The sequence below is a fragment of the Micromonospora sp. NPDC002389 genome, from assembly GCF_040296095.1.
Classification (GTDB): domain Bacteria; phylum Actinomycetota; class Actinomycetes; order Mycobacteriales; family Micromonosporaceae; genus Micromonospora.
The window spans coordinates 402,804-458,508 of the sequence record NZ_JBEOWP010000006.1; the positions used below are offsets into that span (position 1 = coordinate 402,804).

Sequence of the window (55,705 nt, forward strand, 5' to 3'; positions counted from 1 at the left end):
GAACCGTTCCAGGCCGTGCCGGGCCAGGCTGGCCAGGTAGTCCTCCAGCAGCGAGCAGAGGGTGCTCACCCGGGCGGTCAGCGTGCCGGGGAAGTCCATGTGGTGCGGGGAGAAGCCGACCGGGATCGGTGGTGTCATCAGGGCCGTACCGTCGGCGGCGGCGACCACCTCCTCGGCCAGCCGTTCCGCGATCCGGTAGTCGATGCCGGCCTTGAGCGCGGGGCCGTGCTGTTCGGTGGCGCCGAACGGGATGACTCCGACGGTGGCGGTGGTCAGCGCCGCGCGTACCTGGGGCCAGGTCATGTGGTGGAGTCGATAGTCGCTCATCGCGGTGCTCCTTCGTCGGTGTGCGGGACGTCGGACGGGAACGGATGCGGGGCGAAGACGTTGGGTGAGCCGCCGGTGTGCAGGAACAGCCACGAACCCGGTCGGTCGTCGGCGAGCAGTGCCGCCATCGCCTTGCTGTTGTAGGTGAGGTCGAGGAACGCGCCGCTGGCCCGCGCGGTGGCCCGTTGCGCGGCGACGGCCGCCTCGGTGGGCACCCCGTGGCCGCCCCCGAGTTGGCCGTCGGTGACCTCCAGGGACACCTCGTCGAGCAGGGCTGCGGGCAGCCCGACCCGGTCGAGCGCGGCGGCCGCCCGGTCGCGGACCAGTGCCCGGAGTTGGGCCGCCGGGGCGAGGGCGGAGGCGACCACCAGACCGACGGTGGCGCGGCGGGCGGCCAGCGCGGCCAGGACGCCGCCGGCGGTGTTGCCGGCACCGCCGGCGAGCATGATCCGGTCCGGTGGTCGGTCGGCGAGGGTGTCGGCGAGTTCGTCGACGGCGGTGGTGGTCGCCAGCGCGCAGAGGGTGCTTCCGGGTGCGGTGCGGACGTCGACGACGGCCGTCGTCGACCCGTTCGCCCGGGCCTCGTCGGCGATGGCGGTCATGGTCTCGGCCTGGACGGGATCGAACGCGTCGGTGGTCCGCACCCAGTGCAGCCGGGCGCCGGTGAGCTCGTAGAGCACCTGGTTGCGGCTGGGTTCGGCCGGTGGTTCGCCGCGCAGCACGAGATGGACGTCGAGGCCGGCGGCGCGGGCGGCGGCGGCCACCACCCGGCAGAGGTTGGAGTGTGGTCCGGCCGAGGTGACGACGGTGTCGGCGCCGGCCTCGCGGGCCTGGCCGAGCAGGACGTCGACCTGGCGGACCTTGTTGCCGCCGAAGGCGAACCCGCCGTGCTCCTCGGCGATGACGACGGGGTTGCCGGCCGGGTGCAGGGTGGGCGCCGGCCAGCAGGTGACCGGCCAGCGGTGGATCCCGACGCGGGGCAGGGCCCGCACGGTGTCGGTCAGCCGGGGGTCCGGGTGGCCCCAGGACGGTGCGCTGCCGCCCATGGTCAGAACCGTTCGTACTGCTGGTAGAGGGCGCCGACCGATTCGCCGGCGCGGACCCGCTGCCGGATCTCCGTCTCGGTGCGGACCGTCGCCTCGGCCTCGACGAGCACGTCCATCGCGATGGCGCGGGGCACGACGACCACTCCGTCGCTGTCGCCGACGATGATGTCGCCCGGGTGCACCGGGACGCCGCCGCAGACCACCGGGGACTGCATGTCGACGACGTTCCAGCGGCCCTTGGCGTCGCGGGCGCTGCGGAACCGGTTGAAGACCGGGAACTTCAGGGGCAGGATCGCGCCGGTGTCGCGGACACCGCCGTCGATGACGGCGCCGACCGCGCCGCGCGCCATGGCGCCGTTGGTGAGCAGCTCGCCCCAGTGGCCGACCGTTCGGTCACCGGCGCAGTCGAAGACCGCGACCTCGCCTGCGGAGAGCTCGTCGATCATTCGGGCGCCCAGGCGTACGGAACGGTCGGTGCTTCGTTCGGGGCGGCCCAGCGCGGTGAAGGCCACGCCCGCCACCGCCATGTCGGTGGTCAGCGGCAGCACATCGGTCATCACCTGGTGCCACAGGCCGGCATCGTCCAGCGCGTCGGCGATCGCCGCCACGTAGAGCTTGCCGAAACGGCGGCAGATCTCCTCGACCGGCGGGGTTTCCATCGAACTCCATTCATAGATTGGAACGTGGTTGCACGGACAGTACATGACGTTCCATTCTCAGAACATCCCTTGCAGCCTGTGGAATGGGCTGGTAGGAATCCCTGCAACAGGTTGCGCTGGCTGCATCCGAGTCGACCGAACCGTGTGCCGACACATCCGGTAGCCGCCGAGAACCGACCGTCGTCGGGCTGATCGGCCCGCCGGGACCGCGAGAAACGGAGAGACGATGCTGAGAGCGGCAGTCGTGGGGATGGGCTGGATGGGTCAGCTCCACGCCGGGATCTACCACCAGCACCCACGGGTCGACCTGGTCGGTCTGGTCGAGCCGGATCCCGCTGCGGAACAGCCGCTCCGCGACCGGTTCGGCGTACCGGTGCACCGCGACATCGCCGAACTGCTCGACCGGGTCGACGTGGTCAGCGTCTGCACCCCGGACCACCTGCACCCGCAGACCACCATCCCGTTCCTGCGGGCCGGGGTGCGGGTGCTGGTCGAGAAGCCGCTGGCCACCAGCTCCGCCGACGCGCAGCAGATCCTCGACGCCCGACCCGACCCGCACGCCCTCTCGGTCGGCCACATCCTGCGCTTCGACCCCCGGGTGATCCGCGCCCGCGAGCTGGTCCGCTCCGGCGAGCTCGGTCCCCTGTGGCACGTCGACGTCTGGCGCGACACCACCCGCGCGGTGGCCGTACGACCCTCCGAACGCACCAGCGTCGCGTGGTTCCTCGGCATCCACGACGCCGACCTGGTCCGCTTCGTCACCGGGCTGACCGCGGTCCGGGTCTCCGCCCTCGGCCGGGCCGTTCTCTCCGCCCACGCCGACGCCGTCTACGCCACCGTCCGCTACGAGGACGACGTGATCGGCTCGATGGAGAACAACTGGACCCTGCCCGACGGGCGACCCAACCGGGCGCTGGCCGGATTGCGGGTGGTCGGCGAACGCGGCTCCGTCGAGATCGACCTCGGGCACGTCGACCTGCTGCACGCCACCGCCGACGGCGCGGTCAACGGCGACACCCGCAACTGGCCCAGCCGCGCCGCCACCGGCGTGTCGAACATCCGGACCGAGGTGGAGGAGTTCGTCCGGGCCGCCGAGGAGGGCGCACCGGCGCCGGTGCCCGGCGAGGAGGGCCTCGCCGCCGTCCGGGTGGTCGAGATGATCCACGCCTCGCTGGCCGCCGACGGTGCACCGATCGGTGCCGGAGACACCTGGTGAGCGCCGACGTCCGATCCTGGCTCGGCGGCCGGTACACCGACCCGGCCGCCGCGCGCTACCAGGTGCGCAGCCCGGTCGACGGCGAGGTCGTGGCCGAGGTGCACCGCGCCGGACCGGACACGGTGGACGAGGCCGTCCGGGCCGCGTCGGCGGCGGTCGTCGCCGACCGGCGCAGCAGCCCGTACGCGCGGCGCGACCGCTGCCTGGCCGTGGCCGACCGGCTGACCGCCCGACGCGAGGAGATCGCCGCCCTGGTCACCGCCGAGACCGGGCGGACCTACCAGGGCACGCTGGCCGAGGTGGGCAAGGCCGCCGAGGGCTTCCGGCTGGCCGGCGAGGAGGCGGTCCGGCTGTCCGGGCGTACGCCACCGGTCGCCGCCACCGACAAGCTGGTGACCACCCGCTGGCGGCCGACCGGGGTGTGGGCCGTGGTCACCCCCTGGAACTTCCCGGTGAACATCCCGGTCGAGTACCTCGGCCCCCTGGTGGCCACCGGCAACGCCGCCGTCTGGAAACCGGCACCGACCACGGTGGCCTCGGCCGACCTGGTGCTGCGGTGCATGGTCGAGGCGGGCCTGCCCGAGGGGCAGGTGACCCTGGTCGCCACGGACGACACGACCGTGGCCGAGTACCTGGTGGGCCACCCGCAGGTGGTGGGGGTCGGGCTGACCGGCAGCACCGCCACCGGCACGGCGGTGGGCCGGCGGGCCGCCGGCAAGCGGCTCCTGCTCGAACTGGGCGGCAACGGCCCGATCATCGTCTTCGCCGACGCCGACCTGGCGCACGCCGCCGACGCCATCGCCGTCTCCTGCTTCACCGCATCGGGCCAGATCTGCAGTGCCGGCGGCCGGGTGCTGGCCGACGCGCGGATCGCCGGTCCGCTGGCCGAGGCGGTCGCCGCGCGCGCCGGGGACTACCCGACCGGCGACCCGTACCAACCCGCCACCGTGCTCGGACCGGTCCACCTGGCCGCGCTGGCCACCCGATTCGAGGAGCAGGTCGGCGCGGCCGCCGGCGACGGCGCCCGGGTGCTCACCGGCGGCCGGCACCTGTCCGGCTTCCCCACCGGGCAGTACCTGCCGGCCACCGTGGTCGGCGACGTCGCGGTGGACGCGGCACTGAGCCGCCAGGAGTCCTTCGCGCCGGTCGCCCCGATCGTCCCGCTGCCCGCGTCGGAACTGGTCACCGAGGCCAACCGGAGCGGGTACGGGTTGTCCACCGCCGTCTTCACCGCCGACCTGGGTCGGGCCCTGGACGCCCTCGACGACCTGGAGTTCGGCAGCGTCGTCGTCAACGACCGCTCCACCTACTGGGAGCTGCACCTGCCCTTCGGCGGCTGGGAGGGCAAGGACTCCGGGACCGGCCGGGTGGGTGTCCCGGCCGTCGTCCGCGCCGTCTGCCAGCAGCAGACCCTCTCCCTGTCCCGCCCGTGACCCCGCCCAGCGGCAGAACCGGAAGGTGGTGACCCTTTGATCAACTACACGATCCGGAGACTCCTGCTCGCCGTGGTCATCCTGTGGGGCGCGCTCACCCTGGTCTTCGCGGTGGTCCGGCTGGTGCCCGGTGACCCGGTCAGCGTCATCCTCGGCCCCGACGCCACCGCCGAGGAGGTCGCCGACGCCCGCCGGGAACTCGGCCTGGAACGCAACGTCGTGATCCAGTACGCCACCTTCCTCGGCCGGGTGACCCAACTCGACTTCGGACAGTCGTTCCGGCACAACCGGGACGCCTTCGAGATGGTCATCGAACGGCTGCCCGCCACCGTCACCCTGGCGCTGACCGCGATCTGCATCGCGCTGGTGGCCAGCTTCCTGCTCGGCATCGCCGCGGCGCTGCGTCCGCGCGGCCTCGCCGACCGGGCCATCTCGGTGCTGTCGCTGATCGGCCAGTCGCTGCCCAGCTTCTGGGTCGGCATCATCCTGCTGCTGATCTTCGCCCGGCAGCTCGGGTGGCTGCCCAGCGCCGGCAACAGCACGCCGCAACACCTGATCCTACCGGCGGTCACGCTGGCGCTTCCCTTCACCAGCATCCTGGTCCGGCTGATCCGCTCCGGGCTGCTGGAGGTCCTCGGCGAGGGCTACATCCAGACCGCCCGCTCCAAGGGCCTGCGCGAGAGCGTGGTGCTCTTCCGGCATGCCCTGCGCAACATGTTGATCCCGGTGGTCACCGTCGCCGGGCTGCAACTCGGGGCACTGCTCGGCGGCACGGTCGTGGTCGAGGAAGTGTTCTCCTGGCCCGGCCTGGGACGGCTGCTCGTGGACGCGATCGGCAACCGGGACTACACCGTGATCCAGGCCGCCATCGCCTTCGTCACCACCGCGTTCGTCCTGGTGAACCTGGTCGTGGACCTGCTCTACGCGTACATCGATCCTCGCGTGCGGGTGGTGAACTGATGGCTGACGCAACCTCGACCACGGCGCTGCGGACCCGGTCCCGGCGTCGCCCTGCGCCCCTGTTGTTCTGGTCCTGCCTGGGCATCATCGGCCTGGCCGTGCTGGCCGGCGTGATCGGCCCCTGGCTGGTGCCGTTCGACGTGACCGAGACCAACCTCGCCGACCGGCTGCAACCGCCGGGTGCCGTGCTCTCCGACGGCTCCCGTGCCTGGTTCGGCACCGACGACGTCGGACGCGGCATGCTCAGCCAGATCTTCATCGGCGCCCGGGTCTCGCTGCTGGTGGGGGTGGCGACCCTGCTGATCTCCGGCTTGTTCGGCACCGTGGTCGGCATCGTCGCCGGCTTCGTCGGCGGATGGGTGGACGGCCTGCTCATGCGGCTGGCCGACATCCAGCTCGCCTTCCCCTCCATCCTGTTGGCCATCCTGATCGCGGCCCTGCTCGGGCCCAGCCTGGTCAACGTCATCGCGGTGCTGGCGGTGACCATCTGGGTGATCTTCGCCCGGGTGGCCCGGGCGCAGACCATGGCCGTACGCAACCGCGAGTACGTCGACGCCAGCCGGGTGCTCGGCGCCCGGCCGCTCTTCCTGATCTGGCGGTGCATCCTGCCCGCCTGTGCCGCGCCGCTGCTGGTGGTCGCCACCGTGGAACTCGGGATGGTGATCATCACCGAGGCCGCTCTGAGCTTCCTCGGGCTCGGCACTCCGACCGCGACCCCGAGTTGGGGGCTGACCATCGCCAACGGCCGCGGCTACGTGGCCGACGCGTGGTGGATCTCCACTCTGCCCGGTGTCGCGCTCTCCCTGCTCGTCGTCGCCTGCGGGGTGGTCGGCGACGAACTCCGCGACCGGCTCGATCCACACCTGAAGCACCGGTGAGGTCGCGGCCGACCCTTCACGAGCGAACGATGGAGGAGACAATGACATGGATAAGCAGAGCACGTCGGCCCCTGGTGGCCGGCCTGCTCGCGATGACCCTCGTCGGTGTCGGCGCCGCCTGCGGCGGCGGTTCCGGTGACGGCGACCAGGACCAGACGCTGCGGGTCGGGGTGCCGATCCGGATGCTCTCGGTCGACCCGCACGGCACCGCCATCTCCGACCGCAGCACCCTGACCCTGGCCCTGCACCTGTTCGACCCGCTGGTCGCCAGCGACGGCGGCGAGATCACCGGCCGGCTCGCCGAGAGCTGGGAGAACGTCAACGACACCACCACCCGGTTCACCCTGCGTCAGGGCGTGACCTTCCACGACGGGTCGCCGCTGACCAGCGCCGACGTCAAGGCGTCGCTGGACCGGCTCTTCGCGGCGAGCACCGCCCTGGCACCACTGTTCGCCACCATCGAGGAGGTCAAGGCCCCCGACGAGCAGACCGTCGAGGTCATCACCAGCCGGGCCACCGGCTCGCTGCTGACCAACCTCTCGATGGCCTACATCGGCAGCAAGGCCCAGATCGAGTCGGGCGAGATCGAGAGCCGCCCGGTCGGCACCGGCGCGTTCAAGCTGGAGGACTTCCGCTCCGGCGAGCGGGCCCACATGGTCGCCAACGAGTCGTACTGGGACGGCGCGCCCAAGTACGAGCGGTTGGAGTTCCAGGAGATCTCCGAGGACGCCGCCCGGCTCACCGCGCTGCGCACCGGCGAGATCGACGTGACGTACTCGCTGCCGCCGGACCAGCTCAGCCAGGTACGCGGATTCGACGAGGTCACCGTGGAGAGCGGACCGAGCGCCACGTTCTATGTGATCTGGCTGAACAACGCCCGCAAGCCGTTGGACGACCCGAAGGTCCGGCAGGCGTTGTGGCACGCGGTCGACTTCTCCTCCATCCAGGAGAACCTGTTCGGCGAGAGCGCCGTGCTGGCCCAGGCGCCGGTGCCGCAGCCGGTGTTCGGCGCGGCGCAGCTGCCCGGCTACACCTACGACCCGCAGCGGGCCCGGCAACTGCTGGCGGAGGCGGGCTACCCGAACGGCTTCAGCACCAGCATCCAGTGGAGCGCGAACTGCTGCGCCAACATCCGCCCGCTGGTCCAGTCGATCCTCAGCGCCTGGAAGGAGGTCGGCGTGAACGTGGAGATGCAGGAGAAGGAAGCCGGGCAGTGGCTCGACGACCTGCTGGCCCTCGACTGGGACATGAACATCCAGGACGGCGTCGTGGTCACCCAGGACGCGGAGTTCGTCCTCGGCCGCCTCTACACCTGCGCCGCCAAGCGACTCGGCTACTGCAACGAGGAGTACGACCGGGTGATCGCCGACGCCTCGGAGGAACTCGACCCGCAGGAGCGGCAACGCAAGCTCCAGCGGGCCCAGGAGATCCTCTGGGCCGACGCTCCCGGCGCCTGGCCGTTCGAACTGACCGCCTCGGCCGCCTGGCGCGACCGGGTCAGCGGCTTCGGTCCGCCGCCGACCAACGTGCCCGACTTCCGTGGTGTCTCGCTGAACTGACCGCACCGGTCGGGTGCACCGGCCGACGAGGAGGACCTGATGTCCCTGCTGTCCCTGCATGACGTCGTCGTCGAGTTCGACTCCCGGGTGGGACCGGTGCGGGCTCTGGACGGGGTCAGCCTGGACGTCGCCGAGGGGGAGACCCTCGCCCTGCTGGGCGAGTCCGGCAGCGGCAAGAGCGTCACCGCGCAGGCCATCCTCGGCCTGCTGCCCCGGCCCGCCGGCCGGATCGCCGCAGGCCGGATCACCTTCGACGGTACGGAGCTGACCACGGCCTCGGCACGGCGGATGCGCGCCGTACGCGGTGGCGAGATCAGCATGGTCTTCCAGGATCCGCTCTCCTCGCTCAACCCGGTGCACCCGATCGGTCGGCAGATCGGCGAGACGCTGCGGGTGCACCGGGGCCTGTCCAAGGCCAAGGCCCGCGCGGAGGCGCTCGATCTGATGCGCCGGGTCGGCATCCCCGACCCGGCGCGCCGGATCGACGACTACCCGCACCAGCTCTCTGGCGGAATGCGCCAACGCATCATGATCGCCATCGCGATCGCCCTGCGCCCACGCCTGATCATCGCCGACGAGCCGACCACCGCGCTCGACGTCACCGTTCAGGCGCAGATCCTGCAACTGCTCGCCGACCTGCAACGCGACTACCGGATGGCACTCATCCTGATCAGCCACGACCTCGGCGTGGTGGCCGCGCACGCCAGCCGCATCGCGGTCATGTACGCCGGGCGCATCGTCGAGACCGGCGCGCTACGCGAGGTGTACGAGAACCCGGCCCACCCGTACACCCGCAGCCTGCTCCAGTCGGTGCCGACGCTCACCGCGCCCACCGCGCGGCTCACCCCGATCCCGGGTGCGCCGCCGTCGCCGGAGGCCCTGCCACCCGGCTGCCCGTTCCATCCCCGGTGCGCGTGGCGGGTCGACCTGTGCACGGAGCAGCGGCCCACGCTGGAGCTGCTGCCCACCGCCGTCGGCCCGGGACGCGCCGCGGCCTGCCACCGTTCCGAGGAGGTACGCGACGATGCCTGACCCCACCGAGCCGGCCCTGTTGGAGGTCGAGGACCTGCGGGTGCACTACCCGATCCGGTCCAGCGTGCTGCGTCGCACGGTCGGTCACGTCCGCGCCGTCGACGGCGTCTCCTTCCGGATCGGGGCCGGCGAGACGCTGGCGCTGGTCGGCGAGTCGGGCTGCGGCAAGACCTCCACGGCCCGCGCCCTGATCGGTCTGGAACGCGCCACCGGAGGCACCATCCGCTTCGACGGCCGGGACCTGACCCGCCTCAGCGCGGCCGAGCGTCGCCAACTCACCCGCCGGGTGCAGTACGTCTTCCAGGACCCGTACGCCTCGTTGAACCCACGGCTGACCGTCCGGGAGATCCTCCGCGAGGGCTGGTTGATCCACCGTGACCTGGTGCCGCGCCGCGACCAGGCCGACGAGGTGGTCCGGTTGCTCGAACAGGTGGGGCTGACCGCCGCACACGCCGACCGGTACCCGCACCAGTTCTCCGGCGGTCAGCGGCAACGCATCGGCATCGCCCGGGCGCTGTCGATGCGGCCCGCCTTGATCATCTGTGACGAGCCGGTCTCCGCGCTGGACGTGTCGATCCAGGCGCAGATCCTCAACCTGCTCGCCGACCTGCGTGCCGAGATGGGACTGTCCTACCTGTTCATCTCGCACGACCTGCACGTGGTACGCCACGTCAGCGACCAGGTCGCGGTGATGTACCTCGGCACCGTCGTCGAGCAGGGGCCGGCACGCGAGGTCTTCGAGTCGCCGACCCACCCGTACACCCAGGCGCTGCTCTCCGCAGCGCCCGACCCGTTCCCGTGGCGGCAGCAGGGCCCTGAGCCGATCGTGCTCGCCGGGGACCTGCCCTCCCCGGCGGACCCGCCGTCGGGCTGCCCGTTCCGCACCCGCTGTTGGCTGGCCCGACCGGAGTGCGCCGAGCACCGGCCGCCGCTGGTGGGGGAGCGACACCAGTGGGCCTGCCCGGTCGTGTCCGCCCCGGCGGTCTCCCGATGAGCAGACGGGTCCTGGTCACCGGTGCCGCCGGGGCGATCGGCGGCGAACTGGTCGCCGCTTTCCTGGCCCGAGGTTGGCGGGTCGCCGGGCTGGACCGGCGACCGCCCGAGCCCTCGACCACCGCCGGACCGGCCCGGCGGCGAACCGAGCATCCGGCCGCTGCGGCGCTGGACACCCCGCCCACCGCCGGGCTGACCTGGCTGTCCGCTGACGTGACCGACGCGGCGGCCGTCGAGGCCGCCGTCGAGCGGCTCCACGCCGACTGGGGTGGACTCGACGTGCTGGTCAACAACGCCGCCGTCGGTCCGCCCCGGGCGCCGGTGGGCCGGGAGACGGCCGCGCACCTGCGCACCGTGCTGGAGGTGAACCTCGTCGCCCCACTCGCCCTGGTCCAGGCCACGCTGCCGCTGCTCACCGCCGGGGACGCGCCCGCCGTCGTGCAGCTCTCCTCGATCGGCGGGTCCCGGGCGTTCCGGGGCAACGCCGCGTACGTGGCCAGCAAGGGCGGCCTCGAGGCGATGACCCGCGCCCTGGCGCTGGACCTGGCCGGACGCGGCATCCGGGTCAACGCGGTCGCCCCGGCGATGGTGCGTACCCCGGGTTGGGACGACGCCGGCCCGGAGGAGGTCGCCCGGCGTGCCGGCCTCGTCCCCCTCGGTCGCGCGGGCACCCTCGCGGAGGTCGCCGCCGCGGTGAGTTTCCTCGCCGGACCGGAGTCCGGCTACATCACCGGGGTGGTGCTGCCGGTCGACGGTGGCCTGGGCGTTCAGGCGTACAGCCCGGTGGAGGAACCCGGGGTCGCCGCCACGTTCGGACCGTCCGGCGGGGACGCCTGATGCGGATCGCCACGCTGGCCCGGATGCTGCCGCACCCGGAGACGGTCTGCGTCGGCGCGGACGGGCACCTCTACGCCGGACTCGCCCTCGGCAGCCCGCAGGAGTGCGGCCCGATCGTCCGGATCGACCCCGACGACGGCTCCGCGCAGTGGTTCGCCGACACCGGCGGACGGGTCCTCGGGCTCGCCCGCGCCGGGGACGGCCTCGTCGGATGCGACGTGACCCGGGCGGAACTGGTCCGGCTCTCCTCCGACGGCACGGTCACCGCCCGCATCGGCACCGCCGACGGCCGGCGGCTGCTCCGCCCGAACGGCTGCGTCGTCGACGCCGCCGGAGGCGTCTGGTTCACCGACTCCGGCACCGCCACGGCCGGCGAAGCGACCGGCTCGGTCTGCTACGCGGCACCGGGGCAGACCGACACCTGCCGGGTGGCCGCCGCCGACCTGGTCTATCCCAACGGCATCGGGATCAGCCCCGACGGCACGATCCTGTACGTCTCCCTGACCCGGGACAACACCCTGCTCGCCTTCGACGTGTCGGCTCCCGGTCGGCTCTCCGGCCGCCGGACGGTCGCCACCGGTGGCGCGCTGGCCGACGGGCCGGACGGGCTCACCGTCGCCCCCGACGGGACCTGCTACCTGGCCGTCACCCGGGGCTCCCGGGTCGTCCGGATCACTCCCGACGGCCAGGTCGACACGGTGATCGAGGCACCCGACCTGCTGCGGATGCCGTCCCACGCGGCGCTGCACGGTAACCGGCTGCTGGTGCCCTCGCTGTTCGGCGACACCGTCACCGCAGTCGACCTAGACGCATAACGAGTCACCGCAGCCGGGGTTGCATGGCGGGCTGGCGGTGGCTCAGTGGCGCTTGGCGGAGGCGACGAACGACCGCCAGGCGGTGGGGTCGAAGGCGAGTACCGGACCGGTGAGGTCCTTGCTGTCGCGCACGGCGACCACACCGGTCAGGTTGTCGGCGACCTCGATGCATTCGCCGCCGCTGGTGCCGCTGCGGGTGGACTTCCGCCAACGCGCGTTACTGAGGTCCATGCTGGCTCTCAACTTCCTTGATCAGGGCGACCGAGAGGGTAGAACTACGCCCGAGCGGTGCTGCGCTTCGGTCTGGAAGAGACCGGGAATCAGCGTCGGATTGAAATATCGCAGTTGCGTCGCCGCGCGTTCGGCCTTCAGCCAGGGCATGAACCACTCGGGCTGGGCGTCACGTTGGGCCGTGTGGAGCAGTGACTCGAAGAGGCCGCCGGTCTCCAGGATCTCGTCCGCGCGGCGGGCGTAGGGCAGGTCGACCGGGCGGGTGCCGGTCTCGACAGCGTCGCCGAGTACGACGACAACCTCGCCGGGCTCTCCATCTACCTGGCCGGCCTGATGTACGAGGCAATGCGCGACCGCTACCAACTCAACCCCCACGACGGCCCCGACCCCACCACCCTCTTCACCCGCTTCCTCTCCTGGGCCCGACCCCGCCGCCCCACCACCGCCCCACCCCCATGACCCGCCCGCCGCAACCTCCCGGCTGGTCGGCCGGGTGGCGGCAGTTTCGGGGATGTTGCTGCCTCCGGTCCACTCGGAGGCAGCAACATCCCCGAAGATGTGCGGATCTTGGAGACCCGGACCGGCGGGCCGGCGTTCACGGGGTCAGCTCAGCGGGTCCGGGGTCGGCGGGGTGAGCCGTCGGGCGAGTAGGGTCGGCGGGTGGTCGTGCATCGGCTGAGCAGGGGTGAGGCGCGTCGGGTCGCGGTGCACGCCCAGTTGTTGGCGGCGCCGCGTCCGACGGATCTTGTGGCGCTGGTCGAGCGTCTGACGTTCCTCCAGATCGACCCGACGGCGGCCATCGCGCCGAGTGCGGACCTGGTGCTGTGGAGCCGCATCGGCCCGCCCTACGATCCCGCCGACCTGATCCGGGCGGTCGAGACCGATCGGACCCTCGTGGAGACGGTCGCCTACATCCGGTCGCCCCGAGACCTGCCTGCCGTGATCGCCGAGACCCGCGGTGCCGAGATGCACCCGACCATTCGGGAGTGGCTGCACGGCAACGAGTCGTTCCGCCGCGACATCCTGGCGTTGCTGGCGGAGTCGGGCCCGCTGCTCTCCCGGGACATCCCCGACACCAGTGTCGTGCCGTGGCCGTCGTCGGGTTGGACCAACAACCGCAACGTGACGAAGATGCTCGAATCCCTGGCGCTGCACGGACACATCGCGATCTCCGGCCGCAGTGGCCGGCAGCGCTACTGGGATCTCCCCGCCCGGGTCTACGCCGCCGAGCTGCCCGAACTCGATCGCCACGTCGCGGTCCGGCTCCGCAACGAACGCCGACTCGCGGCCCTCGGCATCGCCCGGTCCACCGGCCCGCAGATCCCGGGTGAGTCGCCGTACGTCGGTGACGCGGGTGAGGAGGTCGTGGTGGAGGGCGTGCCGGGCACCTGGCGGGTCCACCCGGCGTACGTCGGGCTGCCGTTCGAGGGCCGCACGGCACTGCTCTCACCCTTCGACCGGCTGATCCACGACCGGGTACGCGCCGAGCAGCTCTTCGACTTCGAATACATCCTGGAGATGTACAAGCCCAGGGCGAAGCGCCGGTGGGGCTACTTCGCCCTGCCCGTCCTCCATCACGACCGGCTCGTCGGCAAGCTGGACGCGACCGCCGACCGCAAGAGCGGCCGACTCGTCGTCAACGCCGTCCACGAGGACGTCCCCTTCACCGCCGCGATGACCGCCGACGTGCACGCCGAGGTCGAGAGCCTCGCCGAGTGGCTGGGACTCACCGTCACCAGGCCCGGGTAGTGCTCTGTGCGGTCGGCGTGTCGGGGGTTGGTGGAGCGGCTCGGGGTGGATCGTCAGGGGTTGCAGCAGTTCGACCTCGACGTGAGACACCACGGCGGTGCGGATGCGGTTGGCCGCGCGGGCGGTTGAGGTGGTCGAGCTGGTGGCGTGGGTGGTCGACGACACGGGTTTCCCGAAGGACGGCAAGACCCACCGCGCGTGGCCAGGCAGTACTGCGGCACGTGGGGCGCGGTCGCGAACTGCCAGATCGGGGTGAGTGTCCACGCCGTCAGCGACACCGAGGTGGCCGCTCGTCGGGGCCGCTGCGGGCTCCCCGAGGACGGGCGTCATCGCCCGACGTGGTCGATGGTCGACGATCTGGCCGAGCTTGAGCAGGGCGAGGAAGCGGCGTGGTGCCGGATACGCGTTGTCCCGCGACCAGGCCAGGGCGACGTCCGCGGTGGGTGCCGAGGTGGTGAACCGGCGCAGGCGTACCTGGGGCGACCGGCTGGCAAGTTCATGATCAACGCGAGGGTCGGGGTGTGACATAACTCGAACATGGGCGTACGGTTTATCTCGAACACGAGCGTTCGAGATAGGGGATGGGATGGTGGCCAGACCCAGCGAAAAGCTCCTGCGACGTTGGCCCGCGGCCCTCGGTGTCCTGGTCGCGGTCGGTACGGTGCTCAGGCTCGACCATGGCGGTCAGGCCGCCTCTGTCGTGGCGGCGTCGGGGTTCGTCTACCTCGCTGCGGCGGCAATCGGACGCCCCGGCGCATCGTGGCCCGCGTTCGGTGTCACCTTCGTGCTCGTCGGGCTCGGCCTTGCGCCTATTGGCTTCGATCCCGTGCCGTGGATTTGCCTCGGGGCTCTCAGTCTCGTCGTCTTCGGGTCCGCCCGGACAGGCCTGCGGCCGGCGTGGTCCCTCCCGCTGCAGTCGGCGGCGATGCTCGCACTCGGGGCGGCAGCGCTGCTCGCCGTACGGGCCGACCATGTCGCCGGCGGCATCGTCGTCGGCGTCGCCCTGTTCGGGCACGCGGCATGGGATTGGTGGCATCACCGCACCGGGCGCGTTGTCGAGCAGTCACTCGCGGAGTTCTGTGGCGTACTGGACGTGCTGGTCGGGGCAGGCGTACTTGTCGTCACTCTCACGGCGTGACGGCAAGTACCGCAAGTACGGTGTCGCGGACGAGCCGCGTGGCATCGTCCGCCGTCACGTCACCGCGATGCACCGCGGCCGACGCCCCGTGCAGCACCGCCTGGATGGTCGCGAGCTGCCACAGCACCGGCATGTCGCGCCGAAACACTCCCTCGTCCCGGCCGCGTTCGACGAGAGCGCGCACCCGGCGGCTCGGCCCCTCGTGCACCCGCCGCATCTCCTCCGGGGTCAGCACGTCGCTCGCCGCGATCACGACCGCCCCGAAACGGCGTGTCAGCTGCCAGGTCGCCTCCAGCAGGCGGACCATCGCGTCCCGCGGATCGCCCGCGAGGTCGATCGCGCTCAGGGCCTGGTCGGTGCTCGCGATCACGCGGAGGCTGACCGCCTCGACCAGTGCGGCACGCGACGGGAAGTGGCCGTAGAGCGTAACCCGTCCCACGCCGGCCGCTTTCGCGATCTCGTTGACACTCACCCGAGGGTCGGTGGCGAGCAGGGTGATCGCGGCGTCGAGGACCGATTCGACGTTGCGGCGCGCGTCCGCACGCTTGGCCGCCACGCCGTCGGTCGCCATTCCGCTCATCCTCTTCTCGAACAATGGTGTACGCCTTAAGTCTAGGTCCCACCCACGGAAGGAGCGATCATGACCGGTACGTCGACAGCGCAAGACTTGTTCGCGGGCATCCCCGTCGCTGACTTCGATCATTCCCTGGCCTGGTACCGGCAGTTCTTCGGCGCCGAGCCGAGCTTCTACCCGAACGACATCGAGGCCGTGTGGACGTTGACCAAGCACAGCTACGTCTACATCGAACTCCTGCCCGACCGCGCGGGCCGCTCGATGCTGATGATCATGGCGGCGGATCTGGACACCACCGTCGCCGGGCTCACCCGACGCGGCCTCGAACCCCACCGGATCGAGAACTACGAGCAGGGCATGCGCAAGGTTGTCTACGCGGACCCGGACGGTAACGAGATCTCTTACGGCGGCGTGCCGACCGCCACATTCGGTCCATCGAGTGCGGCGAGCTGACCGGTCGACGCCGTCTACCCGTTGCACGAGCTGCAAGGCCCGGCCGTGCTCGCATAGTGATCCATCCCAAGCCGCCGGAGGCAGAGCATCCGATCCAACGAGAAATCACATACCGCGAGTCACGTGGTCGCGCCCCGCCACACCGACGACATGACCATTCCGACGATGGGCACCGGACGCGCCGACCTCACAGAGCACTACTAGGTGTCGTATTCGCCGAGATCCCACGGTGGGCTGAACGCCATGTAGTCGCCGGGCTCGACGATGACCCACCAGGTGTCGTCGTCGTCCTCCGGCGCGCGGGGGATCAGCCCGAAGGTGGTGCCGTACCGCTCGACCGAGAAGGGCTCGACCTCGATGCGGTCGAAGGTGACGCTGCCCAACTCGGCCAAGCGGGCCTCGTACGCCGTCCGCCGCGCCTCGCGGTCCATCAGTGCCCTCGGGCCGAAGGCGTCGATCCTCGCCTCCAGGAACCGTCCGTCGGCATCGAAGAGGTAGAGGGCGACGAGCTCCTGGCCGTCGTCGTTGCCGTGGGTGCCGGGCTCGAACGGGGTGGTGAGGAAGAACTGCCGGCCGTCGCCGGTGCGCCCCACGTGCTCGGCGTGGTAGTCGTCATGGTCGATGGCCAGGCGGCTCGGTGGTCCGGCGTCCATCCGGCAGGTCCTCTCGCGTCCACGGGTGAGCCGCAGCGGTCACCCCGGCCACATCATGGCGTCAGGGTGCGACACGGTCGGCCCCGTGCCTTGACGACGAGGTCGATGTCGGGCCCGGTGTGGCAGCGGATCCGGAGTTCTATGCTGCGGCTCATGCGCATCGTGTTCGTCGCCGCGCCACTGCAGGGCCACGTCCTGCCGCTGATCCCGCTCGCGGCGGCCTGCCGCGACGCCGGCCACGACGTGATCGTGGCGAGTGGGGGCTTCCCACCCGATCTCCGCGGCCTGCGCACGGCCGACATCGGAGCCTCCTTCAGCCTGCCGCGAAGCGCGATCCGGGTCGCGCTACGCCATCCGGGCATCGCTCGCGCCGAGCTGCGCGGCACGGCCGGCCACGCCATGGTCGGCGAACTCTTCGGTCGTGCCAACCTGGCCCTGGTCGGCCCGCTGCTGGCCCTGGCCGAGCGGGAACGCCCTGACCTGATCGTCTACGAGCCGCTGGGCGAGGCCGGTGCCATCGTGGCCGGACGACTCTCCATCCCGTCGGTGCTCCAGGAGAACACCCTCTGGTCGGCCACTGATCTGTTTCGGGCGGTGACCACCAGTACGGCGCTGGCCAAGCAGGAGATCCCCGGTCCCGAGCTGACCATCGCCGTCACGCCGCCGAGCCTCCGCGACTCCCCGACCGGGAAGGTGGTCATGATGCGGCCGGTTCCCTTCTCGGGCGGTGGGCCGGTCCCTGACTGGCTGCTCACCTCCGGCGACCGGCCCCGCATCCTGGTCAGCCGCAGCACCCTGAAGGGCCCGAACGACGGTGACCCGGGCCCTGCGATCGTCAGGGTGGCCGCACAGGTCGACGCCGAGTTCGTGCTCGTACGCCCGGTGAGCACGCGCCACCTGCCGCCCAATGTGCGGGCAGTCGACCGCGTACCCCTCGACCGGGTGCTGCCGACGGCGGCGGGGTTCGTCCACCACTCCGGCGCGGGCAGCGTGCTTGGTGGCCTGGCGGCGGGCGTACCCCAACTGACCACCCCGGGAGCGGGCGATCGCAGATACAACGCCGACCTGCTGGCCCGGCGAGGCGCCGGACTGGCCGTCGAGGCGAAGGCGATCAGCGCAGCCGACCTGACCCGGCTGCTGACCGACGAGGCACTGCGCGTCGCCGCGCAGCAGGTCGCGGCGGAGATCGCCGCGATGCCCGCGCCGACCGCAGTGGTCCCCGTGCTGGAAGAGGTCGCCGGTAGCTGACAGATCCCGGACCGTCTATGGATTCGGGTCCGCTGACGGCTCACAATCTGTTGTGGACTGTCACGTGGCCCTGACGTAGCCGGCTTGGGCGGCAGGGGAGACAGCGAGCGGGCCGCCGACCACCGTCCATCACACCGGCGACAACGGGAGGCCACCCGTGGCGTACCCCCGGCACCCCGGCGACGCGGGCGACCCGCCGTCGCATCCATCTCCCGCTCCGAGGGCGGCGGCAGCGTACCCCGGCATGCCACCGCCGACGCACCGCAAGAACCAGAACGTGGTGCTGTGGATCGTCGGGGCTGTCGTCTGCCTACTGCTCCTGTGCTGCGGGATCGGCGTGGGCGGCGTGCTGCTGTACACCTTCCGGTCGAACCAGGTCGCGGACAGCACCGCGAGCCCGCCGACGACGCCGCAGGCGTCCACCGCCGCGCCGACGACCACACCGCCCTCCTCGGCTGCCGAGCCCGCCCTGCCCGACACCTTCGAGACGGTCACCGAGCGGCAGTGGAAACGGATGGCCGAGCGGCCGGACGATCACACCGGCCGGACGTTGGTCGTGTACGGCCAGATCACCCAGTTCGACGATGCCACAGGTAAGGACATGTTCCTCGCGCTGGTGGGAGCGCGGAGAACGACCGACGAAGATGGCTACGACACGAACACGCTGCTGTACGGCGATCCGAAGGTGCTCGGCGACATCGCTGCGGACGACGAGTTCCAGGCGAAGGTGACGGTGGTGGGGGCGTACACGTACGAGTCGTTGGTCGGTCCTACCAAGGCGCCGTTGCTGCGGGTGTACTCGTTACGGGTGTTGTAGCCGACCGAGGGGCGCGTCGCCGGCGGTCACCTCGGTCCCGTCCTGGCGGTGCGCCCGCCGCAGTGACCGGATGACGAGGTGCTCGACGTCGGCCCAGCTGGGGGTGGCGTGCCCGTAGCCGGGGACCGGTCGGCGCTGCGGCCCGAAGAAGTACTGGTGGGCGACGGCGCCCCGGATGGCCGAGTGCACCTCGGGGTGGTCGTCGACGAAGTGGGTGAGACCGAGGTCGAGACAGTGCCCCCGCTTGTCCGCCCGGGCACGACAGAACCGGACCCGGTCTCGGTCGACCCCGGTACGCCGGTGGAAGTCGTGGGCGTCGAGCCAGCGCTGCGTACGGGCCTGGATGCGCGGGCCGCACTTGGAGACCAGCCAGACCTGCCCGTCGAAGTGGGGAACGAGACGGGCGATCGTGTCGAGGGCGCCGGGCACCTCCGGGGTGGCCAGCATGGTGGTCTCGTCGCCGGTGAAGAAGGCGGTGTCGCCTCCGCCGGGGTGGCGGGGGCCGTCGATGACGACTCGGCCGATGTCGATGCCGAGCCGGGGCACATGATCGTTCATGCCACCCAGGATGCGGGCCCGAGAGGCGGGGCAGAACTATCGATCGGTGAGCCTCCTATAGTCGTAGGTTATGAACGGGCGGGACCTGCTGGAAGCCGACGCACTGCGGTCGTTCGCGGTCTTCGCCGAGCACCGCAACTTCACCGCCGCCGCTGCGGCGCTGCACATCAGCCAGCCCTCGCTCCACGTGAAGATCCGCAAACTGGCCACCGCGCTCGGGGTGGACCTCTACGAGCGGGACGGCCGTCGGCTGACCCTCACCGTCGCCGGTGAACGCCTCGCCGCGTACGCGTCGGACACCCGCCGCCGCACCGACGAGTTCCTGCGGGAACTGCACCAGGACGCCACACCCACCATGACCATCGCCGCCGGCCGGGGCACGCTGCGCTGGGTGATCGCCGAGCCGATCCGGCAGATCGGCCGCCAGGGCCGCCGGGTGCACGTGATCACCGCCGACCGGGACGCCGCCCTCGCCGCGATCTCCGCCGGTCGTGCCGACCTCGCCGTGGTCGCGCACGATCCACCGGGACGGCAGTACGAGTCGACGCAGATCGCCGCGTACCGGCAGGTGCTCGTGATCGACGACGGGCACCCGCTGGCCGAGCGGCAGCAGGTCCGACTCCGTGACCTCGACGGGCTGGACCTTGTCGTCCCCCCGGCCGGGCGCGCACACCGGCGGGCGCTGGACCGTGCGCTGCTCGACGCGGGCGTCACCTGGCAGGTCGCCGCCGAGGTCGACGGCTGGGACCTGCTCGTGCACCTGTCGGCGCTCGGCGTCGGCGCCACCGTCGTCAACGGTTGCGTGGAACTCCCCGACGGCCTGCGCGCCGTCCCCGTGCACGGTCTGCCGATGATCCGCTACTGGGCGGCCTGGCGCCCACAACGCGAGCCGGTCGTGCGGGACCTGCTCGACCGGCTCGGGCCACGACCGTGACCGACCGAACCACCGCGACCAGCAAGTTCCTGGCGTACGTGCTGCGTCACCAGCCCGCCGCCGTCGGGATCACACTCGACTCCGCCGGATGGGTGGACGTGCAGGTGCTGCTCGCCGCGCTGGCCCGCCACGGTCGGCGCATCGACGGTGCGCTGCTGGCCCGGCTGACCGGCGACACCGACAAACAACGGTTCGAGGTCCGCGACGGGCGGATCCGGGCGGCCCAGGGCCACACCGTCCCGGTCGACCTGCGTCTGACGCCGGTGCCGCCTCCACCGCTGCTCTACCACGGCACCGTCGCCCGCTTCCTACCCGGCATCCGCGCCGACGGGCTCCGGCCGCGCGGTCGTACCCACGTGCACCTCTCCGGCGACCGGCCGACCGCCGTCACGGTTGGGGCCCGGCGCGGCGAGCCGGTGGTCCTCACCGTCGACGCCGCCGGCATGCGGGAGACCGGCCACCTGTTCTACCAGGCCGCCAGCGGCGTCTGGCTCACCGCCCACGTCCCGCCCGACCGGATCACGGCAGCGGAATGAACCCGGACGGACCAGGGGCGACCAAGGTTCGCGTCAGTGCGTCAGGCGCCGCTCGCGCCGGTGGACGCGGTCGGGTTGGCGGGTGGCGGATCGTGCATGGCACGTAGTTCGGTCCACCGTTGGCTCACGTCGCGCCAGATGCGTTGTTGTTCGGCGAAGAATCGGTCGAGCTCGGTTCGGGTCATCTCCTCCGATGGAGTGACCGTGAGGTAGTAGTCCATCTCATCTCGGAGCCGGTTCAAGCGGTACCGCGTCTCCTCCATCATCGCCAACCGTGACCGCCAGTTGAAGACGCCTTCCAACGCGCCGAGCACGGTCACGGTGGCGACCATGGGCAGGGCGAGATTCGCTCCCTGATCGAACCCGTCGATTCCGAGCGCCACCGTCGAGGATGCGGCCAGGACCAAGGATGCGATCCTGACCCGGTGCAATGCCTGCCGATAACGAGTTTTGCGGGAGTCGGCCCAATCGATGTCTGCCGACACCAGATCGCGGAAGTGCACGATCTGGTCACCGAGCGGCAGATCGGAACGGCGACCCACGAGTTCGTACAGACCGTTCTCTGACCGAGATACGCCCGATCCTCGGTGCCCGAACCATCGCATGTGTCCAGGATGGACATCGCCGATCACCACTTCCACACTCTGTCGCAGGCCGGACCGTGCGGCGGTCGATTCGGGCGACGGGCCTTCCTCCTCGGGCAGAGACCGTCGACGGTTCAGGCCAGTCAGCAATCGATGATCGCCATCGTCTCACCTCTTCATCGAGGGCATTCGGCCGGCCGTCGAGTCGACTCGGGCCGGACCACGGCGGAACCAGTCGAACCTGGTCCGGCAGAATCGGCGGGTGCCTGTCCACCTGATCACCGACCCGGACGACGAGCGGATCGGCGACTACCGTGCGCTGACCGACGTTGAGCTGCGGACCCGCTGGGAGCCACCACACGGCCTGTTCATCGCCGAGGGGGAGCTGGTGCTGCGCCGGGCGTTGCGGGCCGGGTACCCGGCCCGGTCGTACCTGGTCGACGCCAAGCGGGTCGACCAGCTCGCCGACCTGGACACCGGTGACGCCCCGGTCTACGCCGCCAGCCAGGACGTGTTGCGCGAGGCCACCGGATTCCACGTGCACCGGGGGGTCCTCGCGTCGTTCCGGCGCACGCCGCTGCCGAGCGCCGCCGAGGTGCTCGCCACCGCCCGCCGGGTGGTGATCCTGGAGGACGTCAACAACCACACCAACCTGGGCGCGATCTTCCGAGCGGTCGCCGCGCTCGGGGTGGACGCGGTGCTGCTCTCGCCGTCCTGCGCCGACCCGCTCTACCGGCGCAGCGTACGGGTCAGCATGGGCGAGGTCTTCGCCGTTCCGTACGCGAAACTGGAACCCTGGCCGGCGGCGCTGGACGAGGTACGGGCCGCCGGGTTCACCGTGCTGGCGATGACCCCGGCCCCGGACGCGGTGCCCATCCAGCGGCTCACGCCGCAGCAGCGGGCCCGCGCGGCGCTGCTGCTCGGTGCCGAGGGGGCCGGGTTGACGTCGGCGGCGATGACCGCCAGCGACGTACGCGTGGTGATCCCGATGCGGCGCGGCGTGGACTCGCTCAACGTGGCCGCCGCCACCGCCGTGGCCTGCTGGGAGTTGGGCCGCGACGACGCCTGACCGTCGAGGTTCGGGTCGACCTGCGGGTACCGTGTCGCCCGTGTTCCCTACCGTCCGTGAGGTCCTCGCGCTGGATCCGGTCCGCCACGGCGCGCCGCGCCTGGTCGCCGGGGAGGCGGGGCTGGACCGGCCGGTGCGCTGGGTGCACGTGGCCGAGGTGCCGGACATCGCCACCCTGCTGAGGGGCGGCGAGCTGGTGCTGACCACCGGCATCGGACTACCCGGCGAGGACGCCGGGCTGCGGGCCTTCATCGGGGACCTCGCCGGGGTCGGTGTCTCCGGGCTGGTGGTCGAGCTGGGCCGTCGGTATCACACCGGGGTGCCCCGGGTGATGGCCGCCGCCGCCGAACGGCACGGGCTGCCGCTGGTGGAGTTGCGCCGGGCCACCCCGTTCGTCCGGGTCACCGAGGCGGTGCACGGACTGATCGTGGACGCGCAGCTCACCGAGTTGCGGGCGGCGGAGGAGATCCACCAGCGGTTCACCGAGCTGTCGGTGGAGGGTGCCGACCCGGGCGAGGTGGTCCGGCAGGCCGCCGAGCTGTCCGGCTGCCCGGTGGTGCTGGAGAACCTGTCCCGGCAGGTGCTCGCGTACGACCCGGCGCGGGAGAACGCCGAGCTGCTGCTCGACGGGTGGGAGCAGCATTCGCGGCGGATCCGTCCGGTCGGCCGTACGGTCTACGACCCGGACAGCGGCTGGCTGGTGACCATGGTTGGCGCGCGGGGGGAGGACTGGGGGCGGCTGCTGCTGCGCTGGCCGGGCGGGGGCGAGTGGAACTCGGCGCAGGACGCGGTGACCGGCGGGCTCTCGCCGCCGACGCGGTTGACCATCCTGGTCGAGCGGGCCGCGTCGACGCTGGCGTTGGGCCGGCTGATCCGGCGGGACGCCGAAGGGTTGGAACGGCAGATCCACCGCACCCTGCTCACGGCGCTGCTGGACCGCTCCCGCCCGGTGGACGAGGTGGCCCTGCGGGCGCGGGGGCTCGGGCTGGTGCTGGAACGTCGGCACCTGGTCGGGGTGGTGGTCCGGCATCGGGTCGACGACCCGGAGAGCGGCTCGACCGGGGCCGGTGACGGGGACGATCCCGGTCCGGCCCGGCTGCGGGACCTGGCCGAGGCGGTGGGTCAGGCGGTGCGCGAGGCAAACCTGACCGGCCTGACCAGCGCCGTGGACGACCAGGCGGTGGGGGCGTTGCTGGCCCTGCCCGACCCGACGGCGGAGGAGCGGGCGCTGGCCTCGTTCGCCGCCGCGCTGCGTCGGCACCGCCCCGAGGCGAGATCGTCCGATCCGGCGGCGACCCGGGCTGCCCGGGGTGGGAGGGGTGCCGTTGGGCTGATCATCGCGGCCGGTTCCGGGGTCAGCAGCCTGCGGGAGGCGGGCCGGTCGCTGATCGAGGCCCGGCAGGTCGCCGAGGCCGCCCGCAACGACCGGCGGGACCTGCCGATCTTCCGGCTGCCGCACGTCGGGCTCGCCGGGCTGTTGCACCTGCTGCGCGACGAGCCGCGCCTGCAGACCTTCGTCGAGCGTGAGCTCGGGGCACTGCTGGCGTACGACGCCCGGCACCCACGTGAGCACCTGCTCGGCACCCTGCGGGCGTACCTGGAGCAGGGCCGCAACAAGTCGGCGGCGGCCAGCGCGGCACATTTGTCCCGGCCGGCGTTCTATGAGCGGCTGGCCCGCATCGGCCGCATCCTCGACGTCGACCTCGACTCCGTCGACGCCTGCCTCTCCCTCCACGTCGCCCTGCTGGCCCTGGACGCCATCCGCACCTCCTGACCCCCCACCCCCACCCTTCGCCGCCCGCCTCGCCGTGCCCCGCCCCCGTCCGCCGCGCCGATCATGGAGTCGTGGCGGGAACAAAAGCCGCCTACATGTCGATATCGACTACCGCAAGTCCATGATCGCCGGGGCGGACGCGGACCCGGGCATGACCACGGGCACGACCACGGGCGCGGGCGTGCGGCGGGGCTCCACCCTGATCTCCACCCTGTGGCGGTGCCGGTCCACCCGGTGCCGTTCGTAGCGTCCTGGGACATGACCGAGCGGAACCACGGCAGGACCACGTCCCGGACCGAGCGTCACGGCACCGTCGTACGGGCCGCGAACTATCTGCTGGCCGGCGACGGCAAGGGCAACCGGAGCACCCGGCTGGCCGGAGCCGTCATCGACCGGGTGATCGAGAAGGAGGGCGGCCGGATGACCGGTCGGGTGATCGTTGCGATTCTGGTGGTACTCGGCGTGGTGGGGCTCGCGTTCGTCGCCTACCGTCTGCTGGTGCTGGACCTGATCCTGACCCTGGTGCGGGAACGCGAGTGATCGTGGGCGGAGGACTGCGGCGGGCGACCCGCCGGGGCGTACGGCTGCTGCGGGCCGACGACCCGGAGACCGGTTGGTTGGTGCGGATCGTGCTCAGCGCGCTGCTGCTCTGGGCGTGGCTGTATCTGACGCCGCCGGGAGCCGAGGTGCGGCCGGTGCTCGCCGCCGCTCTCGCCTGCTGGGTGGTGTTCCTGCTGACCGACAGCCGGTGGCCCCGGCTCGCCCGGGGCGCGTTGGCCCTGGTCACGCTCTCGGCGGCGACCGTCGCGGGGGTGCCGGACGACGCCTCGGCGCTGATCTTCGTGTACGCGGGGCTGTTCACCTTCGTGTTGCTGCCCCGGATGCCGATGGCGGCCATCCTGGCTCTCACCGGCGCGGTGATCGCGGTGCTGACGATCGTCCTCTGGTTCTCCGGGCGGGGACCGACGGCGATGCTGACCCAGCCGGTGCTGATCGCCGTGTTGGTCCTGTTCAGTTTGCACCGGCGCGAGTACCGGCTGCGGGCCGAGCAGACCGCGTTGCTGCTGGAGCAGACCTCGCGCACCCAGCAGGCCCAGGCCCGGGCGGCGGCGCTGGACGAGCGGACCCGGATCGCCCGGGAGCTGCACGACGTGCTGGCACATTCGCTGGGTGCGCTGGGTGTGCAGTTGGCGGTCGCCGAGGCGCAACTGGGCGAGCAGGGCGACGTCGTGGGCGCGACCGAGCGGATCCGCCGGGCCCGGCGGCTGGCCAACGACGGCCTGGCCGAGGCCCGGGCGGCGGTGGCTGCGCTGCGTACCGACGTGCCGCCGCTGCCACGTGCCCTCGGTGACCTGGTGGCCGGGTTCCGTACCGACCATGCGGCGACCATCACGCTGCGGACCGAGGGCACTCCTCGGGACCTGCCGTCCGGGGCGGAGGTGTCGTTGCTGCGTACCGTCCGCGAGGCGCTGACCAACGCGGCCCGGCACGCCCCGGGTGCCCCGGTCAGCGTGGCTCTGGACTATCGCGGGCCGCGCACCCGGCTGATCGTGGAAAACCCGGCCCCGGACCCGGCCGGCACCCGACCCGGACCGGGCGGGCACGGGCTGACCGGGGCGCGGGAGAGGATCGCGCTGGTCGGTGGCACCCTGGAGGCGGGCGTCGTCGACGGCGCATGGCGTGTGACGGCGGAGGTGCCGTCATGAGCGAGCGTCAGCGAGCGCGGGGCGGCATGAGTGACGCGGCCCTGCGGGTGGTGGTCGTCGACGATCAGCAACTGGTCCGGGAGGGGCTGACCGCCCTGCTGGAACTCACCGACGGAGTGACGGTGGTCGAGGCGGCCGGCGACGGCGCGCGGGCTCTCGACCTCGTCGCCGAACACCGGCCGGACGTGGTCCTGATGGACCTGCGGATGCCGGTACTGGACGGCATCGCCGCGACCGCCCAGGTCCGGGAGCGGTTCCCGGAGGTGGCGGTGGTGGTGCTGACCACGTACGCCGACGACGAGTCGATCGCCGGGGCGCTCGCGGCCGGGGCGTGCGGCTATCTCACCAAGGACGCCGGGCGGGCCGAGATCGGGATGGCGTTGCGCGCGGCGGCCACCGGTCACGGGTTGTTCGACCCGGTGGTGTCCGCCCGACTGGTCGAGGCGATGGCCCGGCCGGCGCAGGTGGTGCCGGACCGGCTGCCGGACGGGTTGACCCAGCGGGAGGCCGAGGTGCTCGGCCATCTCGCGTCGGGGCGGACCAATGCCGAGATCGCGGCGGCCCCTGTTCGTCGCCGAGACGACGATCAAGACGCATACCAACAACGCGTTCGCCAAGATCGGTGCGCGGAACCGCACCGAGGCGGCGGCGTACGCCATCCGGCACCGGCTCGCCTGACGTCCGTCACTCGCTGAGCGAGTGCAGGGCCTTGGTGTAGGCGGGCGGGACGTAGCTGGGGCCGCCGCCGGGGGTGAAGACGTCGGAGGTGGCGGCCGTGGCCCACGCGCTGTCCGGCACGGCGGCGACCAGCGTGCGTACGACCGGGGCGTCCCGCCAGTCCGGCTGCTGGGCGAGCAGGCTCAGTGCCACCACCGACTCCTCCACCTCGCCGACGCACTCGAACGGCTTGTGCCCGTCCACGCCGAGCAGCTCCCGGTAGCCGGGGATCTGCGTTTCGTCGGCGAGCAGGTCACCGCCGAAGATGTGGGTGATCCGCTCGCGGGACATGAACGGGGCCAGAGCCAGGAAGACGAACCGGCACTTGGGGCAGTCGCGGCACCAGCGCTCGCTGGCGTCGCGCAGCTTGAACGCCGCGTTGCAACTGGTCACCACGTCGTCGTACCGGTCGATGGTGGCGAACAGTCGGGCGATGTGCAGCTCCGACAGCGGGCGCAGCAGGGAGAAGTACGGTTCGGTGAGCCCGGCGTGCTCGGCCAGCGCAGCCCGGAGCAGCCCCTCGGCCTCGACACCCTTGGACCACTGGTGGTTGACCTCGTGGCCGTTCCAGATCAGGTTCGGGTCGGAGGCGGAGCGCTCGTTGGACATGACCACCGGACCGAGCCCGTGCAGCACGGCGGTGGCGACCGCGATCAGCGAGTTGATCGCGGTGACCGGGATGTGCCCGTTGCGGGCGCCGGCCGCGTTCAGCTCGAACAGCACCGGGTCGAGGCGTCGCCGGGCGGCCAACGGGGTGAGCCCGGAGGCCGCGTTCACCGCGTTGATCACGTGGTTCGGGTTGACCGAGAACGGGACCGGGTCCAGACCGGCACGACGTATCGCCTCCAGGCTGACGATCGAGTCCTTGCCGCCGCCGACCGCGCTGAGCGGTCGACGGTCCGAGTTGTCGTACTCCGTGACGGGAGCGACCCGGCCCTCCGGGATCACCGGGGACAGTTCGAGCACGTACGGCAACTGGTTGCGGTAGGCGTACTCGGCCAGGCCCTTGGTGTAGACGGCGGTGACGAACTCGGCGGCGGCCGGGCCCAGCGGCGCCGGCAGCACCAACTGCCCCGGCGCGGCGGCCTTGTAGTAGCTGACGCCGGCCACGACGTGCAGCAGCTCCAGCACCCGGCCGAGCGCCGCCACGGCGGCGTCCGACGGTGACTCGTCCGGCACCGGGAGCGTGATCACCTCGGTGAATCGCTGCTCGCCGTCGGGCCCGGTCAGGGCGTAGTCGAACAACGCCTCCCCGGTCGAGAGATCGATCGAGTAGGACGGGAAGGTGAACGCGTCCATCCGCGCCAACTGCGTATTGGGCACAGGTCATACTAGTCCGGGCAAGCCCGGACGCGAGCAAGGAGATCACAGGTGCACTTGTCTGACCTGCGCGGACGCACTGTGGCCATCTGGGGCACTGGCCGTGAAGGGCTGGCTGCTGCCACTGCCGTCGCCGCTCACGGGCCTGCGTCGCTGGTCGCGGTGGACGACCGGGAGAACTTCCTCTCGCTGCCCTGGGACGGTGCGGTCGCCGAAGCGGCGCCGCTGGTCACCGGGAAGGCAGGACTGGAACGCCTGCTCGCCGCGGACGTGGTGGTCCGCTCGCCCGGGGTGCCGCAGACCCACCCGTGGATGGCGCAGTTGCGCGAGAGCGGCGTGCTGGTCACCCAGGGTACGGCGCTGTGGATGGCTGACCACGGCGATCGCACCATCGGCGTGACCGGAAGCAAGGGGAAGAGCACGACCTCCAGTCTGATCAGCCATCTGCTCACCGCAGTGGATCGACCGAACGTGTTCGGTGGCAACATCGGGGTGCCGACGCTGGAACTGCCCGACGCGGAGCTGTACGTGCTCGAACTGTCCAGCTACCAGTGCAGTGACCTGGCCGACTCGCCGCGGATCGCGGTCGTCACCGCGCTCTTCCCCGAGCACCTCGACGCCCACGGCAGCGAGGAACAGTACTACCGGGACAAGCTCAACCTGATCTCCTACGGCCCGCGTACGGTCGTGGTCAACGGCGCCGACCCCCGGCTCGCCGTGGAACTGGGTGACCGGGCGGCGGTCCGTGCCGGGACGGCGGGTTCGGTGAACGTGGCCGGCGGACCGGACGGCAGACCTTGGTTCCACCTGGTCGATCGGCCCCTGTTCCCCCGGGCGGTGCTCCCTCTGGTCGGTCGGCACAACGAGGGCAATCTCTGCGTGGCCCTCGCGGTGCTGGACGCGCTCGGCGTGGACCTGGTCGAGCGTAAGGACACCCTCGCGATCGCGGTCGCCGAGTTCCAGGGGCTGGCCCACCGGCTCACCGAGATCGCGGATTCGTCCGGCCTCACCTTCGTCGACGACACCCTGGCCACCAGCCCGTACGCGGCGATGCACGCCATCGACGCCTACGACGGCAGACCGTTGACTGTGATCGTCGGTGGCAGCGACCGAGGGGTGGACTACGGCCCGCTGCGCGAGCATCTCGCTGAACGCGAGATCACCGTCATCGGGATCCCGGACAGCGGTCCTCGGATCATCGCTGCGCTGGCCGACCTACCGGGTGTGCGCAGCGAGATCGCCGAGGACCTCACCGCGGCGGTCCGCCAGTCCCGGAAGCTCACTCCGGCCGGTGGAGTGGTGCTGCTGTCGCCGGCTGCCCCCAGCTACGGCCGGTACCGCAACTACAAGCACCGCTCCGAGGCGTTCCGTGAGGCGATCGAGGAAACCGGTGGCAACGCCTCGTAGAGGGCGCGCATCGACCGGACGGCCGACCGTACCTCCTGGAGCACGGCCGAGGTCGGGTACACGTGCCGCAGGTGCGGGTCGGCCAGGCCCTGCGGCTCCAGCCCGACGGTGTCGACGCCGCAACCGTGACGCAGGGTCAGCGTACGGAGCGCGTCGCAGTGCTGAAACGGCACGTGCAGGTCGGTGGTGACCAGCAGGACGTTGTCCCCGGGCTCCGGTCGTCCCACCTGCTCGGCCCAGAACTCCAACGTGTCGGCGGTGTTGGCCCGGCGGGTCGCCGGTTCGGTGGACGGTGCCGCCAGAGTCCGTATGTCCCGGGACCCGAACCGGTAGGTGCGTACCCGCCAGCCGCTGAACCCGCCGCCCACCATTAGTTCGTCGACCACCGGCCGGTCGAGCCGGAACGCCCGCTGTAGCCCCGCGTCCATTCCGTCGAACTCGGTCTCGATACCGGTGAGGCCCAGGTAACGGGCGTGGTCGCGTTCCTTGTCGGCGATCGGGCGGAGGCTACCCAGACCGGACACCTGATCGGCCACGACACCGCCGGAGATGAGGTCGGCGGCGAACAACGAACGCGCGACGCAGGTACGTACGCCACCGCCGGCGATCAGCACATGCTGGTAGTACCTGCGGCCCGGCCGGTGCCGACCGCGCAGCCCCAGCGACAAGGCCACGTGATCGACCAGCTCGCGGATGTCCTGTCCATGGTCGACCCGCCGTGACTCGTGTCGTTCGCCGCCGTTGCGGGTATCCCAGACGAGCGAGAAATCGTCGAGCCAGGCCAGCCGGTGACTGAGGTGACCGACCGGCAGTGTCCCGCCGAAGGCGGTGACGAGCGCGCGTAGGGCTGGTGATCTCGTCCAGTCGTCGATCGCCGCGCCCATCGCAGAATGGACGACCGGTGAGCGGCCCGCAGGCAGATCGACGACCGGAAAGCCGCTCATGCTGGGGCGGTCGTCGGGGCTTCTGCCTCCTGCACCGCCGCCACCAGCCAACGCATGGACCGGATGCCCGAGCGGATCTCCTGCAGATACTTGCCCGGGGTGACCGGCTGGTGGAGCGTCGGCTCGTGCGACCAGTCGGCCTCGACGCCCACCGTGTCCACCTCGACACCGAAGGGCACGCCGAGCGTCCGGATCGCGTCAGCGTGCTGGAACGGCACATAGATAGCCGAGGTCACCACGAGTACGCGGTCCTGCGGGGTGAGCCGCAGCCGCTCGGCCCAATAGCGTTGGGTGTCGGCAGTGTTGGCCCGTCGTGCCGGGTCGCCGGACGGGGCGGCGAGTACACGCACGGTCGGCGCGCCCTCACGCCGATAGGTGCGGATCCGCCAGGACAGGTGGGGGTTGGGGTCCAGCGAGGACTCCTCACTGTCCGGCTCACCGAGGCCCAGATAGCGCTGGACACCGGCGTCCATCGCGTCCATCTCCGTCTCGCCACCGGCCGTGCCGTGCTCGGTCAGCAGGTCCTGTTCCGGCTCGGTCAGGGGTCGGAAACTGCCCAGCGCGGCCACTTCGGGTCGACCGACGAAACCGCCGTTGAGCAGCGCGGCGGCGTAGGAGTTCCGTTGCAGGCAGGCACGGGCCAGGCCGCCCAGCACGATCAGGTGCGTGTACCGCTGGTGCAGCGGCTTGGCCACCTGGACCAGCCCGAGCGCGTCGGCGGCCGACAGCACCAGAGCCCGACCCTCGGGGGTCAGGTCGGGCTCCCGGGCTGCGGGCCGCTCGGCGCCACCACGGAAGTTCCAGCATCCGTCGGAGAAGTCGTCAAGCCAGGCCAGGAGGGAACTGGTGACGTTCTCGCCGGTGAGAACGGGAACGGTGCCGCCGAAGGCGTCGACCAGGTCGCGCATGGGTGCGGAGGATGCCCAGCGGTGTACGTCCGTGACGATCGCTTCCAGCGACGGGCGCGAGGGGCACCTCGGAAGCGGAACCGGCTCGTAGGCGACCACGACTCTCCTTTCCGCAGCCATCGCTGCGGCCCGACAGCGACCGGATCGATCCTAGGGGCGTGTCGCTTTGATCGACAGCCGACGCTCCGATATCACTTCGTCACCCAGACGGTCGGTACGATCCTTAGGCTGGCGGATGCCGACGGCCGAACGGATGCCTGTGTGGTCCACTCCGCCGAGATCGGGAAGTGAGACGTGGAAGTCCTTCTCGCCGGCGAGGCCGGTGCCGGGCGGACCAACGAGGACTATGCGATCGCGGCACCGGGCATCGCGATCGTGCTCGACGGGGTAACACAACTGTCCGGCCTGGAGACCGGTTGTGTCCACGATCCGGCCTGGTTGGTGCGGACACTTGGCGTCTGCCTCGTCGAGGCGCTGTCCGCCGACCAGACGAGTGCCCTCGACCGGGTCCTCGCCGCGGCGATTGGCCGGCTTCGGGAGTCCCATGGCGGCGGTTGTGACCTGACGAACCCGAACAGTCCGTCGGCCACGGTCGCGATGGTCCGTGAGCGTGGCGATCGCGTCGACTATCTGGTGCTCTGCGACTCGTCGGTGGTGATCGAGAACAGTGACGGCATCACCGTCGTCCGGGACGACCGGACGGATCGGCTGGAAGCCTACGACCGGCACACCGTCGCCCGGCTGCGTAACAGGGCCGGGGGTTTCTGGGTGGCGTCGACCGAACCGGCGGCGGCTGCTGAGGCGGTGACCGGCAGTGTGGCCCGTGCCGGTCTGCACCGGTTGGTGCTGTGTACCGACGGCGTCTCGCGGCTCACGGAGTTCTTCCAGTTCGGGTGGGCCGAGGTGCTCGAACTTGTCGAACGGTCCGGGCCCCGTGCCGTCATCGACGCGGTCCGCAGGTGCGAGCGGACTCGTCCCGACCTGCTCGCGCGCCCGGGCCGCCGCCCGCCCAAGCAGCACGACGACGCGACCCTCATCGTGTGGCGGTACTTATAGGGGGCGCTCGCCGAGTTTCGGGAACATCAAGTGAGGCGAGCCGGTGGCAAAGGTTAGGAATGGGGCCCGCTCATGAGGCTATTTGACGGAAGTCCGACAGTCGGGTTGCATGCGGACGCCTCCGGCGCTTCAATTCGCGACGAAACAAATCCCGCCTCCTCTGGGGAGGCTGCCGTCAGTCGGACCGGTTCGACAGGATGTGCCGTATTGTGATCGAGAAGACTGACAACCCGATCTCGGTGGACGACCGGTGCAGGTTGGCGTCCGTGGATGCCACGATGTTGCAGGACCGGATAGCAGCGGCCGTCGAGGCGGCAGCCGACAGTGACCCGGAAATCTTCGTGCTGGAGCTTTCGGTGGCGCTTCTTGCCGTCGTGCAGGATTACCTCGTGCAGACCTCGAACGACTATGATCTGGAGTTGTTCCTTGAGGTCAACGGCACGCCGCCGACGGATGTGTCGACCTGGCCGGTGAATATTCTTGCCGGTCTCCGGCTGCGGAGGACGCCCTCTGACGACTATCGCTCGATCTGCGAGAGTGCGGTCGACGCAGCGGTACGCCGAATTCGATCCTCGTCCTGACTCCTGGTCGCGTCACACCCACCGCCGGGGAGCGGACGGGACACCTCGGCCCCGAACAGTAGGCTGGCCCGGTGACCATTACGTTCGCCGACCTCACCACGATGCGGGTGGGCGGCCCGGTCGGCCGTCTCCGTGTCCCCGAGACCACGCCCCAGCTGGTCGAGATCCTGCGCGAGTCGCGGGGATCCGATGATCCGCTGCTGGTGATGGGCGGAGGATCCAACCTGGTGGTCGGCGACATCGGGTGGCACGGCACCGTCGTCAAGGTCGCATCGTCGGAGTTCGACATCCAGGGCGACCAGGTGACCGCCGCCGCCGGAGCCGTGTGGGACGACGTCGTCTCGGCGAGCCTCGACGAAGGGCTTGCCGGGTTGGAGGCGCTTTCCGGCATTCCCGGTTCGGCCGGCGGAACGCCGGTGCAGAACGTGGGTGCGTTCGGCACGGTGACGGCTGACGTGCTCGAGTCGCTCACGGTGTACGACAGGCAGACCGACTGCTTGGAGCGATGGTCCCCGGACCGGTGCGGGTTCGGCAGTCACCGACAGTCGGTCTTCAAGCGCAGTGGTCGGTGGGTGGTGGTCGACGTGACCTTCCGGCTGCGTCGCGCCAGCCAGTCACGCTCCATCGAGTACGTCGACCTCGCGAAGAAGCTGGACATCGAGGTTGGCGGAACTGCGCCGCCTTCCGACGTCCGCGATGCCGTCCTCGAGCTGCGCCGCAGTCGGGGCATGGTCCTCGACCCCGAGGACCACGACACCTGGAGCGTTGGTTCCTTCTTCGTGAATCCCGTGCTGACCCACGTGCCGGACAGCGCCGCTGGATGCCCCCGCTACTTCGATGTCAAGGGCACGAAACTACCGGCGGCGTGGCTGATCGAGCACGCCGGGTTCCCTCGGGGCTACGGTCGTGAGTGGGGTAACGGGACCGTGGCGCTGTCCAGTCGTCATGCGCTCGCCGTCACCAACCGGGGTGGTGCGACGGCCGCGGACGTCATGAAGTTCGCCGCCCACGTCCGGGATGGCGTCGAGGCCCACTTCGGTATCCGGCTCGGCCCCGAATGCGATCTGGTGAACTGCTCGTTCTGATCGGCGAGCCGGATCACTCAGCCGAGGTGTGCGGGTCGCGGATGGGCTGACCGCGGAATTGATCTCTTAGTCCGAACGTCCAGAATGGCTCTACCGAAAGCGGCGGATCATCTGCCGGTGCGGTGGCAAGGCCATTCGGACGGTGGAACGCCTTGTTGGCATCTGCATCTACCATGTGTGTCGATGGACGCCATAGACGATGCTGACGCCGCCGAGATACTCGACGAAGCAGCCGAGACGCTCAGGTACGTCCGTGCGTGCGAACTGTCGCCGGCCGAATGGAAACAGCTTGACGAGGCCGTGCGTCGGATGCAGGAGGCTCTCGATCGCGGAGACCTGGCAGCGGTGCGGTTCCTGCGCGGCGAAATGGACCGGAGGTCCTATCGACAATCCGCCAAGGCCGAACTGGCAGAGCCCAGCCCGTCGATACCTTCGCCCCGAATGGTGCGGACGGCGAGCGAGAACCTGGAAGAGCAGATGAAGGTGATCCGGCAGCGGTACCCGCGCGACCCGGACGAGCAGAGCAGATGAGCCTGCGGGGCCAGGCAATGCACGTGTACACCTACCTGGACAGTGCACCGCAGGGGAGGGCGTTGCGCCGATTGACGGACTCATGCCGGCTCCTCGGCATGAGTCGGACGCAGGCCACCTCGTTCGTTCGGCCCGGTGGCCCATGGCCACGACGGTTGTACGATTCGCCCGCCCCGGGGCACATCTATCAGGCCATTGAGTACGCCTCCCTCCGGCTTGCGGCGTTCCTGGTCTGCCTGGCGCCGCAGGACGACAGTCGAACCTGGCGGGAACTCGACCGGGACTGGCGAGAGGCGGTCGGTGTGGATCCAGACACCGGCCACGCCGGTCGGGTCAAGCTCTATTACGCGTTGTACGACGACGATCGTGAGGTCGAGCGGCTCGCCGACGCCGTCGTGGCAGCCCTGCCCGAAGGGCTCGGCCCGCTCGGCAGTGCGGCCGCCGAACTCTTCACCGGTTGCTACCTGTGGGAGGTCGGCGCGGACGACCAGCATCGACCGGATCGGGTGGCGGTGCTGCTCGCACCAGCCGATCGTGAGACGGACAGCGACGCGTGGGTGTGGCCGAACCGGCACGCGGCGATGCCGCCGCTGCCGGCGTACTTCTGGCAGTTGGCCAATGTGCGGCACCAGGCGCGGCGGTTCGTCGAACGCCGCACGCGGTATCGGCCCGATGCCTTGCTCGATCAGGCGAGGCGCTTCGAGCGCGCCGAGACGACGCGTCGCAGGAGGACGGCGGCGCAGGAGGCATCGTTGTCGGCGCTGCGGCGACAGGTGGCGCTGCTGTCCGCGCACGAGGCGGTGCTGCGGACGATGCACCGCACGGTCGAGGCAGCGGCCGATAACGCCGGTGTCTGGCTCGCCGAGGGTGGACGAGTCTCCGTTCGACTGGGCGACCGCGACCCTGCCTGGGGGAGAGATCCGGGTGACCCGATCAGCGAGGACCTCCAGTACACACAATGGCTGTTGGCCGAGATCGCGGACGAGGCCGACACCGTGCGGGACGCGGTCGCCTACGGCGAACCGATGGCACGAATCGGGTCGGCCGAGATCGAACAGCGCCTGCGCGAGCAGGGTGAGCGAGCCGAGTTTCTCACCGTCGTGCAGACCAGTGTCATCGCGGCAGTGGGGCTGCTGCTCGCCGCCTCACAGACCCTCGACTACCCCTGGCCGACGTATGCGTCGTTGAAGGTGCCCTTCCTCGTCTGCATCGCCTGCGCCGCGTTGTTCGTTCCGCTCGTCAGCACGATGCGCGCGAGGTCCGACTCACGGTGGAGTTGGATCTGGGCCGGAGTCACCGGAGTGGCGTTCGCCGCGTCGTCGGCCTGGTTCGCGGCGACCGCGTTCGCGAGGTGGGGCACCGGCGAACCGGCGCCCGTCGGGGCGAGCCTCATCGCCGCTTCGGCCGTCGCAGCCGTGGCGGGGATCGCAGTGGCCCGTTGGGCCGTGCGGTCCCGATCCGTACCGCTTTGATCGACCCTGACCTGGAGAACTGGAGCGACTATCGTCATGATGAGCGTCGACCGTCTGCGGGAGCTCTGTGTTGCGCTCCGTCGAGGCACAATCACCTGCGACGAGGATCTGGTCACCGACATAGAAGCCGATGTGGAGAGCTATCGGCGCGAGGCGGTCCGACAAACGCCACCGGATCACCTGGCTGCCCGGTTGCCGTTGATGGGATGGCTGCTCTACGAGGCCACCTGGAACACCCTGCGGCAGATCAATGACGGCCGCAGGGAGCACGACGAGAACGCTCTGGCCGAGATCGAACGCAGGTACGAGTTGATCGCGCGCGCCGTGAGCGCCGCCCGGAACCTCCCATGGCCGGAGTACGCCGCCAGGGCCCTCGGTGCCTTCCGGTCACAGGCCCTCGCCGCCTCCAAGCGGGACACTCAGGACGGGTATGACCGGGCGCGGATGCTCCATCAGGATGCACGTACCCGACACAGCGAGTTCCTCAGCTACCACCGGAGTCGCGACGCGGCGGCGGACGATCCGTACCTGCGGGCGCTGGACGAGGTCCTCGTGCAACTGGTGCTCGCCGAGACGGGTACCGCCTGCCGCATCGCGGAGCGGATCATCGGCCACTGGGTGGAGGATTTCCCCTCGGCCGACCAGGTCGAGTACACGCAGCGCATGTTCGACCAGCTGGCCGGCGGAGTGGAGATCGGTGAGCAGGCACTCGTGGCGGCGGACCGGGTGAAGAAACATCACGGTTTCGTGGACGAGGTGAACGAGTACGGCCTCGCGCTGCCCACGAGCTTCATAAACCCCGGCATCATGACCGCCCGCGCGGTCCTCCTGATGCTTGCGCTGGCGGCGGAGATGGAGACCATCGGTCGCCTGCCGCTCGGTGACGACGAGACGTGGCAGCAGAGCCGTGAGCGCCTTCGTGGCCGGTTCGAGCATGCCTACCAGTACATTGAGCGACCGATCGAGGACTCCAACGGCAGGCAGGTCGAGCCGCGGGACGATCTCAAGGTGCAGATCGTTCAGACCCGGCTCAGCGCGGCCCTGATCATGCCTGGGCACCGCCTGCCGAGCGCACTGACGTTCGCCGCATGTCTTGAGCACGAGACGCTCGACGACGAGGCGGTCGAGGCGATGTGTGTCTGGTTGAGCGAGCGGGTCACCGACAGCAGAGACCGCCAGAAACAACGCAGCGTACATCGGGGGATCGGCAGCGCCATCATGCCGCGCGTCATCGACAGCATCGAGGAATGCAGATCAGCCTTTGGTGGTGCCCCTGGTTATCGTGAGTGGCGAGCGCGGTGGTTCGTCCTCGACGCCTACGCCCACGAGAAAGAGCGGGCCGAGAGGGTCGAGAAGGTACTGGGTCTCCCGGTTCGCCGACAGCGGCCTATCTGACGTACGTGTTGAACAGGGCCCAGCTCACCACATGCTCCGTACGGGCGAGCTTGAGCTGGGCCCTGCGCAGCGCGTGGTCAAGACGGACGCTTCCACCCCGGACGAGCCGGACCAAATGTCCCGCCATACGGCCTGCGGGCAGGTTCGGCACCCTGTCGATCGCCGCCACGACGCACTGGCTGCCGCCCGTGAGTACCGCCATGACGAAGCCCAGCGGTTCGGCGTCCTCCACGTTGACCAGGCGACCGATATGGCAGGACGCCATCAACGCCGACTCGGGCCAGCGCAATGCGAGCGCGTACGCCGCGGTGAGTGACCCCGCCGTCGCGGTCTCCTCCGGCAGCCTCAGGTGCTGGTCCAGGCCGGTCCCCCCGCCGTGGGCGGCGACGTGGATGAAACGCCACTGCTCCTCGGGGTTGATCAGTTCCGCGCTCAGCCTCGATCGGGCCATGGTTCGAGGCGCTTCGCCCTGCAGCGGGCACCGGCTGAGCGGCACGCTACCGCCGGTTGCCGGCAAACCCCAGGCCCCGCGTTCCCGGTCGATCCAGACAGCACCCTCGGCGACCAGACGGACCAGCGCCGGGCCGGACACGAACGGCGGATGCGGCCTCGACAAGCAGGTCAGCACCGGAGTCTGGGTGATTACCGCATGGTGGAGGAGCAGGGTTCCGCCACTGTCGATCTCAAGGGCGGCCCACGGCAGCAGGCTGAGCTCTTGATGCGCCGACACCAGCAGTTCGATCGGCTCGTCCGTCGAGGCGGTGTCCCGCAGTCGTCGGATCAACTCGGCGGGCAGGATCTCAAGCGCCAACGCATGCCAGTCCGGCCGGTGATGCTCGCGGGCCTCGTCGAGTCGGTCCACCCATGCTCTCCGGCCGTCCAGCCCGTGGAAGTAGTCGGCGAAATGCGGCCCCGGCCTGAACCGTTCGAACTGGACATGCCCGTCCGGTGTCGTCAACGTACGGAACCAGTTCGTGCCGCCGCCGAGAGTGTCCGGCAACCCGGCGAAGTCCAACGCGTGCCGGTCGCCGACCACCCGGAGCAGATCGCTGACATCCGTCGGAGTCGGCAGAATCATGTCGGCGAGCATCGGGTTGACCCTCTTGAGGATCCGCTCGTGCAGCTCGGCGAGCATTCGCTCCTGCTTGCGCCGGTTGTCCCGCAGCGCCTCGTCGTCGCCGACCAGGTCGCTGGACTCCGCCTGTTCGACGGCGAGGACCTCGGCCATCAGTCCGCGGAGCCGCGGGGCGAGCAGCAGTTCGCCGGCCCGAAGGTGACCGGCGAATCCGGTCTGCTTGGCCGAGAGGCAGACCCGCAGGCCGAGTCGAGCCGCCGAGGCACCCGGCAGTCGTGCCGTCAACAGAGCCACGTCGCCGTACACCCGCCGGAAGGCCCGTGACAGCGGGGTGCGGGCACGCGCGATCACCCCCCACCGGCCCCGGATCCGCTCGGCTATGCCGAGCGCCAGTTCAGCGAGTTCGATCGCGCGATGGTGGTGCGCCTCCGAATCAGCGAGCATCTCGGCGTAGGTGAGAGTCAGCGACAACTCGTACACGTCGTGACGGGTGTCGGAGATCCGGTGCGTGGTCAGATGCCCCAGCGCCGCCTCCATCCGGTCGATCGCCGCGCCCTGCTCGGCGCGGCCCTGCTCGGCGAGGGCGAGGATGAAGTCGTGTCGGTGGCGGGTGGAGTAGGAACGAGCCGCAGACGTCTCCCAGTAGGTCTTCTCCAACTCGCCCAGCGCACTGAACACCTGGGCGGGGCGCCCCATCTCGAGTAGGCACGCACCGATCTCGAACTGAAGGTCCGCGAAACGGGGCTCGGCGCCGCTGGCGTAGAAGAAGTCGGGCCCCAGCCTCGTCGACAGACGCAGCGCCTCGTCGAGCTTCCCAGCGGTACGCAGACTGCGCACCAGCCGATGTGTGGCGGTGACCTCGGCCAGCCGGTCACGCGCTGGGTGAGCGTCGCCGCACGGTCGCAGTTCGGCGAGTGCGGCGCGGTAGAGGTCCTCGACGTCCCTCCCGCAGTCCAGGCGGACCCCCATGAAGGCGCAGAACCGCAAGATGCTCGCCGCCTGCACCATGCCCATGCTCCGGAAGGACCAGTCCTGGTCGACCCGGCTCTCTGCCGGGTTGCGGTCACCGTCGGCCTGAAGCAGATAGCGGTGTACCGCCAGACGGAACAACGCGTATTCGTCGCTGACCACCACTGCCGTGCGATCCCGGTCGCGAACGATCGTCATCGCCTCTTCGGCATCATGCGCCAGGGACAGCATGACGTCGCGAGCGAGAGAACGGCGCACGTCCATCACGATTTGGTGCTCCCTAGACTGAGTTGGCGATGGCGGGTGCAGCGCGTCCCGCACGGCGTACAGCCGACCAGACCGGCGAGCGATCGCAGGGCCGCAGCGTCGTGGGCAGCGGCAAGGTGGACGTATCGCCGGCTGTCGACCAGTGCCGGTGCCACCGGGGCAGAGCTCACCTTGTCGATGTCGGGGGTCGCCCAGATCACCCGGTGGGCCAGACGGGACAGCCGTGCGACCTGAGCCACCAGCGGAGCGGGATCGGCGAGTTCCCACCCGTCGGAGACGAGCACCACGTTCGCCGCTCGCACGACGCGGTGTCCGCCCCACCGTCGGACGAACGTGGTGACCGACGCTTCGAGGCGGGTACCGCCGTCCCAGTCGGAGTGCCGGTCGGCCAGCGCGTCCATGGCCGTCTGAGGATTCCGTACCCGCAGTTCGGGGGTGATCCGTTCGAGTCGGGTGCCGATCGTGAACACCTCGGTCGTCCCGGGAGCCACGGCGACTGCGGCGTACGCGAACCGCAGCAGGCGGTTCCGGTGCTCCCGCACCGAGTGACTGACATCGAGCAGCAGCACCAGGCGACGACGTACGCTGTTCCGTTGCTGATACCACAGCCGGACCGGTTCACAGCCGTGTTGCAGCATCGACCGTGCGGTGCGTGACACATCGAGCGACGAGCGACCGCCGGGGACACGAAGCATCGTCCGGCGTAGCGGCACCGACCGGGTCATCGCCTCGATGAACGTGGCCGTCTCGGTGAGGTCGGCAGCGCTGAGCAGCCGGCGCGAGCGGGTGCCCAACTGCTCGGCAAGGCCCGCCTGTACGACGACCTGTGCGCCGTCCGTTCCGGCGATGACGTCCGCCCCGTCCACTGCAGGTTCGTCGCCGAGTGCGGGCTGCGGCCGGGAGCGTACGACGGTGACCATCGGCGCCGGAGTGCCGAACCACTCCCGATACACCCGGTCGAACGTCCGTAGGTCGTCGTGCCGGGAGCACAGGGTCAGCCGAGTGGCCCAATAGACGTCGTCTGCCCCGCGTGGTCCGTACGCGCCGAGCGCGCGTAGCGCGTTTGCCACACGGGCGGGGTCGATCACCAGACCACCGGCGCGCAACCGATGTGCGAAGCCGATCAGATCCGTGACCGCGTCACTGCTGCGATTCATTGCGCCGCCGGCTTGAGGATCTTCCGCACGATGCTCTGGTCCTCGTGGTGTTTGACCAGGACGCCGAGGGCTTCGTCTGCCGCGTCGGCGACGGTGTGTCGTCCGAGTGCCACGGCAGCGCGAGCAAAACCGACCGACTCCGCGACACCTGGTGGCCGAATCAGCGACAGCCCACGCAACTGGGTCATCGTCGCCGCGATTTGCTCCGCGAGCGGGGTGTTCACCACCTCCGGCACGTTGAGCCGAATGATCTCGGCCTCACGCTGTTCGTCGGGGTGGCCGATCCAGTGGTAGACGCACCGCCGTTTGAGAGCGCCGTGTACCTCCCGTGTCCCGTTGGAGGTGAGTACGACAAACGGCGGTTCGTCCATGCGGATGGTCCCGTAATCGGGGATGCTCAGCGTCTTACCCTCGAGGACCTCGAGCAGGAACGCCTCGAACTCGTCGTCGGCTCGATCGATCTCGTCGATGAGCAGCACCGATGGTCGCTGTTCCACCGCCCGCAGAATCGGCCGCGCGAGCAGGAACTCCCGGCGGTAGATCGAATCTCCGTCGTTGCCGGCTCGCATGTGGAGCAACTGCCGTGCGAAGTCCCACTCGTACAGCGCCTGGGAGCGGTCGATGCCGGCGTAACACTGGAGTCGGATCAGGTCCACGCCGAGCGCGTCGCTGATCCTTTTCGCCAGCATCGTCTTGCCCACGCCCGGCTCGCCTTCGAGGAACAGTGGCATAGCGAGCTGGTCCGCAAGGAAAACCGCCGCCGCGAGGCCGTGTTCGGCCAGATAGTTCTGCGACGCCAATTCTTCCGCGACTCGCTCGGGGTTGGCGAATAAGCTGTTCGGCATCGTTGCAATATCTCGTGCATCCGTAAAGGCTGTCGATCAGATGAATGGCTGATAAGCCCATGATGATCGACAGCAATGAGTGCTACGAACAGTTCGGTGGGAGGTAGTCAATCCCTGTCTGTGGCCGGCTGCCAGGAGGAAGTCGGAAAGCTGACAACGCTTCGGTCGCTCGCGCGGTGTGCACCCCGCGTCGCTGCACAGTTCCCGGCGGCCACAATGCCTCGATGGGCGGGCTGCGCCCTGGCCGCGATGGTCAGCGCGCGCCGGTGCGCTGGCGGAGAACTGGCGGAAAACGCGGCCCGAGGCCCGAGGTCGCCACCGAAAACGTGGTCGAATCCGCTGCCGACGACGGAAAACGTTGACGTTCTGTCAACGGCTGCCGACCAGCAGGCGACACGTTGGCTCTTGTCCGGGCAGTGGCGGTGGTGACACCGTCGCGGTGACCGCGAACCGAAGGGTGCGACGATGACCGACGATCTGCTGGCCCGGCACCGGGCCGTGCTGCCGTCCTGGATGCCGCTCTACTACGCCGAGCCGATCGAACTGGTCTCCGGCGAGGGCCGCCGGGTCACCGACGCCCAGGGGCGCACCTACCTGGACTTCTTCGGCGGGGTGCTGACCAACATGATCGGCTACGACATCGCCGAGATCCGCGAGGCGGTGCAGCGGCAGTTGGCCACCGGGATCGTGCACACCTCGGCGCTCTACCTGATCCGGCAGCAGGTGGAGTTGGCCGAGAAGATCGCCCGGCTCTCCGGGATCCCGGACGCCCGGGTCTTCTTCACCAACTCCGGCAGCGAGGCCAACGAGGCGGCGCTGCTGATGGCCACCAACTACCGCCGCTCGCACCAGATCCTCGCGGTCCGCAACAGCTACCACGGCCGCACGTACGCGACGATGGGCGCCACCGGCAACCGGGGCTGGTCGGCCAGCGCGCTCAACCCGCTCCAGGTGGCCTGGCTGCACTCCGGTGAGCGGCTGCGCGGCCTGCTCGCCCGGCTGCCCGAGGGCGACCGGGTCGACGCGGCGGTGGAGGACCTGCGTGAGGTGCTCGCCACCCAGACCTCTGGCGACGTGGCCTGTCTGATCGCCGAGCCGATCCAGGGCGTCGGCGGGTTCGTGCACGGGCCGGACGGCCTGTTCGCCGGATGGAAGAAGGTCCTCGACGAGCACGGCATCCTGCTCATCTCCGACGAGGTGCAGACCGGCTGGGGGCGGACCGGCGAGCACTTCTGGGGCTACCAGGCCCACGGCGTCACCCCCGACCTGCTCACCTTCGCCAAGGGCGTCGGCAACGGGTTCGCCCTGGCCGGGGTGGTCGGTCGGGCGGAGGTGCTGGAGTCGGTGCCGGCGATCAGCTTCTCCACCTTCGGGGGCAACCCGCTCAGCACCGCCGCCGGCAACGCCGTCCTGGACTACCTGCTCGACCACGACCTGCAGGCCAACGCCGCCCGGGTCGGCGCGATCATCGCTGACGGCCTGCGTGCCGCGGTGGCCGGTCTCGACCAGGTCGCCGAGGTACGCGGCAAGGGCCTGATGCTGGCCGTGGAGTTCGTCCGGCCGGGCACCGACGAGCCGGACCCGGCACTGACCGGGCGGGTGTTCGAGGCGTGCCGCGAGGGTGGGCTGCTCGTCGGCAAGGGCGGCCTCTACGGCAACGTGCTGCGGATGGGGCCGCCGTTGACGCTCACCGAGGAGGAGGCCCGCGAGGGGCTGGCCATCCTGGTCGAGGCGATCCGGGCCGCCAGCAGCGGGGAGGCTGACCAGTGAGCGCGAGGAGTGAGCCGGTTTTGCGAGCCCCGCAGTCGCGACCGGAAGGTGGTTCGGTGAGCGCGAGGAGTGAGCCGGTTCTGCGAGCCCCGCAGTCGCGAACGGAAGGCGGTGCCCTGAACCTGATCGGGCACTTCGTGGACGGCAAGCGGGTCAGCGGCACCTCGACCCGGCGCGGTGACGTCTTCGACCCGGCCACCGGTCGGCGTACCGGCCAGGTGGAGCTGGCCTCCGTCGCGGACGTGGCGGTCGCCGTCGAGGCGGCCGAGCGCGCCGCGCGGACCTGGCGGGACGCGTCGCTGGCGAAGCGGACGGCGGTGCTGTTCGCCTTCCGGGAGCTGGTCAACGCCCGCCGGGACCGGCTCGCCGAGGTGATCACCGCCGAGCACGGCAAGGTGCTCGCCGACGCCGCCGGGGAGGTCCAGCGCGGGCTGGAGGTCATCGAGTACGCCTGCGGGATCCCGTCGGCGCTGCGCGGCGGTTTCAGCGAGAACGTCTCCACCGAGGTCGACTCGTACAGTCTGCGGCAGCCGCTCGGGGTGGTCTCGGTGATCAGCCCGTTCAACTTCCCGGTGATGGTGCCGCTGTGGTTCGTGCCGGTGGCGGTCGCCGCCGGTAACGCCGTGGTGCTCAAGCCGAGCGAGAAGGACCCGAGCGCGGCGCTGCTGCTGGCGGAGTGGTTTGCCGAGGCCGGCCTGCCCGACGGGGTGTTGAACGTGGTCAACGGCGACGCCGAGGCCGTCGACGCGCTGCTGGATCACCCGACGGTCAAGGCGGTGTCGTTCGTCGGCTCCACCCCGGTGGCCCGGCACGTCTACCAGCGCGGCACCACGGCCGGTAAGCGGGTGCAGGCGCTCGGCGGTGCGAAGAACCACATGGTGGTGCTGCCCGATGCGGATCTGGACCTGGCCGCCGATGCGGCGGTCAACGCCGGGTTCGGGTCGGCGGGGGAGCGGTGCATGGCGATCTCGGCGCTGGTCGCGGTGGAGCCGGTCGCCGACGACCTGGTGGCCCGGATCGCGGAGCGGATGGCCGGGCTGCGTACCGGCGACGGGCGGCGCGGCTGCGACATGGGTCCGCTGGTCACCGCCGCGCACGCGGACCGGGTCCGGTCCTACGTCGAGGCGGGGGTGGCGGCCGGTGCGGTGGCGGTGGTCGACGGCCGGGACGTGACGCCCGACGGCGACCCGGACGGCTTCTGGCTGGGCCCGACGCTGTTCGACCGGGTCACCCCGGACATGTCGATCTACACCGACGAGATCTTCGGCCCGGTCCTCTCGGTGGTGCGCGTGGGCTCGTACGACGAGGCGGTGGCCCTGGTCAACGCCAGCCCGTACGGCAACGGCACGGCGATCTTCACCAACGACGGCGGTGCGGCCCGTCGCTACCAGCACGAGGTGGAGGCGGGCATGGTCGGTGTCAACGTGCCGATCCCGGTGCCGATGGCGTACTACTCGTTCGGCGGCTGGAAGGCGTCCCTCTTCGGTGACCTGCACGCGCACGGTGCCGACGGGGTGGCGTTCTTCACCCGGGGCAAGGTGGTCACCAGCAGGTGGCTGGACCCCCGCCACGGCGGGGTCAACCTCGGCTTCCCCACCCAGACCTGAGCAGGCGCAGGACACCCGCCCCGGCCAGGTAGGCGACCAGGGCGGCGGCTGGCAGCCCGAGCGGCTCGGGCGCGGTCTTGGCGGTGGCGCTGTTGGTCACCAGGGCGTACCCGACGGCGGCGAAACCGGCGACGGCCAGCACGCCCCGCACGGCCGCCCACCGGCCGGGCGGCTGGCGGTCCTCCTGCGGGTGGTGCTGGATCTCCGGGCGGCCGGCGTCGGGTGAGCCCGGCGTGGGCTGCGGGGCGTCGGGACCGTCCCGACTCGCGGTGGAACGGCCGGTGCGGGCCTCGATCGGGCCGAAGACCGCGACCAGCGCGGCGAGCACCACGGTGAGCAGCAGTACCCAGGGCAGCCGCCAGGCCAGCCAGGCCGCCGACCCGGCCGGCGGGGTGGGCAGGACACCCAGCCGGTCCAGCGCGCCGACCAGCAGGATCACCGCGCTCAGGTGCCACAGGAAGACGGTGAGCACGACCGAGTTGACGGCGATCACGGCCTGCCAGGGTCGGCTGCGGTGCAGCCACCGTTCGGCCCGCTCGCGCAGCAGCAGGATCAGCCCGAGCTGGGCCGTGGCCACGGCCAGCAACGCCACGCTCGGCGGGGCCGCGTTGTCCAGTCGCTGTCCCGGCAGGTTGATCATGCTGACCGGGTACGGGCCGACGCTGGTGAGCAGCACCGCGACGCCCAGACCCGCGACGGCCAGGACCAGGGCGGCACGGCGGGACATCGGCAGGCAGCGGGTCCACCGGCCCGCGCCGGACCCGGCCGGGTCGCAGTGCCCCCGGCGGGCGTCGTACCAGGCGAAGCCGACCTGGTGCACGGCCAACCATCCGAGCAGGTAGTTGGGCAGGGCCGCTGTCTCGTGGCCGGTCGCTCGCCCGAGGTCCCCGGCGGCCACGAGCAGCGCCAACACGACCGGCACGGCCAGTCCGAAACGGCGGTGCAGCGCGTACATGAGCGGGGTCAGCGGCACCACCACGAGATAGGCGGCGAGGAACCACAGCGGGACGGTGGCGAACCAGACGACGGTACGGACCATGCTCGGCTCGGCACCGACGAGCCGGGCCACCAGCGCGCTTCCGGCCAACGCCAGCACCAGCGCGCTGGTCGGACGCAGCAGGCGGGCGCTGCGCCCGAGTAGCCACCCGGTCGCGTCGCCGCCACGGCTGCGGTGTGCGGTCAGCGAGGCGGCGTTGGCGTAGCCGCCGACCAGGAAGAACACCGGCATCACCTGGACCGCCCAGGTCAGCGGATAGGCCCATGGGATCGCGGGTAGGGCGGAGTGACCGTCGGGCTGCCCGTGCTCGTCGTAGCCGATCGTCGCGACCGCCCAGTGCCCGAGGACGACCATGATGATCGCCAAGGCCCGCAGCAGGTCCAGGTAGCGCTCGCGGTCTGCCGGCGTCCGTGCGGCGAGTCGGGCCAGGCGGCGCATGATCCGAGGGTATGCGCCCGTGACGCCCAGCGGGCGGCTGACCGCCGTCCGGGGCGGCTGACCGCAGTCCGGGCGGGAGCCGCCGAGAATGGCACGATGAGATCCGTGGACGGCACTCCGGTCACCCTCAGCCCGTACGACCCACACTGGGCGGTGTTGTTCGCGCAGGAGCGGGTCGCCCTCGAAACCGTTCTGAAACGGTGGCTGGTGGGGCCGGTCGAGCACATCGGCTCGACATCGATTCCCGGCCTGGCGGCGAAACCGATCATCGACATGATGGCGCCGGTACGCAGCCTGTCGGAGGCGGTGGCCGCCATCGAAGTGGTGACCGCGCTCGGCTACCGCAACGGCGTGCACCGCCCGGAGGAAGCGCACTATTTCTTCAAGCCGGCGACCGACAACTGGTGGGAGCGCACTCGTCAGCTCCACCTCACCGAGCCGACCTCGCTGCTGTGGCGACGACGGATCGCGTTCCGCGATGCGCTGCGGGGACGCGCGGACTACCGGTCCCGGTACGAGCATCTCAAGCGCGATCTCGCGCAGGCTCACGGCGCCGACCTCGCGGCCTACGCCCGCAACAAGGACGACTTCGTCAACGAGGTCCTCGGTGTACGCGACAGGACGCAACCACCGACCGCCAGTAACCCGGAACGGTGACCATCCGATCGGGCAGCCGGTCGGCTCTCCGCCGCATCTGCGGTGGTGGCCCTGATACCTGGCACTAAGGATGGCACCTGACTGCCCGCCTCATAGGTCTTCCCGGACCCCTTTGCTCTGCTTCACCCCACGCAACGAATACGCGCCGATCACGTTGCGCCGGTTGAAGCAGAGCAAAGGGGGTTGAGGGGTGGGGCCGGCTGCGTCCAAAGTGACCGACTGGCATCTTTCATAATGACGTAGGTCGATGCCAGACTCATCGCCCCGAGTGCGAGTGCGAGTGCGGGAGCTGGCGCGTGGCCGTCGGCAGCGACGCCGACCAGAGCCCCAGGGCGGTCGAGGTGGCCGGGGGCGGGTGGGTCAGGTGGGTGGCGGGACCAGGCGGGCGTGCAGGGCGGTCGGATCGGTCACCTCGGGCAGTTCGCGGGCGGCCAGCCAGGCCGCTGCGGCGGCGCCGTCCCCGGCCGGTCGTACCGGGGCGTACGGCCAGCGTCGCCGGGCCTCGGCGTGGACGGCGGCGGCCAGCGGTGTGTCGCCGGTCAGCAGCCCGCCGCCGAGCACCAGGACGTCGGTGTCGTCGGTCGGTCGGATCCGGCCGACCGTGTCGGCGAGGTGGGCGCCGGCCGCGTCCAGCAGCGCGACCCCGGTCGGCTCGCCGGAGGCGGCGGCATCGAGCACCAGCGGGGCGAGTCGGGACAGTTCCACCGGTGGGCGGCGGGTGACGACCTGCACGAGCGCGTCGACGGTGTCCCGGGTGCGCGCCGCGATCTCGGCGGAGCCGGTCAGCTCGGTGAGCACCCGCCGGCCGAGGTCGCCCGGGTCGGTGCCGCTGTCCAGGGCGGTGAGCAGTCGGCGTACCGCCGCTCGGCCGAGCCAGAAGCCGGAACCGGCGTCGCCGAGCAGCCAGCCGTGCCCGTCGGCGACGCGGTCCAGGCGCAGGTCGCGGACCTTGGCGGCGACGGCGCCGGTGCCGGCGACGAGAACGGTGCCCCGGGGTGCGGCGGTGCCGGAGGCGTACGCGATGAGGGCGTCGCCGTGCACCGCGTACGGGCAGTGAAGCCCGGCTGCCCGCCATGCGTCGGCGAAGGCGGCGCGTCCGGCCGGGTCGGCCCGGAGGCGGCCCGCTCCGGCGAGCCCGATGGCACCGGCGCGTACCCGGGTCGGGTCGATGTCGGCGAGTGCCGCGCGGAGGGCGGTCAGGAGTTCCCCGGCGGCGCGGGTGGCGCCGTGACTCGTGGGGTTGCCGCCGCCGGCTCGGCCGGTGCCGAGGCGGGCACCGTCGAGGGTCACGACGAGCGCCCGGGTGGACGTGCCGCCGATATCGAGGCCGATCACGACGGTGTCGGACATCGGCGCCCACCTCCTTGATCGATCTGCGTTCATGCTGGTCGCGGCGCCTCTCCGGAGCAAGACGGGGATCGGGCCTCGGACGGTGCGCCAGGTAACAGTTTGAAAACTTCGCCCACGGTCTTGACACAGAGGTGGCTTCAGTAAGAACTTTTACCACTATCAGTTAACAGTCTTTTCCGAAAGGCGTCCCATGGTTGATCACGAGGCGGACACCTCCGCGGGCACCGCGGTGGCCGACGCCGACCGGGTTGACCGGCGGGGCGCCCTCGGCGTCGCCTCGGGCGGGATACTCGCTCGAGTGCGCAGCGGGTCCGACGAGCTGACCGGCGCGCTGCGCCGGGTCGCCGAGCACGTCCTCAGCGACCCGGAGGCGGCGGCGCGGGCCACCATCGTCGAGTTGGCCGAGCGCAGCGGCACCTCACCGGCCACGGTCACCCGGTTCTGCCGGGCGATGGGCTTCGACGGCTACGCCGACCTGCGGCTGGGCATCGCCGCCGAGACCGGCCGGGCCCGGTCGGCCGGGTGGACCGTCGACATCGGACGCGAGATCCAGCCCAGCGACCCGCTGGACCGGGTCCTGGAACAGATCATGGCGGCCGACACCCGAGCCATGCACGACACCGCCGCGCTGCTCGACCTCGACGAGGTGGAACGGGCCGCGAACGCCATCGCCGGGGCCAGCCGGGTCAACATCTTCGGCGCCAGCGGCAGCGCCCTGGTCGGCGAGGAGATGCAGTTCAGCCTGCACCGCATCGGGGTGGCCGCCTGGGCGTGGAACGACGTGCACTCCGGGCTCGCCTCCGCCGCGCTGCTGCGCCCGGGCGACGTCGCGCTGGGCATCTCGCACAGTGGCCAGACCCGGGAGGCCATCGAGATGGTGGCCGAGGGCGGCAGCCGGGGCGCGACCACGATCGCGCTGACCGGGTTCCGTCGCTCGCCGCTGGCCGAACTGGCCGACATCGTGCTGCTGACCGCCAGTCACGCCACCACGTTCCGCCCGGACGCGCTGTCGGCCCGGCATCCGCAACTGGTCGTCCTCGACCTGCTCTACATCGCGGTCGCCCAGCGCACGCACGACCGCGCACACGCGGCCTTCCGGCGTACCGCCCAGGCCGTCGACGGACACAAGGCCGCGAGGGGAGCCAGCGCATGATCAGCGCCCAGGGGTACGCGGACGCCGTCCGCCCCGTCCTCGACCGTCTCGTCGACCGGGGGCACGAGCCGCTCGGCCGCGCCGCCGACCTGATCACCGCCAGTCTGCGCGACGGCGGGGTGCTCCAGGCGTTCGGCGCCGGGCACTCCGAGGCGTTCGCCGCCGAGCTGGTGGCCCGGGCCGGCGGGCTGGTGCCCACCAACCGGATCACCCTGCACGACCTGGTGCTGCACGGCGGCGCCCCGCGTGACGTGCTCGCCGACCCGAAGCTGGAGCGCGACCCGGCCATCGCCCACCAGCTCTACGAGATCGCCGCGCCGCAGCCGCAGGACGTGTTCGTGGTGGCGTCCCAGTCCGGCATCAACGGCTCGGTGGTCGAACTGGCCCTGTTGGTCACCGGTCGCGGTCACCCGTTGATCGCGGTCACCTCGGTCGAGCACACCGGACGGGTCGCCCCGCGCCACCCGTCCGGCCGGCGGCTCGTCGATCTCGCCGACGTCGTGCTGGACAACGGCGCGCCGTACGGCGACGCACTGCTGCCGCTCGAGGGCGGCGGCGCGGTCTGTGCGGTCTCCTCGGTCACCTCGGCGCTGCTGGCGCAGCTGCTGACCGCGGAGGTCGTACGGCGGTTCCACCAGGCCGGAGAGGCACCCCCTATCTACCTCTCCGCCAACGTCCCCGGTGGGGACGAGCACAACCTCGCCCTCGAGTCGCGGTACGCCGGACGTCTCCGGCGCACCGCCTGACCCGACACCACAAGGAGAGTCAGAGATGACCGTTTCCCCCGATCTGAACCGCCGGACCCTGCTGCGCCGCGCGGCGGCCGCGGGCCTCCTGGTGACCCCGGCCGCGGGTCTGCTCAGCGCCTGCGCGGGCAGCACGCCCAGCCAGAACACCGACAACGCCGGGGAGAAGAGCACCGACAACCCCTTCGGCGTGCAGGCCGACAGCGCCGTGAAGGTGGTCATCTTCAACGGTGGGCTGGGTGACGCCTGGGCGAAGGAAGACCAGGCGATCTTCAACGCCAAGCACCCGAACATCACCGTCAACATGAGCTCGACCCAGAAGATCAAGACCGAAGAGCAGCCCAAGATGGCGACGCAGCCCAGCGACGTCGTGATGAACTCGGGCGCGGACATGATGGACATCAGCACCCTGGTCAACGAGGGTGCCATCGAGCCGCTGGACGACCTGCTCGCCGCCCCGGCCTGGGAGGGTGGGGGCACCGTCGCCGACACCCTGCTGCCCGGCACCGTCGCCGACGGCACCTTCCAGGGCAAGTTCTACGTGGTGAACATCGCCTACACGGTCTGGGGTAACTGGTACAACTCGGCCGTGTTCGACCGGGAGGGCTGGGCCCCGCCGAAGACCTTCGACGAGTTCTTCGCCCTCGCCCCCAAGATCAAGGCCAAGGGCATGTCGCCGTACGTCTACGACGCCGTGCACGGCTACTACCCGCGCTGGGCGCTGATGGCCACGGTCTGGAAGTCGGCCGGCAAGCAGGCGGTCATCGACATCGACAACCTCAAGGAGAACGCCTGGCGCGCCGACGGCGTCCTGCCCGCCCTGGAGGTGTGGGAGAAGCTGGTCAAGGACAAGCTGGTGCTCCCGGGCAAGCTCGACCACACCCAGTCGCAGCAGGCCTGGCTCGACGGCAAGGCGGCCTTCATCCAGGTCGGCACCTGGCTCAAGAACGAGATGGCGGCGACCATCCCGCCGGGCTTCGAGATGAAGATCTCCGACTACTGGGGCCTGGGCGCCACCGACAAGGCGCCCAACGACGTCTACGCCGGTGCGGGCGAGGGCATCGTGGTGCCGAGCAAGGCCCCGAACAAGGCGGCGGCCAAGGAGTTCCTGCGGGCGGTGCTCTCCAAGGCCGGTTCGGCGAAGTTCGCCGAGCTGACCAAGTCGCTCGCCTCCACCGCCGGCTCCGGCGACAACGTCCAGGACTCGGCGCTGGCCAGCGCCAACGAGTTGATGAAGAACGCGCCGAAGGACCTGGTCTCGATCAAGTTCTGGAACTTCTACGCGGACCTGGACAAGGAGAGCCAGAACCTCTCCCAGGAGCTGATGGCCGGCCGGCTCACCGCCGCGCAGTTCGTCGACAAGATGCAGGCCGCCGCCGACAAGGTCGCCAAGGACTCGTCCATCACCAAGCAGACCCGCGACGCGTGACACCCGCCGGACCCAACCGAACGAGGAAGTGAGAGACATGCGGCACGGTGTTGGCCGTTTCGTCACGGGTTTCCTGGCACTGCCGGTCGGCCTCTACGTCTTCTACGTGGTGTGGCCATTCCTGCAGGCCGCCGGGTACTCGCTGACCGACTGGGGAGGCTACTCCGACAGGCAGCAGTTCGTCGGGCTGGACAACTACATCCGGCTGTTCTCCGACGAGCTGATCAGGAAGGCGTTCTGGCACAACGTCTTCTTCCTGATCACCGTGCCGCTGTTCACCATCGCGCTGGCCCTGTTCCTCGCGTTCCTGCTCAACGTGGGCGGACGCGAGGACAAGGCCGGCATCCGGGGCGTCTTCGGCTCCGGGTTCTACAAAGTGATCTTCTTCTTCCCGCAGGTGCTCTCCCTGGTCGTCATCGCGGTGATGTGGCAACAGATCTACCGCGCCGACAGCCAGGGCCTGATCAACGGCATCCTGATGAAGATCGGGCTGGTCAGCGAGGAAGACCCGATCACCTTCATGTACGACCCGGAGCCCTTCCTCGGCGTACCGGCGGTGTTGTGGTGGCTGTTGCTGATCGCGGTCTGGAGCGGCGCCGGTTTCTACATGGTGCTGTTCTCGGCGGCCATGCAGTCGATCCCGAAGGACGTCTACGAGGCGGCCATCCTCGACGGCGCGGGACGCTTCCACACCTTCTTCCGGATCACCCTGCCGCTGCTGCGGGACACCGTCTCGGTGGCCTGGGTCTACCTGGGCTTCATCGCCCTGGACATGTACGCCCTGGTCTTCGTGATGACGCCCAGCCAGGGCGGTCCCAACCACGCCAGCGAGATCTTCGCGTCGGTGCTGAACTTCACCGCCTTCCAGAAGGGCCAGTTCGGCTACGCCTGCGCGATGGGCGTGGCGCTGGCGATCTTCACGATCCTGCTGGCCGCGCTCCAGCTCCGGATCACCCGTCGTGAGCGGATCGAGTACTGAGGAGACCTGGACGATGAGCACGGTGACCCACACCCCGGGTGGCCAGGCCGGGCCCGACCAGGCCCCGCCGCCGGGGCGTACGCCGGCCGACCGCGCCGCCGTCGGTGGCGGTCGTGCCGGGGCACGGTTCTTCAACGGCTTCTCGCACCTGTTCCTCGCCGTCTGGGCGATCATGGTGGTCTACCCGCTGCTGTGGGTGGTGATGTCGGCGCTCAAGACCGACTCGGAGGTGATCCGCAAGCCGCTGTCGCTCATCCCCGAGCAGTTGCAGTGGCACAACTTCGCCCGGGCCTGGACCGAGGGCCACATCGGCGAGTTCTTTCTCAACACCGTGCTGGTGTTGACCGGCAGCGTCTTCCTCACCATGCTGCTCGGCTCGATGGCCGCCTACGTGCTCGCCCGCTACGAGTTCCCCGGCAACCGGCTGATCTACTACATGTTCCTGTCCGGCCTGACCCTGCCGATCTACCTCGCCGCGGTGCCGCTGTTCAAGGGCGTCTACAACACCGGTGCGGCGCTGCCGTTCCTCGGCCCGAACAAGCACCTGATGCTGATCCTGGTCTACGTGGCGTGGTCGCTGGCGTTCACCGTGTTCTTCATGCACTCGTTCTTCCGGACGCTGCCCAACGCGATCGCGGAGGCGGGCATGGTCGACGGGGCCTCGCACAGCCGGCTGTTCTTCAGCGTGATGCTGCCGATGGCCAAGCCCGGCCTGATCAGCATCGGCATCTTCAACGTGCTCGGCCAGTGGAACCAGTGGTACCTGCCGACCCTGCTCATGCAGTCGGTGGCCGGTGAGCCGAAGAACCAGGTCATCTCCCAGGGCCTGATCGAGCTCTCGGTCAACCAGGGCTACCGCTCCGACTGGTCCGGCCTGTTCGCCGGGGTGACGATGGCGATGCTGCCGGTGCTGATCGTCTATATCGTCTTCCAGCGCCAGGTGCAGTCCGGCCTCACCGCCGGCGTCAGCAAGTAGCGCCCGCCGTCCGCCCCCGGCCCACCGGTCGGGGGGCGGACGCCGGTGAAGTGAGACGGCTGGCACCTGGTCCCGGGCGAACAAGCTCGGCTCAGACAGCCAGCACCGGTACGTCGTACTTCTGCACGACAGAGTCGCGTGTGGCCAGGACCAATTTCTCGCACTGGGCCTGAGCCACCAGCATCCGGTCGAACGGATCACGGTGGATGCCGGGAAGTCGACCGGCCACGACCGCGTGGTCAGCGGTGATGGGCAGGTGCCGGAAACCGCTGTCGCGAACGAGTTCAGGTAGGTTCGCCGGCTCTTTGATCTTGCCGATCGCCTGTTTGATGGCGATCTCCCAGATCGTGGCGGCGCTGACGTAGACCTCCGGCTCGTGATCCAGGCGGTCCGTGATCTCTGACGACAGGCTCGGATCGTCGGTCAACCACCAGATGACGACGTGAGTGTCGAGCAAGAGCGTCACGCTGTCGTACCGAAGTCGTCTGCGATGCGGTCGTTCACCTCGGAAGAGTCCCAGTCGTCCGAGAGCACCACCCTGTCGCGTAGGGATCCGCGTGCGGTGCGATTGACCCGGCGTACGAGCGGGATGACCTTTGCGACCGGCTGGCCGGCTCGACTGATCACGATCTCTTCGCCGTGCTCGACGCGGTCGATGATCCGCGACAGGTTCGTCTTGGCCTCGTGGATGTTGAACTGGGCGGCAGCCTCGCTTCCCATCTGACCTCCTTGGCTAACAGGTTAGTCCACTCGGATGCCCCGGTCGAGGAACTTGACCTCGACTTCGGTTGAGGTTGCACGATGCCCTCTCGGTCTACCGAGGGAGCAACCGTGATCGACCCTGCCGCCAGCATCCGGATCGCCCGACCGTCCCGTGACCTCGCCGTCGCGGAGCGCTTCTATCGCGACGGGCTCGGCCTGCACGTGCTCTACCAGGGACAGGGCGGTCCCGGCGAGCACGACCTGATCATGCTGGGCTGGCCGGAAGCCTCCTGGCACCTGGAACTGGTCGGCGGCCCCCACCTGGCGGTACGACCGACACCGGGCCCCGAGGACCTGCTCGTGATCTATCTCGGCGAAGTCCCCGACGAGGAGCTCGTCTCCCGACTCGAATCCGCCGGTGGTCGCCGGGTCTCCCAGGGCGCCTACTGGGACCGGTGGGGGGTCACCGTCGAGGACCCGGACGGCTACCGCCTCGTGCTGTCCCAGCGTTCGTGGTCGAACGCCCACTGACTCTGCGCCTGCCCGGCGGGCAGGCGCCCGCCGGGTTGTCGCACCCGGGCGGAAGAATGCTGTTCGTGCTGGTGGCGGTGGTGCCCGACGAGCGGGGCGGGGGAGTGCTGCAACCCCTCGACCCCGCCGGTACCGCCGTGGGGCCGCCGGAAACGGTCGCCGACCTGGCCGCCGCGGTGGGCGCCCGGGAGCGGGCCGACTCGCCGCGCTGGGTCTGGGCCTGCGGCGCCACCCTCTATCCGGCGCTGCTGCGGGCCGGGGTCCGCGTCGCGCGCTGCCACGACGTGGAGTTGACCGAGGCGCTGCTGCTCGGTTACGCCGGCCGCTTCGGTGAGCCCCGGGCGCTGGCGGCGGCGTGGGCGCGGTTGACCGGCGCGCCGGTGCCGGCCGATCCGCCACCGCGCGCGGCCGCCCCGCCGGGCGGCGGGCAGGGCGCACTCTTCGACGCCGTGCCCGGGCCGCCGGGTCCGGGCATCACGGCGTTGACCGGGGTGTACGCCGATCAGCTCGACCGGATCGCGGCGACCGGGGCGCCGGGGCGGTTCCGGCTGTTGGTGGCGGCCGAGTCGGCCGGTGCGTTGATCGGCCCCGAGATGGGTGCGGCCGGCCTGCCCTGGCGCGCCGACGTGCACGACGCGATCCTGACCGAGCTGCTCGGGGAGCCGTCTCCGGTGGGCGGGCCGCCGCGTCGGCTGGCCGAGTTGGCCGCGCGGATCGCCGAGGCGTTCGGCGTACGGCAGGTGCACGCGGACAGCCCGGCGGAGCTGTTGCGGGCGTTCGCGCGGGCCGGGGTGGAGCTGCCGAACACCCGGGCCTGGGTGTTGCGCGGGGTGGACCATCCGGCGGTGCCGCTGGTGCTGGA

General features: G+C 70.6%; 56 protein-coding genes and 1 pseudogene (2 of these 57 only partly in view). 38 read left to right on the plus strand and 19 right to left on the minus strand.

Going from position 1 to position 55,705, the window contains the following annotated elements:
* The 3 genes in view from ABT008_RS14785 to ABT008_RS14795 are tightly spaced (at most 2 nt apart) and all read right to left on the minus strand, a layout consistent with a single transcriptional unit that may run on beyond the window.
* On the minus strand, positions 1–327 hold the 5' end (the start) of the coding sequence (locus ABT008_RS14785; protein ID WP_350696680.1) for a creatininase family protein. 510 nt of this gene lie to the left of the window's left edge; the window shows 327 of its 837 coding nt (coding positions 1–327); the start codon lies at positions 325–327; the stop codon falls past the left edge of the window.
* A complete protein-coding gene (locus ABT008_RS14790; protein WP_350696682.1) occupies positions 324–1,373 on the minus strand; it encodes a pyridoxal-phosphate dependent enzyme in 1,050 nt (349 codons plus the stop codon). Before ABT008_RS14790 ends, ABT008_RS14785 begins: the two co-directional genes overlap by 4 nt.
* Before the next feature lie 2 nt (positions 1,374–1,375).
* On the minus strand, positions 1,376–2,032 hold the full coding sequence (locus ABT008_RS14795; protein WP_161595072.1) for an RraA family protein: 657 nt from the start codon (positions 2,030–2,032) through the stop codon (positions 1,376–1,378).
* 226 nt (positions 2,033–2,258) lie between these two features.
* Between ABT008_RS14795 and ABT008_RS14800 the strand changes: the two genes are divergently transcribed.
* From ABT008_RS14800 to ABT008_RS14840, 9 genes are read left to right on the plus strand one after another with little or no spacing between them, the layout of a single operon-like run.
* Positions 2,259–3,248 carry a Gfo/Idh/MocA family protein gene (locus ABT008_RS14800; protein ID WP_350696683.1) on the plus strand — a complete coding sequence of 330 codons (990 nt, stop codon included), beginning with the start codon at positions 2,259–2,261 and terminating at the stop codon, positions 3,246–3,248.
* Positions 3,245–4,681, plus strand: coding sequence for an aldehyde dehydrogenase family protein (locus tag ABT008_RS14805; RefSeq protein ID WP_350696684.1), 1,437 nt, complete (start codon positions 3,245–3,247; stop codon positions 4,679–4,681). Before ABT008_RS14800 ends, ABT008_RS14805 begins: the two co-directional genes overlap by 4 nt.
* Positions 4,682–4,717: 36 nt before the next feature.
* Positions 4,718–5,641: a nickel ABC transporter permease gene (gene nikB / locus ABT008_RS14810; protein WP_350696686.1), complete on the plus strand. Its 924-nt coding sequence runs from the start codon at positions 4,718–4,720 to the stop codon at positions 5,639–5,641.
* The gene (locus ABT008_RS14815; RefSeq protein ID WP_350696687.1) at positions 5,641–6,519 is read left to right on the plus strand and encodes an ABC transporter permease; all 879 of its coding nucleotides are present in this window, start codon (positions 5,641–5,643) and stop codon (positions 6,517–6,519) included. The genes nikB and ABT008_RS14815 overlap by 1 nt, the downstream gene beginning before the upstream one ends.
* Positions 6,520–6,560: 41 nt before the next feature.
* Entirely contained in the window at positions 6,561–8,078 is a 1,518-nt protein-coding gene (locus ABT008_RS14820; protein WP_350696688.1) for an ABC transporter substrate-binding protein, read from the plus strand.
* A 39-nt stretch (positions 8,079–8,117) separates the two neighbouring features.
* The gene (locus ABT008_RS14825) at positions 8,118–9,110 is read left to right on the plus strand and encodes an ABC transporter ATP-binding protein (protein ID WP_350696690.1); all 993 of its coding nucleotides are present in this window, start codon (positions 8,118–8,120) and stop codon (positions 9,108–9,110) included.
* Positions 9,103–10,104, plus strand: a complete 1,002-nt coding sequence (locus ABT008_RS14830; RefSeq protein ID WP_350696692.1) for an ABC transporter ATP-binding protein — start codon at positions 9,103–9,105, stop codon at positions 10,102–10,104. Before ABT008_RS14825 ends, ABT008_RS14830 begins: the two co-directional genes overlap by 8 nt.
* On the plus strand, positions 10,101–10,940 hold the full coding sequence (locus tag ABT008_RS14835) for an SDR family NAD(P)-dependent oxidoreductase (protein ID WP_350696694.1): 840 nt from the start codon (positions 10,101–10,103) through the stop codon (positions 10,938–10,940). The genes ABT008_RS14830 and ABT008_RS14835 overlap by 4 nt, the downstream gene beginning before the upstream one ends.
* On the plus strand, positions 10,940–11,755 hold the full coding sequence (locus ABT008_RS14840; RefSeq protein ID WP_350696695.1) for an SMP-30/gluconolactonase/LRE family protein: 816 nt from the start codon (positions 10,940–10,942) through the stop codon (positions 11,753–11,755). Before ABT008_RS14835 ends, ABT008_RS14840 begins: the two co-directional genes overlap by 1 nt.
* A gap of 42 nt (positions 11,756–11,797) precedes the next feature.
* Here the strand turns inward: ABT008_RS14840 and ABT008_RS14845 are convergent, their stop codons facing one another.
* Both ABT008_RS14845 and ABT008_RS14850 read right to left on the minus strand, forming a co-directional pair.
* The gene (locus ABT008_RS14845) at positions 11,798–11,986 is read right to left on the minus strand and encodes a DUF397 domain-containing protein (protein ID WP_350696696.1); all 189 of its coding nucleotides are present in this window, start codon (positions 11,984–11,986) and stop codon (positions 11,798–11,800) included.
* 51 nt (positions 11,987–12,037) lie between these two features.
* Positions 12,038–12,265: pseudogene (locus ABT008_RS14850) on the minus strand (DNA-binding protein); the annotation flags it as partial.
* Positions 12,266–12,646: 381 nt separating this feature from the next.
* Between ABT008_RS14850 and ABT008_RS14855 the strand changes: the two are divergent.
* The gene (locus tag ABT008_RS14855) at positions 12,647–13,735 is read left to right on the plus strand and encodes a DNA glycosylase AlkZ-like family protein (RefSeq protein WP_350696697.1); all 1,089 of its coding nucleotides are present in this window, start codon (positions 12,647–12,649) and stop codon (positions 13,733–13,735) included.
* A gap of 589 nt (positions 13,736–14,324) precedes the next feature.
* On the plus strand, positions 14,325–14,873 hold the full coding sequence (locus ABT008_RS14865) for a hypothetical protein (RefSeq protein WP_350696699.1): 549 nt from the start codon (positions 14,325–14,327) through the stop codon (positions 14,871–14,873).
* Here the strand turns inward: ABT008_RS14865 and ABT008_RS14870 are convergent.
* Positions 14,863–15,444, minus strand: a complete 582-nt coding sequence (locus tag ABT008_RS14870) for a TetR/AcrR family transcriptional regulator (protein ID WP_350696701.1) — start codon at positions 15,442–15,444, stop codon at positions 14,863–14,865. The genes ABT008_RS14865 and ABT008_RS14870 overlap by 11 nt on opposite strands.
* Positions 15,445–15,513: 69 nt before the next feature.
* On the opposite strand from ABT008_RS14870, the gene ABT008_RS14875 reads away from it, so the two are divergent.
* Entirely contained in the window at positions 15,514–15,900 is a 387-nt protein-coding gene (locus ABT008_RS14875; protein ID WP_350696703.1) for a VOC family protein, read from the plus strand.
* A gap of 200 nt (positions 15,901–16,100) precedes the next feature.
* Here ABT008_RS14875 and ABT008_RS14880 read toward each other — a convergent pair whose 3' ends face one another.
* The gene (locus tag ABT008_RS14880; RefSeq protein WP_350696705.1) at positions 16,101–16,553 is read right to left on the minus strand and encodes a hypothetical protein; all 453 of its coding nucleotides are present in this window, start codon (positions 16,551–16,553) and stop codon (positions 16,101–16,103) included.
* A 153-nt stretch (positions 16,554–16,706) separates the two neighbouring features.
* On the opposite strand from ABT008_RS14880, the gene ABT008_RS14885 reads away from it, so the two are divergent.
* Together ABT008_RS14885 and ABT008_RS14890 are read left to right on the plus strand one after the other, a co-directional pair.
* The gene (locus ABT008_RS14885) at positions 16,707–17,801 is read left to right on the plus strand and encodes a glycosyltransferase (RefSeq protein ID WP_350696707.1); all 1,095 of its coding nucleotides are present in this window, start codon (positions 16,707–16,709) and stop codon (positions 17,799–17,801) included.
* 244 nt (positions 17,802–18,045) lie between these two features.
* Positions 18,046–18,618 carry a hypothetical protein gene (locus ABT008_RS14890; RefSeq protein ID WP_350696708.1) on the plus strand — a complete coding sequence of 191 codons (573 nt, stop codon included), beginning with the start codon at positions 18,046–18,048 and terminating at the stop codon, positions 18,616–18,618.
* On the opposite strand, the gene ABT008_RS14895 is transcribed toward ABT008_RS14890, so the two are convergent.
* Positions 18,604–19,176 (minus strand): hypothetical protein, encoded by a 573-nt coding sequence (locus ABT008_RS14895; protein ID WP_350696709.1) that lies wholly within the window; start codon positions 19,174–19,176, stop codon positions 18,604–18,606. The genes ABT008_RS14890 and ABT008_RS14895 overlap by 15 nt on opposite strands.
* Positions 19,177–19,246: 70 nt before the next feature.
* On the opposite strand from ABT008_RS14895, the gene ABT008_RS14900 reads away from it, so the two are divergent.
* Positions 19,247–20,110: a LysR family transcriptional regulator gene (locus ABT008_RS14900; protein WP_350696711.1), complete on the plus strand. Its 864-nt coding sequence runs from the start codon at positions 19,247–19,249 to the stop codon at positions 20,108–20,110.
* A complete protein-coding gene (locus ABT008_RS14905) occupies positions 20,107–20,646 on the plus strand; it encodes an RNA 2'-phosphotransferase (RefSeq protein ID WP_350696713.1) in 540 nt (179 codons plus the stop codon). The genes ABT008_RS14900 and ABT008_RS14905 overlap by 4 nt, the downstream gene beginning before the upstream one ends.
* A 41-nt stretch (positions 20,647–20,687) precedes the next feature.
* On the opposite strand, the gene ABT008_RS14910 is transcribed toward ABT008_RS14905, so the two are convergent.
* Positions 20,688–21,251, minus strand: coding sequence for a DUF4231 domain-containing protein (locus ABT008_RS14910; RefSeq protein WP_350696714.1), 564 nt, complete (start codon positions 21,249–21,251; stop codon positions 20,688–20,690).
* Positions 21,252–21,417: 166 nt separating this feature from the next.
* On the opposite strand from ABT008_RS14910, the gene ABT008_RS14915 reads away from it, so the two are divergent.
* The 5 genes from ABT008_RS14915 to ABT008_RS30475 all read left to right on the plus strand — a co-directional run bounded on the left by ABT008_RS14915 (position 21,418) and on the right by ABT008_RS30475 (position 26,474).
* Positions 21,418–22,299, plus strand: coding sequence for a TrmH family RNA methyltransferase (locus tag ABT008_RS14915; RefSeq protein ID WP_350696803.1), 882 nt, complete (start codon positions 21,418–21,420; stop codon positions 22,297–22,299).
* A 40-nt stretch (positions 22,300–22,339) separates the two neighbouring features.
* Complete coding sequence (locus ABT008_RS14920) at positions 22,340–24,073, plus strand: PucR family transcriptional regulator (protein ID WP_502890428.1); 1,734 nt, start codon at positions 22,340–22,342, stop codon at positions 24,071–24,073.
* Positions 24,074–24,331: 258 nt separating this feature from the next.
* Positions 24,332–24,613: a hypothetical protein gene (locus tag ABT008_RS14925; RefSeq protein WP_350696718.1), complete on the plus strand. Its 282-nt coding sequence runs from the start codon at positions 24,332–24,334 to the stop codon at positions 24,611–24,613.
* Positions 24,610–25,779: a sensor histidine kinase gene (locus ABT008_RS14930; protein WP_350696719.1), complete on the plus strand. Its 1,170-nt coding sequence runs from the start codon at positions 24,610–24,612 to the stop codon at positions 25,777–25,779. The genes ABT008_RS14925 and ABT008_RS14930 overlap by 4 nt, the downstream gene beginning before the upstream one ends.
* On the plus strand, positions 25,776–26,474 hold the full coding sequence (locus ABT008_RS30475; protein ID WP_502890429.1) for a response regulator: 699 nt from the start codon (positions 25,776–25,778) through the stop codon (positions 26,472–26,474). The genes ABT008_RS14930 and ABT008_RS30475 overlap by 4 nt, the downstream gene beginning before the upstream one ends.
* On the opposite strand, the gene ABT008_RS14945 is transcribed toward ABT008_RS30475, so the two are convergent.
* Positions 26,464–27,819: a MurL-like N-terminal domain-containing gene (locus ABT008_RS14945; RefSeq protein ID WP_350696721.1), complete on the minus strand. Its 1,356-nt coding sequence runs from the start codon at positions 27,817–27,819 to the stop codon at positions 26,464–26,466. The two genes, ABT008_RS30475 and ABT008_RS14945, sit on opposite strands and share 11 nt — an antisense overlap.
* A 48-nt stretch (positions 27,820–27,867) precedes the next feature.
* Between ABT008_RS14945 and murD the strand changes: the two genes are divergently transcribed.
* Positions 27,868–29,223: a UDP-N-acetylmuramoyl-L-alanine--D-glutamate ligase gene (gene murD, locus ABT008_RS14950; RefSeq protein ID WP_350696722.1), complete on the plus strand. Its 1,356-nt coding sequence runs from the start codon at positions 27,868–27,870 to the stop codon at positions 29,221–29,223.
* Here murD and ABT008_RS14955 read toward each other — a convergent pair.
* Positions 29,160–30,107, minus strand: coding sequence for a hypothetical protein (locus ABT008_RS14955; RefSeq protein WP_350696724.1), 948 nt, complete (start codon positions 30,105–30,107; stop codon positions 29,160–29,162). The two genes, murD and ABT008_RS14955, sit on opposite strands and share 64 nt — an antisense overlap.
* Before the next feature lie 56 nt (positions 30,108–30,163).
* Positions 30,164–31,195 carry a hypothetical protein gene (locus ABT008_RS14960; RefSeq protein ID WP_502890430.1) on the minus strand — a complete coding sequence of 344 codons (1,032 nt, stop codon included), beginning with the start codon at positions 31,193–31,195 and terminating at the stop codon, positions 30,164–30,166.
* A gap of 174 nt (positions 31,196–31,369) precedes the next feature.
* On the opposite strand from ABT008_RS14960, the gene ABT008_RS14965 reads away from it, so the two are divergent.
* From ABT008_RS14965 to ABT008_RS14990, 6 genes are all read left to right on the plus strand, one after another.
* Positions 31,370–32,131, plus strand: coding sequence for a protein phosphatase 2C domain-containing protein (locus ABT008_RS14965; protein WP_350696728.1), 762 nt, complete (start codon positions 31,370–31,372; stop codon positions 32,129–32,131).
* Positions 32,132–32,340: 209 nt separating this feature from the next.
* Entirely contained in the window at positions 32,341–32,712 is a 372-nt protein-coding gene (locus ABT008_RS14970; protein WP_350696730.1) for a glycosyltransferase family protein, read from the plus strand.
* Between the two features lie 71 nt (positions 32,713–32,783).
* Entirely contained in the window at positions 32,784–33,797 is a 1,014-nt protein-coding gene (locus tag ABT008_RS14975) for a UDP-N-acetylmuramate dehydrogenase (RefSeq protein WP_350696731.1), read from the plus strand.
* 183 nt (positions 33,798–33,980) lie between these two features.
* Positions 33,981–34,328, plus strand: a complete 348-nt coding sequence (locus tag ABT008_RS14980; protein ID WP_350696733.1) for a CATRA system-associated protein — start codon at positions 33,981–33,983, stop codon at positions 34,326–34,328.
* A gap of 17 nt (positions 34,329–34,345) precedes the next feature.
* The gene (locus ABT008_RS14985) at positions 34,346–35,800 is read left to right on the plus strand and encodes a CATRA conflict system CASPASE/TPR repeat-associated protein (RefSeq protein WP_350696805.1); all 1,455 of its coding nucleotides are present in this window, start codon (positions 34,346–34,348) and stop codon (positions 35,798–35,800) included.
* A 39-nt stretch (positions 35,801–35,839) separates the two neighbouring features.
* Entirely contained in the window at positions 35,840–37,195 is a 1,356-nt protein-coding gene (locus tag ABT008_RS14990; RefSeq protein ID WP_350696735.1) for a hypothetical protein, read from the plus strand.
* On the opposite strand, the gene ABT008_RS14995 is transcribed toward ABT008_RS14990, so the two are convergent.
* The 3 genes from ABT008_RS14995 to ABT008_RS15005 all read right to left on the minus strand — a co-directional run bounded on the left by ABT008_RS14995 (position 37,188) and on the right by ABT008_RS15005 (position 41,508).
* Positions 37,188–39,437: a CHAT domain-containing protein gene (locus ABT008_RS14995; RefSeq protein WP_350696737.1), complete on the minus strand. Its 2,250-nt coding sequence runs from the start codon at positions 39,435–39,437 to the stop codon at positions 37,188–37,190. The genes ABT008_RS14990 and ABT008_RS14995 overlap by 8 nt on opposite strands.
* Before the next feature lie 65 nt (positions 39,438–39,502).
* The gene (locus ABT008_RS15000; protein WP_350696738.1) at positions 39,503–40,663 is read right to left on the minus strand and encodes a vWA domain-containing protein; all 1,161 of its coding nucleotides are present in this window, start codon (positions 40,661–40,663) and stop codon (positions 39,503–39,505) included.
* On the minus strand, positions 40,660–41,508 hold the full coding sequence (locus tag ABT008_RS15005; protein WP_350696740.1) for an AAA family ATPase: 849 nt from the start codon (positions 41,506–41,508) through the stop codon (positions 40,660–40,662). Before ABT008_RS15005 ends, ABT008_RS15000 begins: the two co-directional genes overlap by 4 nt.
* Before the next feature lie 465 nt (positions 41,509–41,973).
* Here ABT008_RS15005 and ABT008_RS15010 point away from each other — a divergent pair, with 465 nt between their 5' ends.
* A complete protein-coding gene (locus ABT008_RS15010) occupies positions 41,974–43,278 on the plus strand; it encodes an aspartate aminotransferase family protein (protein WP_350696741.1) in 1,305 nt (434 codons plus the stop codon).
* Between the two features lie 116 nt (positions 43,279–43,394).
* Positions 43,395–44,885, plus strand: coding sequence for a CoA-acylating methylmalonate-semialdehyde dehydrogenase (locus ABT008_RS15015; RefSeq protein WP_350696806.1), 1,491 nt, complete (start codon positions 43,395–43,397; stop codon positions 44,883–44,885).
* Here ABT008_RS15015 and ABT008_RS15020 read toward each other — a convergent pair.
* Complete coding sequence (locus ABT008_RS15020; RefSeq protein WP_350696743.1) at positions 44,857–46,320, minus strand: acyltransferase family protein; 1,464 nt, start codon at positions 46,318–46,320, stop codon at positions 44,857–44,859. The genes ABT008_RS15015 and ABT008_RS15020 overlap by 29 nt on opposite strands.
* Before the next feature lie 96 nt (positions 46,321–46,416).
* Between ABT008_RS15020 and ABT008_RS15025 the strand changes: the two genes are divergently transcribed.
* Entirely contained in the window at positions 46,417–46,977 is a 561-nt protein-coding gene (locus ABT008_RS15025) for a GrpB family protein (RefSeq protein ID WP_350696744.1), read from the plus strand.
* Between the two features lie 360 nt (positions 46,978–47,337).
* Here the strand turns inward: ABT008_RS15025 and ABT008_RS15030 are convergent, their stop codons facing one another.
* Positions 47,338–48,327: an N-acetylglucosamine kinase gene (locus ABT008_RS15030; protein WP_350696746.1), complete on the minus strand. Its 990-nt coding sequence runs from the start codon at positions 48,325–48,327 to the stop codon at positions 47,338–47,340.
* 190 nt (positions 48,328–48,517) lie between these two features.
* Between ABT008_RS15030 and ABT008_RS15035 the strand changes: the two genes are divergently transcribed.
* Genes ABT008_RS15035 through ABT008_RS15055 form a run of 5 tightly spaced genes read left to right on the plus strand, consistent with a single transcriptional unit; the run spans position 48,518 to position 53,610 of the window.
* Positions 48,518–49,480, plus strand: a complete 963-nt coding sequence (locus tag ABT008_RS15035; RefSeq protein ID WP_350696747.1) for a MurR/RpiR family transcriptional regulator — start codon at positions 48,518–48,520, stop codon at positions 49,478–49,480.
* Positions 49,477–50,226, plus strand: a complete 750-nt coding sequence (locus tag ABT008_RS15040) for an SIS domain-containing protein (protein ID WP_350696749.1) — start codon at positions 49,477–49,479, stop codon at positions 50,224–50,226. Before ABT008_RS15035 ends, ABT008_RS15040 begins: the two co-directional genes overlap by 4 nt.
* 25 nt (positions 50,227–50,251) lie before the next feature.
* Complete coding sequence (ngcE, locus tag ABT008_RS15045; protein WP_350696751.1) at positions 50,252–51,655, plus strand: N-acetylglucosamine/diacetylchitobiose ABC transporter substrate-binding protein; 1,404 nt, start codon at positions 50,252–50,254, stop codon at positions 51,653–51,655.
* 37 nt (positions 51,656–51,692) lie between these two features.
* On the plus strand, positions 51,693–52,634 hold the full coding sequence (locus ABT008_RS15050) for a carbohydrate ABC transporter permease (RefSeq protein WP_350696753.1): 942 nt from the start codon (positions 51,693–51,695) through the stop codon (positions 52,632–52,634).
* A 13-nt stretch (positions 52,635–52,647) separates the two neighbouring features.
* A complete protein-coding gene (locus tag ABT008_RS15055; protein ID WP_350696755.1) occupies positions 52,648–53,610 on the plus strand; it encodes a carbohydrate ABC transporter permease in 963 nt (320 codons plus the stop codon).
* A 91-nt stretch (positions 53,611–53,701) separates the two neighbouring features.
* Here ABT008_RS15055 and ABT008_RS15060 read toward each other — a convergent pair whose 3' ends face one another.
* Complete coding sequence (locus ABT008_RS15060) at positions 53,702–54,076, minus strand: type II toxin-antitoxin system VapC family toxin (RefSeq protein WP_350696757.1); 375 nt, start codon at positions 54,074–54,076, stop codon at positions 53,702–53,704.
* A complete protein-coding gene (locus tag ABT008_RS15065) occupies positions 54,073–54,330 on the minus strand; it encodes a type II toxin-antitoxin system Phd/YefM family antitoxin (RefSeq protein ID WP_350696758.1) in 258 nt (85 codons plus the stop codon). Before ABT008_RS15065 ends, ABT008_RS15060 begins: the two co-directional genes overlap by 4 nt.
* Positions 54,331–54,441: 111 nt before the next feature.
* Between ABT008_RS15065 and ABT008_RS15070 the strand changes: the two genes are divergently transcribed.
* Positions 54,442–54,843, plus strand: a complete 402-nt coding sequence (locus tag ABT008_RS15070) for a VOC family protein (protein WP_350696759.1) — start codon at positions 54,442–54,444, stop codon at positions 54,841–54,843.
* A gap of 56 nt (positions 54,844–54,899) precedes the next feature.
* On the plus strand, positions 54,900–55,705 hold the beginning of the coding sequence (locus ABT008_RS15075) for a bifunctional 3'-5' exonuclease/DNA polymerase (protein WP_502890437.1). Its footprint extends 883 nt past the window's final position; 806 of the gene's 1,689 nt are visible here — the first part of the coding sequence; the start codon lies at positions 54,900–54,902; its stop codon lies beyond the right edge, outside the window.

What these genes read in the sequence shown, in the direction of transcription:
- ABT008_RS14790 (WP_350696682.1), bottom strand. Translation starts at nt 1,373, where the DNA reads ATGGGCGGCAGCGCACCGTCCTGGGGCCACCCGGACCCCCGGCTGACC.
- ABT008_RS14795 (WP_161595072.1), bottom strand. Translation starts at nt 2,032, where the DNA reads ATGGAAACCCCGCCGGTCGAGGAGATCTGCCGCCGTTTCGGCAAGCTC.
- ABT008_RS14800 (WP_350696683.1), top strand. Translation starts at nt 2,259, where the DNA reads ATGCTGAGAGCGGCAGTCGTGGGGATGGGCTGGATGGGTCAGCTCCAC.
- ABT008_RS14815 (WP_350696687.1), top strand. Translation starts at nt 5,641, where the DNA reads ATGGCTGACGCAACCTCGACCACGGCGCTGCGGACCCGGTCCCGGCGT.
- ABT008_RS14820 (WP_350696688.1), top strand. Translation starts at nt 6,561, where the DNA reads ATGACATGGATAAGCAGAGCACGTCGGCCCCTGGTGGCCGGCCTGCTC.
- ABT008_RS14825 (WP_350696690.1), top strand. Translation starts at nt 8,118, where the DNA reads ATGTCCCTGCTGTCCCTGCATGACGTCGTCGTCGAGTTCGACTCCCGG.
- ABT008_RS14830 (WP_350696692.1), top strand. Translation starts at nt 9,103, where the DNA reads ATGCCTGACCCCACCGAGCCGGCCCTGTTGGAGGTCGAGGACCTGCGG.
- ABT008_RS14835 (WP_350696694.1), top strand. Translation starts at nt 10,101, where the DNA reads ATGAGCAGACGGGTCCTGGTCACCGGTGCCGCCGGGGCGATCGGCGGC.
- ABT008_RS14840 (WP_350696695.1), top strand. Translation starts at nt 10,940, where the DNA reads ATGCGGATCGCCACGCTGGCCCGGATGCTGCCGCACCCGGAGACGGTC.
- ABT008_RS14845 (WP_350696696.1), bottom strand. Translation starts at nt 11,986, where the DNA reads ATGGACCTCAGTAACGCGCGTTGGCGGAAGTCCACCCGCAGCGGCACC.
- ABT008_RS14870 (WP_350696701.1), bottom strand. Translation starts at nt 15,444, where the DNA reads ATGGCGACCGACGGCGTGGCGGCCAAGCGTGCGGACGCGCGCCGCAAC.
- ABT008_RS14875 (WP_350696703.1), top strand. Translation starts at nt 15,514, where the DNA reads ATGACCGGTACGTCGACAGCGCAAGACTTGTTCGCGGGCATCCCCGTC.
- ABT008_RS14880 (WP_350696705.1), bottom strand. Translation starts at nt 16,553, where the DNA reads ATGGACGCCGGACCACCGAGCCGCCTGGCCATCGACCATGACGACTAC.
- ABT008_RS14885 (WP_350696707.1), top strand. Translation starts at nt 16,707, where the DNA reads ATGCGCATCGTGTTCGTCGCCGCGCCACTGCAGGGCCACGTCCTGCCG.
- ABT008_RS14890 (WP_350696708.1), top strand. Translation starts at nt 18,046, where the DNA reads ATGCCACCGCCGACGCACCGCAAGAACCAGAACGTGGTGCTGTGGATC.
- ABT008_RS14895 (WP_350696709.1), bottom strand. Translation starts at nt 19,176, where the DNA reads ATGAACGATCATGTGCCCCGGCTCGGCATCGACATCGGCCGAGTCGTC.
- ABT008_RS14900 (WP_350696711.1), top strand. Translation starts at nt 19,247, where the DNA reads ATGAACGGGCGGGACCTGCTGGAAGCCGACGCACTGCGGTCGTTCGCG.
- ABT008_RS14910 (WP_350696714.1), bottom strand. Translation starts at nt 21,251, where the DNA reads ATGCGATGGTTCGGGCACCGAGGATCGGGCGTATCTCGGTCAGAGAAC.
- ABT008_RS14925 (WP_350696718.1), top strand. Translation starts at nt 24,332, where the DNA reads ATGACCGAGCGGAACCACGGCAGGACCACGTCCCGGACCGAGCGTCAC.
- ABT008_RS30475 (WP_502890429.1), top strand. Translation starts at nt 25,776, where the DNA reads ATGAGCGAGCGTCAGCGAGCGCGGGGCGGCATGAGTGACGCGGCCCTG.
- ABT008_RS14955 (WP_350696724.1), bottom strand. Translation starts at nt 30,107, where the DNA reads ATGGGCGCGGCGATCGACGACTGGACGAGATCACCAGCCCTACGCGCG.
- ABT008_RS14960 (WP_502890430.1), bottom strand. Translation starts at nt 31,195, where the DNA reads ATGGCTGCGGAAAGGAGAGTCGTGGTCGCCTACGAGCCGGTTCCGCTT.
- ABT008_RS14980 (WP_350696733.1), top strand. Translation starts at nt 33,981, where the DNA reads ATGGACGCCATAGACGATGCTGACGCCGCCGAGATACTCGACGAAGCA.
- ABT008_RS14985 (WP_350696805.1), top strand. Translation starts at nt 34,346, where the DNA reads ATGCACGTGTACACCTACCTGGACAGTGCACCGCAGGGGAGGGCGTTG.
- ABT008_RS14990 (WP_350696735.1), top strand. Translation starts at nt 35,840, where the DNA reads ATGAGCGTCGACCGTCTGCGGGAGCTCTGTGTTGCGCTCCGTCGAGGC.
- ABT008_RS14995 (WP_350696737.1), bottom strand. Translation starts at nt 39,437, where the DNA reads ATGACGATCGTTCGCGACCGGGATCGCACGGCAGTGGTGGTCAGCGAC.
- ABT008_RS15000 (WP_350696738.1), bottom strand. Translation starts at nt 40,663, where the DNA reads ATGAATCGCAGCAGTGACGCGGTCACGGATCTGATCGGCTTCGCACAT.
- ABT008_RS15005 (WP_350696740.1), bottom strand. Translation starts at nt 41,508, where the DNA reads ATGCCGAACAGCTTATTCGCCAACCCCGAGCGAGTCGCGGAAGAATTG.
- ABT008_RS15010 (WP_350696741.1), top strand. Translation starts at nt 41,974, where the DNA reads ATGACCGACGATCTGCTGGCCCGGCACCGGGCCGTGCTGCCGTCCTGG.
- ABT008_RS15020 (WP_350696743.1), bottom strand. Translation starts at nt 46,320, where the DNA reads ATGCGCCGCCTGGCCCGACTCGCCGCACGGACGCCGGCAGACCGCGAG.
- ABT008_RS15025 (WP_350696744.1), top strand. Translation starts at nt 46,417, where the DNA reads ATGAGATCCGTGGACGGCACTCCGGTCACCCTCAGCCCGTACGACCCA.
- ABT008_RS15030 (WP_350696746.1), bottom strand. Translation starts at nt 48,327, where the DNA reads ATGTCCGACACCGTCGTGATCGGCCTCGATATCGGCGGCACGTCCACC.
- ABT008_RS15035 (WP_350696747.1), top strand. Translation starts at nt 48,518, where the DNA reads ATGGTTGATCACGAGGCGGACACCTCCGCGGGCACCGCGGTGGCCGAC.
- ABT008_RS15040 (WP_350696749.1), top strand. Translation starts at nt 49,477, where the DNA reads ATGATCAGCGCCCAGGGGTACGCGGACGCCGTCCGCCCCGTCCTCGAC.
- ngcE (WP_350696751.1), top strand. Translation starts at nt 50,252, where the DNA reads ATGACCGTTTCCCCCGATCTGAACCGCCGGACCCTGCTGCGCCGCGCG.
- ABT008_RS15050 (WP_350696753.1), top strand. Translation starts at nt 51,693, where the DNA reads ATGCGGCACGGTGTTGGCCGTTTCGTCACGGGTTTCCTGGCACTGCCG.
- ABT008_RS15055 (WP_350696755.1), top strand. Translation starts at nt 52,648, where the DNA reads ATGAGCACGGTGACCCACACCCCGGGTGGCCAGGCCGGGCCCGACCAG.
- ABT008_RS15065 (WP_350696758.1), bottom strand. Translation starts at nt 54,330, where the DNA reads ATGGGAAGCGAGGCTGCCGCCCAGTTCAACATCCACGAGGCCAAGACG.